General features: G+C 68.9%; 52 protein-coding genes, 1 tRNA gene and 1 pseudogene (2 of these 54 cut by a window edge). 20 read left to right on the top strand and 34 right to left on the bottom strand.

Annotated features, from left to right (window positions below; all coding sequences use genetic code 11):
* From BMY35_RS26245 to BMY35_RS38360, 6 genes are all read right to left on the bottom strand, one after another.
* Positions 1-398 carry the beginning of a DUF1254 domain-containing protein gene (locus BMY35_RS26245; protein WP_093205784.1) on the bottom strand. 946 nt of this gene lie to the left of the window's left edge, so only the first 398 of its 1,344 coding nucleotides appear in the window; its start codon is at positions 396-398; its stop codon lies beyond the left edge, outside the window.
* Positions 399-401: 3 nt separating this feature from the next.
* Positions 402-1,790: a DUF1254 domain-containing protein gene (locus BMY35_RS26240; RefSeq protein ID WP_093205782.1), complete on the bottom strand. Its 1,389-nt coding sequence runs from the start codon at positions 1,788-1,790 to the stop codon at positions 402-404.
* A gap of 49 nt (positions 1,791-1,839) precedes the next feature.
* Positions 1,840-2,829, bottom strand: coding sequence for a Bug family tripartite tricarboxylate transporter substrate binding protein (locus BMY35_RS26235; protein WP_093205780.1), 990 nt, complete (start codon positions 2,827-2,829; stop codon positions 1,840-1,842).
* Between the two features lie 22 nt (positions 2,830-2,851).
* Positions 2,852-4,963, bottom strand: a complete 2,112-nt coding sequence (locus BMY35_RS26230) for an acetate--CoA ligase family protein (protein WP_093205778.1) — start codon at positions 4,961-4,963, stop codon at positions 2,852-2,854.
* Between the two features lie 19 nt (positions 4,964-4,982).
* A complete protein-coding gene (locus BMY35_RS26225) occupies positions 4,983-6,047 on the bottom strand; it encodes a porin (RefSeq protein WP_093205776.1) in 1,065 nt (354 codons plus the stop codon).
* Between the two features lie 138 nt (positions 6,048-6,185).
* Positions 6,186-6,341 carry a hypothetical protein gene (locus BMY35_RS38360; protein ID WP_170217215.1) on the bottom strand — a complete coding sequence of 52 codons (156 nt, stop codon included), beginning with the start codon at positions 6,339-6,341 and terminating at the stop codon, positions 6,186-6,188.
* On the opposite strand from BMY35_RS38360, the gene BMY35_RS26220 reads away from it, so the two are divergent.
* A complete protein-coding gene (locus BMY35_RS26220; RefSeq protein ID WP_093206039.1) occupies positions 6,340-6,954 on the top strand; it encodes a Crp/Fnr family transcriptional regulator in 615 nt (204 codons plus the stop codon). The two genes, BMY35_RS38360 and BMY35_RS26220, sit on opposite strands and share 2 nt — an antisense overlap.
* Before the next feature lie 9 nt (positions 6,955-6,963).
* Here BMY35_RS26220 and BMY35_RS26215 read toward each other — a convergent pair whose 3' ends face one another.
* The 7 genes from BMY35_RS26215 to BMY35_RS26185 are packed head-to-tail and all read right to left on the bottom strand — an operon-like array spanning position 6,964 to position 13,450.
* Positions 6,964-7,557, bottom strand: a complete 594-nt coding sequence (locus BMY35_RS26215; RefSeq protein ID WP_093205774.1) for a YdeI/OmpD-associated family protein — start codon at positions 7,555-7,557, stop codon at positions 6,964-6,966.
* The gene (locus BMY35_RS26210; RefSeq protein ID WP_093205772.1) at positions 7,554-8,510 is read right to left on the bottom strand and encodes a phosphatidate cytidylyltransferase; all 957 of its coding nucleotides are present in this window, start codon (positions 8,508-8,510) and stop codon (positions 7,554-7,556) included. Before BMY35_RS26210 ends, BMY35_RS26215 begins: the two co-directional genes overlap by 4 nt.
* Positions 8,507-9,199 carry a lysophospholipid acyltransferase family protein gene (locus BMY35_RS26205; protein ID WP_093206037.1) on the bottom strand — a complete coding sequence of 231 codons (693 nt, stop codon included), beginning with the start codon at positions 9,197-9,199 and terminating at the stop codon, positions 8,507-8,509. Before BMY35_RS26205 ends, BMY35_RS26210 begins: the two co-directional genes overlap by 4 nt.
* 47 nt (positions 9,200-9,246) lie before the next feature.
* The gene (locus BMY35_RS26200) at positions 9,247-9,693 is read right to left on the bottom strand and encodes a hypothetical protein (protein WP_093205770.1); all 447 of its coding nucleotides are present in this window, start codon (positions 9,691-9,693) and stop codon (positions 9,247-9,249) included.
* Positions 9,683-11,032, bottom strand: a complete 1,350-nt coding sequence (locus BMY35_RS26195) for a phosphatase PAP2/dual specificity phosphatase family protein (RefSeq protein WP_093205768.1) — start codon at positions 11,030-11,032, stop codon at positions 9,683-9,685. The genes BMY35_RS26200 and BMY35_RS26195 overlap by 11 nt, the downstream gene beginning before the upstream one ends.
* 31 nt (positions 11,033-11,063) lie before the next feature.
* Positions 11,064-12,830 (bottom strand): bifunctional alpha/beta hydrolase/class I SAM-dependent methyltransferase, encoded by a 1,767-nt coding sequence (locus tag BMY35_RS26190; protein ID WP_093205765.1) that lies wholly within the window; start codon positions 12,828-12,830, stop codon positions 11,064-11,066.
* On the bottom strand, positions 12,827-13,450 hold the full coding sequence (locus tag BMY35_RS26185; protein ID WP_093205763.1) for a CDP-alcohol phosphatidyltransferase family protein: 624 nt from the start codon (positions 13,448-13,450) through the stop codon (positions 12,827-12,829). The genes BMY35_RS26190 and BMY35_RS26185 overlap by 4 nt, the downstream gene beginning before the upstream one ends.
* A gap of 88 nt (positions 13,451-13,538) precedes the next feature.
* On the opposite strand from BMY35_RS26185, the gene ruvB reads away from it, so the two are divergent.
* Positions 13,539-14,603 (top strand): Holliday junction branch migration DNA helicase RuvB, encoded by a 1,065-nt coding sequence (ruvB, locus tag BMY35_RS26180; RefSeq protein ID WP_093205760.1) that lies wholly within the window; start codon positions 13,539-13,541, stop codon positions 14,601-14,603.
* 5 nt (positions 14,604-14,608) lie between these two features.
* Entirely contained in the window at positions 14,609-15,568 is a 960-nt protein-coding gene (gene dmeF, locus BMY35_RS26175; RefSeq protein WP_093205758.1) for a CDF family Co(II)/Ni(II) efflux transporter DmeF, read from the top strand.
* 40 nt (positions 15,569-15,608) lie between these two features.
* Here dmeF and BMY35_RS26170 read toward each other — a convergent pair whose 3' ends face one another.
* Positions 15,609-17,354, bottom strand: coding sequence for a lysoplasmalogenase family protein (locus tag BMY35_RS26170; RefSeq protein WP_093205755.1), 1,746 nt, complete (start codon positions 17,352-17,354; stop codon positions 15,609-15,611).
* Positions 17,355-17,448: 94 nt separating this feature from the next.
* On the opposite strand from BMY35_RS26170, the gene BMY35_RS26165 reads away from it, so the two are divergent.
* Positions 17,449-18,318 carry a UDP-2,3-diacylglucosamine diphosphatase gene (locus BMY35_RS26165; protein WP_093205753.1) on the top strand — a complete coding sequence of 290 codons (870 nt, stop codon included), beginning with the start codon at positions 17,449-17,451 and terminating at the stop codon, positions 18,316-18,318.
* Positions 18,319-18,346: 28 nt separating this feature from the next.
* Here the strand turns inward: BMY35_RS26165 and BMY35_RS26160 are convergent, their stop codons facing one another.
* Complete coding sequence (locus tag BMY35_RS26160) at positions 18,347-18,586, bottom strand: hypothetical protein (protein WP_093205750.1); 240 nt, start codon at positions 18,584-18,586, stop codon at positions 18,347-18,349.
* A 249-nt stretch (positions 18,587-18,835) separates the two neighbouring features.
* Here BMY35_RS26160 and BMY35_RS26155 point away from each other — a divergent pair, with 249 nt between their 5' ends.
* The 5 genes and pseudogenes from BMY35_RS26155 to BMY35_RS26135 all read left to right on the top strand — a co-directional run bounded on the left by BMY35_RS26155 (position 18,836) and on the right by BMY35_RS26135 (position 25,061).
* A complete protein-coding gene (locus tag BMY35_RS26155; RefSeq protein WP_093205748.1) occupies positions 18,836-20,035 on the top strand; it encodes an acyl-CoA dehydrogenase family protein in 1,200 nt (399 codons plus the stop codon).
* 9 nt (positions 20,036-20,044) lie between these two features.
* Positions 20,045-21,196 carry an acyl-CoA dehydrogenase family protein gene (locus tag BMY35_RS26150; protein ID WP_093205745.1) on the top strand — a complete coding sequence of 384 codons (1,152 nt, stop codon included), beginning with the start codon at positions 20,045-20,047 and terminating at the stop codon, positions 21,194-21,196.
* 73 nt (positions 21,197-21,269) lie between these two features.
* Positions 21,270-22,391, top strand: coding sequence for a CaiB/BaiF CoA transferase family protein (locus BMY35_RS26145; protein WP_093205743.1), 1,122 nt, complete (start codon positions 21,270-21,272; stop codon positions 22,389-22,391).
* 13 nt (positions 22,392-22,404) lie between these two features.
* Positions 22,405-23,866: pseudogene (locus tag BMY35_RS26140) on the top strand (AMP-binding protein).
* Positions 23,867-23,912: 46 nt separating this feature from the next.
* Positions 23,913-25,061: an acyl-CoA dehydrogenase family protein gene (locus BMY35_RS26135; protein ID WP_093205740.1), complete on the top strand. Its 1,149-nt coding sequence runs from the start codon at positions 23,913-23,915 to the stop codon at positions 25,059-25,061.
* Positions 25,062-25,079: 18 nt separating this feature from the next.
* On the opposite strand, the gene BMY35_RS26130 is transcribed toward BMY35_RS26135, so the two are convergent.
* The 4 genes from BMY35_RS26130 to BMY35_RS26115 all read right to left on the bottom strand — a co-directional run bounded on the left by BMY35_RS26130 (position 25,080) and on the right by BMY35_RS26115 (position 30,277).
* Positions 25,080-25,457 carry a hypothetical protein gene (locus tag BMY35_RS26130; protein WP_093205737.1) on the bottom strand — a complete coding sequence of 126 codons (378 nt, stop codon included), beginning with the start codon at positions 25,455-25,457 and terminating at the stop codon, positions 25,080-25,082.
* A 73-nt stretch (positions 25,458-25,530) separates the two neighbouring features.
* On the bottom strand, positions 25,531-26,358 hold the full coding sequence (locus BMY35_RS26125; RefSeq protein ID WP_093205735.1) for an AP2 domain-containing protein: 828 nt from the start codon (positions 26,356-26,358) through the stop codon (positions 25,531-25,533).
* A gap of 221 nt (positions 26,359-26,579) precedes the next feature.
* Entirely contained in the window at positions 26,580-27,407 is an 828-nt protein-coding gene (locus BMY35_RS26120) for an AP2 domain-containing protein (RefSeq protein ID WP_240652274.1), read from the bottom strand.
* Between the two features lie 203 nt (positions 27,408-27,610).
* Positions 27,611-30,277 (bottom strand): winged helix-turn-helix domain-containing protein, encoded by a 2,667-nt coding sequence (locus tag BMY35_RS26115; protein ID WP_093205730.1) that lies wholly within the window; start codon positions 30,275-30,277, stop codon positions 27,611-27,613.
* 113 nt (positions 30,278-30,390) lie between these two features.
* Between BMY35_RS26115 and BMY35_RS26110 the strand changes: the two genes are divergently transcribed.
* The 5 genes from BMY35_RS26110 to BMY35_RS26090 all read left to right on the top strand — a co-directional run bounded on the left by BMY35_RS26110 (position 30,391) and on the right by BMY35_RS26090 (position 39,155).
* Positions 30,391-31,173, top strand: coding sequence for an SDR family NAD(P)-dependent oxidoreductase (locus BMY35_RS26110; RefSeq protein ID WP_093205727.1), 783 nt, complete (start codon positions 30,391-30,393; stop codon positions 31,171-31,173).
* Positions 31,174-31,302: 129 nt separating this feature from the next.
* Complete coding sequence (locus BMY35_RS37865) at positions 31,303-35,703, top strand: patatin-like phospholipase family protein (RefSeq protein WP_143080731.1); 4,401 nt, start codon at positions 31,303-31,305, stop codon at positions 35,701-35,703.
* Between the two features lie 190 nt (positions 35,704-35,893).
* A complete protein-coding gene (locus BMY35_RS26100; RefSeq protein WP_093205725.1) occupies positions 35,894-37,072 on the top strand; it encodes an acetyl-CoA C-acetyltransferase in 1,179 nt (392 codons plus the stop codon).
* Between the two features lie 2 nt (positions 37,073-37,074).
* A complete protein-coding gene (locus BMY35_RS26095; protein WP_093205722.1) occupies positions 37,075-37,935 on the top strand; it encodes an enoyl-CoA hydratase-related protein in 861 nt (286 codons plus the stop codon).
* Between the two features lie 50 nt (positions 37,936-37,985).
* Positions 37,986-39,155 (top strand): GGDEF domain-containing protein, encoded by a 1,170-nt coding sequence (locus tag BMY35_RS26090; RefSeq protein ID WP_093205720.1) that lies wholly within the window; start codon positions 37,986-37,988, stop codon positions 39,153-39,155.
* A 23-nt stretch (positions 39,156-39,178) separates the two neighbouring features.
* On the opposite strand, the gene BMY35_RS26085 is transcribed toward BMY35_RS26090, so the two are convergent.
* The 7 genes from BMY35_RS26085 to BMY35_RS26055 all read right to left on the bottom strand — a co-directional run bounded on the left by BMY35_RS26085 (position 39,179) and on the right by BMY35_RS26055 (position 43,686).
* Positions 39,179-39,547, bottom strand: coding sequence for a hypothetical protein (locus tag BMY35_RS26085; RefSeq protein WP_093205717.1), 369 nt, complete (start codon positions 39,545-39,547; stop codon positions 39,179-39,181).
* Positions 39,544-39,918, bottom strand: a complete 375-nt coding sequence (locus BMY35_RS26080; RefSeq protein WP_093205715.1) for a hypothetical protein — start codon at positions 39,916-39,918, stop codon at positions 39,544-39,546. The genes BMY35_RS26085 and BMY35_RS26080 overlap by 4 nt, the downstream gene beginning before the upstream one ends.
* Positions 39,919-40,040: 122 nt before the next feature.
* The gene (locus BMY35_RS26075) at positions 40,041-40,946 is read right to left on the bottom strand and encodes a DMT family transporter (protein ID WP_093205712.1); all 906 of its coding nucleotides are present in this window, start codon (positions 40,944-40,946) and stop codon (positions 40,041-40,043) included.
* A 36-nt stretch (positions 40,947-40,982) separates the two neighbouring features.
* Positions 40,983-41,786 carry a helix-turn-helix domain-containing protein gene (locus BMY35_RS26070; protein ID WP_093205710.1) on the bottom strand — a complete coding sequence of 268 codons (804 nt, stop codon included), beginning with the start codon at positions 41,784-41,786 and terminating at the stop codon, positions 40,983-40,985.
* A gap of 33 nt (positions 41,787-41,819) precedes the next feature.
* A complete protein-coding gene (locus tag BMY35_RS26065) occupies positions 41,820-42,080 on the bottom strand; it encodes a hypothetical protein (protein ID WP_093205707.1) in 261 nt (86 codons plus the stop codon).
* Positions 42,081-42,159: 79 nt separating this feature from the next.
* Complete coding sequence (locus BMY35_RS26060) at positions 42,160-42,954, bottom strand: phosphodiesterase (RefSeq protein WP_093205705.1); 795 nt, start codon at positions 42,952-42,954, stop codon at positions 42,160-42,162.
* Between the two features lie 60 nt (positions 42,955-43,014).
* Entirely contained in the window at positions 43,015-43,686 is a 672-nt protein-coding gene (locus BMY35_RS26055) for a nitroreductase (protein ID WP_093205702.1), read from the bottom strand.
* A 122-nt stretch (positions 43,687-43,808) separates the two neighbouring features.
* Here BMY35_RS26055 and BMY35_RS26050 point away from each other — a divergent pair, with 122 nt between their 5' ends.
* Both BMY35_RS26050 and BMY35_RS26045 read left to right on the top strand, forming a co-directional pair.
* Positions 43,809-45,449 (top strand): 3-(methylthio)propionyl-CoA ligase, encoded by a 1,641-nt coding sequence (locus tag BMY35_RS26050; protein ID WP_093205699.1) that lies wholly within the window; start codon positions 43,809-43,811, stop codon positions 45,447-45,449.
* Positions 45,450-45,913: 464 nt separating this feature from the next.
* A complete protein-coding gene (locus tag BMY35_RS26045; protein WP_093205697.1) occupies positions 45,914-46,228 on the top strand; it encodes a hypothetical protein in 315 nt (104 codons plus the stop codon).
* A gap of 63 nt (positions 46,229-46,291) precedes the next feature.
* Here the strand turns inward: BMY35_RS26045 and BMY35_RS26040 are convergent, their stop codons facing one another.
* From BMY35_RS26040 to BMY35_RS26015, 6 genes are all read right to left on the bottom strand, one after another.
* Positions 46,292-46,798, bottom strand: coding sequence for a hypothetical protein (locus BMY35_RS26040; RefSeq protein ID WP_256229609.1), 507 nt, complete (start codon positions 46,796-46,798; stop codon positions 46,292-46,294).
* A 278-nt stretch (positions 46,799-47,076) separates the two neighbouring features.
* On the bottom strand, positions 47,077-47,556 hold the full coding sequence (locus BMY35_RS26035; protein WP_176947542.1) for a copper chaperone PCu(A)C: 480 nt from the start codon (positions 47,554-47,556) through the stop codon (positions 47,077-47,079).
* A gap of 33 nt (positions 47,557-47,589) precedes the next feature.
* Positions 47,590-48,201 (bottom strand): SCO family protein, encoded by a 612-nt coding sequence (locus BMY35_RS26030; RefSeq protein ID WP_093205692.1) that lies wholly within the window; start codon positions 48,199-48,201, stop codon positions 47,590-47,592.
* A 132-nt stretch (positions 48,202-48,333) separates the two neighbouring features.
* Positions 48,334-48,738, bottom strand: coding sequence for a DUF2946 family protein (locus tag BMY35_RS26025; RefSeq protein WP_256229607.1), 405 nt, complete (start codon positions 48,736-48,738; stop codon positions 48,334-48,336).
* A gap of 93 nt (positions 48,739-48,831) precedes the next feature.
* Positions 48,832-48,908, bottom strand: a tRNA-Met gene (locus BMY35_RS26020).
* 55 nt (positions 48,909-48,963) lie between these two features.
* Positions 48,964-50,496, bottom strand: a complete 1,533-nt coding sequence (locus BMY35_RS26015; protein ID WP_177213701.1) for a VWA domain-containing protein — start codon at positions 50,494-50,496, stop codon at positions 48,964-48,966.
* A gap of 136 nt (positions 50,497-50,632) precedes the next feature.
* Between BMY35_RS26015 and BMY35_RS26010 the strand changes: the two genes are divergently transcribed.
* On the top strand, positions 50,633-51,298 hold the full coding sequence (locus BMY35_RS26010) for a sigma-70 family RNA polymerase sigma factor (RefSeq protein ID WP_093206031.1): 666 nt from the start codon (positions 50,633-50,635) through the stop codon (positions 51,296-51,298).
* Entirely contained in the window at positions 51,295-52,665 is a 1,371-nt protein-coding gene (locus BMY35_RS26005) for a hypothetical protein (protein WP_093205687.1), read from the top strand. The genes BMY35_RS26010 and BMY35_RS26005 overlap by 4 nt, the downstream gene beginning before the upstream one ends.
* Positions 52,666-52,690: 25 nt before the next feature.
* On the opposite strand, the gene BMY35_RS26000 is transcribed toward BMY35_RS26005, so the two are convergent.
* Positions 52,691-53,470 carry an enoyl-CoA hydratase gene (locus BMY35_RS26000; RefSeq protein ID WP_019656299.1) on the bottom strand — a complete coding sequence of 260 codons (780 nt, stop codon included), beginning with the start codon at positions 53,468-53,470 and terminating at the stop codon, positions 52,691-52,693.
* A gap of 106 nt (positions 53,471-53,576) precedes the next feature.
* Here BMY35_RS26000 and BMY35_RS25995 point away from each other — a divergent pair, with 106 nt between their 5' ends.
* A complete protein-coding gene (locus BMY35_RS25995) occupies positions 53,577-53,912 on the top strand; it encodes an SMR family transporter (protein ID WP_093205684.1) in 336 nt (111 codons plus the stop codon).
* 66 nt (positions 53,913-53,978) lie between these two features.
* Positions 53,979-54,569: a DUF2325 domain-containing protein gene (locus BMY35_RS25990; RefSeq protein ID WP_256229602.1), complete on the top strand. Its 591-nt coding sequence runs from the start codon at positions 53,979-53,981 to the stop codon at positions 54,567-54,569.
* Between the two features lie 7 nt (positions 54,570-54,576).
* Here the strand turns inward: BMY35_RS25990 and BMY35_RS25985 are convergent, their stop codons facing one another.
* Positions 54,577-54,882 carry the final stretch of a M61 family metallopeptidase gene (locus BMY35_RS25985; protein WP_093205679.1) on the bottom strand. The gene runs 1,521 nt beyond the window's last position, so 306 of the gene's 1,827 nt are visible here — the last part of the coding sequence; the start codon falls outside the window, past its right edge; it ends in the stop codon at positions 54,577-54,579.

Raw genomic sequence — 54,882 nt, 5'->3', positions numbered from 1 at the left:
GGCGTGACGAGAAACGAGCGCGCGGCCGTGCCCGTGAGCCGCTGGCCGATGTGCGCGAAGGGGTTCGTGTAGAAGTCCAGCAGGCCCAGCACGTAGTAGCGCCCTGCGGTATCGGGCACATCGATCACGAGCGGCCTGTCGCCCAGGTCCAGCCAGGCGTTGGTGTAGAGCGTGTCGTTGTTCGGCGTCACCACGCGGCTCTTGCCCGCGCCCAGCAGCTGACGCGCGTGCGTGAATACGTTGCACCAGCGATGGGGCTTCGGAGCTTCTCCTGCGACGTCGGTGCGCTGCGGCGAGGTGGCCGCGCGCATGCGGCTCATCTCGTAGAGCGGGAAGGCGTAGACGATGGCCTCCTCGGCCAGCGTGCGCTGTTGTTCGTTGTCGATGGTCGCCTGCATGGCTCAGCCCTCCCGTGCCTGCAGGGCCGGAACGCGCCAGCTCTGCACGCCTTCGCGCGGGTAGTACATGCGCAGGATCAGGTAGAAGCGCCCGGCCGGCGCGGGCAGCCAGTTGGCGGCGTCGGCCGGACGCACGTGGCTCATGCGGATCTCCAGGCTGCCGTCGGCACCGTACTTCAGGCCCGGCGTGCGGTCGCCGATGGCGTGGCGCTTGATCTCGTTGGGATAGAGGAATCGGTCGGCGTCGTAGAGCGTCACCGACCAGAAGGCATCCGCCGGCGGCAGGTCGTCGGCCTCGAAGCGCATCGTGTAGCCGCGCTTGCCGTCCAGCGGCTCCTGCTTCGCGTCGTAATGCGCCGCGGCGTACACGGCCTCGCTGGTGGCCAGCGCGCCCAGGCCCAGGTAGGCGGTGCGAGCGCGACCGAGGAACTCGTTGCCGTAGCGGCCCGTGGCGGGTGCCATCGACCAGGGCTTGGGACGGCGGTTGCGGCCCGCTGCGCCGACCAGCTGCACGCCTTCGGCGAAGCCCTCGATCAGGCCCTCGCGTGCGGGTTCGTCCAGCGTGTCCCACGAGAAGGCGGCATCCGGCCGCAGCCCGGCCTGGCCGAACCAGGCCACCAGCGCGCGGTCTTCCACGCGGCCCGGCGCCTCGGCGAGCTCCCGGCACATGTTGGTGAAGAAGCGCTGCGCCACCTGCGCGGCCGGCTCGCCGTTCTCGAAGGCTGCGGCCATCGCGTCCACCGGAGGGCCGTCCCAGTGCTCGACAGCGGACGGCCGACCCTGCAGCACGGTGCCGGGGGCGGGTGCCAGCCTGATCTCGGACTGCAGCGCGCGCGCTGCCGGCCAGTCGCTTTCGTCGCCTACGAGGATGCGGCCGATCAGCCAGACGAGGTCGGTGGGGCAACGCACCACGCGATGGCCGGCGAGCGATGCGGGCACCGTGCCGTTCGGCCCGACGAGCACCACGGTCTCTCCATCGGGGTTGCAGTTGCGCGGCCCCAGGTTCTCGAAGTTCTCGGTATAGGCGTCGTACAGCGGCAGCACGAAGTAGCGCCCCGGGTGGCGCGACGACGCGGGCACCGTCAGCAGCATCGGCCCGTGGGCCAGGTGGACCCATGCGATGGTGTAGAGCAGGTCGTTGGCCGGGGTCACCACGTCGCGGTCTTCATGGGTGGAGGGGCGTGGTGCGTGGTGCAGCGTGTTCAGCGGCGCGCGCACGTCCGAGCCGTGCGAGGCTCCGGCGCGGCGCTCGGCCTGCGGCGCGGTCTGCATGGCGCAGGTGCGGTAGGTCTCGGTGAGCGGGTAGCCGTAGACGAAGGCGGCCAGGCCGACGGAGCGGGCGAGCGCCTTGCGCGCGAGGACGACGGCGAGATCGGGATCGGGAGCGTTCATGGTGGATGTCTCTTTGCTGGAGTTCATGGAATGCGGATGGGCGCGGCGCTCAATCGAGCTTCACGCCAGTGGCCTGCGTGAGCCGCAGCGTCACGGGAAGGAATGCCTTGTAGGCGGCAGTGGCCTCGGCCGGCAGGTTGCCCACCGGCTCGGCGCCCAGCTCCTCGATGCGCCGGCTCACTTCCGGCTGGCGGACCACAGCGCTGACTTCGCGTCCGAGCCGTTCGATCACCGCGTCGGGCGTCTTCGCCGGTGCCATCAGCGAGGTCGGCCCGGTGAGCGCGTACACCTCGTCGGCGTAGCCCTGCTCGGCGAAGGTCGGCACATCGGGCAGCGCCCTGGCGCGGCGCGGGCCGGCCACCGCCAGCGGCCGCAGCTTGCCGGCCGCGATGTACGGCTGCAGCGTGGTGACCGAGCCCACGGTCATGTTGATGACGCCGCTGATCAGGTCCACCGCCATCGGGCTTTCGCCCTTGTAGGGCACGTGCAGCGTCTGCAGGCCGTAGGTCTTGTCCATGTAGACCTGGATCTGGTGCGGCTGCGTGCCAGGGCCCCAGGAGCCCATCGTGTACTTGCCGGGCGCGGCCTTCACGGTGGCGATCAGGCTCTTGAAGTCCTTGGCCGGCACCGAGGGATGCACCGCCAGCACGGTGCGCGTGGTGGCGATGTCCGAGACCATGCGCAGGTCGGTGCGCGGGTCGTAGGGCAGCTTGCTGTAGAGCACCATGTTCGCGGTGACCGGGCCCGGCACCGTCAGCAGCAGCGTGTAGCCGTCGGGCGCGCTCTTGGCGACGTAGTCGGTGCCGATGATTCCGCCCGCGCCGCTGCGGTTCTCGACCACCACCGGCTGGCCCAGCCGCTTCGACAGCCCCTCCGCCACGATGCGCGCGAGGATGTCGGTGGAGCCACCCGCCTGGTACTGCACGATGATGCGCAGCGGCTTCGACGGAAAGGGCGCATCGGCCTGCGCGCCGCCTGCTGCGAGCGCGATGGCGGCGCCGATGCCGAGCACGGCGCGTTGTCTCTTCGATGTCGTCATGCGATCTGTCTCCGGTCGTTGTTCATCCGGCGCGTCCGACGACCAGCGCGTCGACCGCCACGCAGCCGCCGTCGGCCAGCGGCCGCGCGATCAGCGGGTTGATCTCGGCGCTGTCGAGCGAATCGCCGGCGCGCAGCGCGAAACCGGCCAGCGCACACAGCGCATCGGCGATCGAGCCGAGGTCGACCGGCGCACGGCCGCGCGCCCCATCGAGGATCGCGAAGGCGCGCAGCTCGCGCACCATGGCCAGCGCGTCGTCGCGCGTGATCGGCAGCGCGCGCAGCGACACGTCGCGCAGCGTCTCGACGTGAATGCCGCCCAGGCCGAACATCAGCACCGGGCCGAACACCGGATCGCGATGCACGCCCGCGATGCATTCGACGCCGCCGCCCAGCATGCGCGCCACCAGCGCGCCGTCGAGCCGCGCATCGGGCCGCGCGGTGAGCGCGTGGTCGCGCGTCCGCTCGAAGGCGGCGCGCGCCTGCGCCGCGCCGCGCAGGCCGAGCGCCACGCCGCCGACGTCCGACTTGTGCGGGACGTCCGCGCTCACGATCTTCACCACCACCGCATCGCCGATCGCTTCAGCGGCGGCAGCGGCCTCGTCGGCGCTGCGCACCACGCGGTGCTCGACCACGGGCACGCCGGCTTCGGCGAGCAACGCCAGCGCGTCGGGCTCGGACATGGTGCCGGGCGCGAGCTTCAGCGGGTTCGACGCAGGAGCGGAGGCTGTCGAAAGCGGCGCGCCGGTCTTCAACCCGGCCAGCGCGGCAATCGTGCGGATGCCATCCGACGGATCGGCGAACACAAGGCAGCGCATCGCCTCCAGCTCGGCGCGGCGCTCGGGCGCCAGCAGCGTGCTGATGGCGAGCAGCGTGTCGGGGTAGGCCTTGCGCAGCGAGCCCACCAGCTCGCGCAGCACCGGCCAGAACGCATCCGACGCACCGGCGGCTGCGAGAAAGCCCATCCACGACGCGAAGCCGCGGTCGTCGAGCATCACGCGCGCGCTGCGCTCCAACAGGCTCATGTCGTTCGTGACCTGCCCGGTGATGTCGACCGGGTTGCGCGGCGCCGCGAAGGGCACCCAGCTGCGCAGCGTGCCCTGCGCGGCATCGCTGAGCGGCTGCACGTCGAGGCCCTGTGCCGAGGCCTCGTCGGCCATCAGCGCGCCCACGCCGCCCGAGAGCGTGAACAGGCCGATCGAGCGGTCGCGCGGGCGACCGGCCACCGCCGCGCTATGTGCCAGGTCGAAGAACTCGGTGAGGTTGCGCGCGCGCAGCACGCCGTACTGGCGGAACACCGCGTCGTACACCGCGTCGTCGCCCGCCAGCGCGGCGGTGTGCGAGGCGGCGGCCTGCGCGCCCAGCGCCGTGCTGCCGACCTTGACCATCACCACCGGCTTGCCGTTCGCCTGCGCGAGGGCCAGCGCGGCGCGCAGCCGGGGGCCGTCGCGGCAGCCTTCCATGTAGCCCATGATCACGTCGGTGGCCGGGTCCTGCGCGAGCCAGGCCAGGCAGTCGGCGAACTGCACGTCGGCCTCGTTGCCGGTGGTGGCCCACAGCGACAGGCCCACGCCGCGGGCCCGCGCCATCGAGTAGGCGTACGCGCCGAACGCGCCCGACTGGCTCACCAGCCCGATGCGCCCCGCGCTCACGCGACCCACGCCGGGCGCCGGAGAGAACGTGGCGTACACGTTGCGCGCGATGTTCATGAAGCCCAGGCAGTTGGGCCCGATGAGCCGCACGCCGGCCGCGCGCGCCTTGTCGCCCAGCCGTGCCTGCGCGGCCGTGCCCTCGGCGCCGATTTCCGCGAAGCCCGACGAGAACAGCACCACGCCCTTGACCTTCGCGGCGATGGCATCGTCGAGTGCGCTGTCGACCAGGGCGGCAGGCACGGCGAGGATGGCCAGGTCCACCGGCTGGCCGATGGCGCGCAGGCTGGGCCATGCCTGCAGCTCCTGGATGCGGTCGGCGTTGGGGTTGACCGGGTAGAGCGCGCCGTCGAAGCCGAAGCGGCGCTGGTAGTCGACCGGAATGCCGCCGATCTTCTGCGGGTTGGAAGAGGCGCCGACCACCGCGATGGCGCGCGGCGCGAACAGGGCCGAGAGCGATTCGGCCTGGGAACTGAAGAAATCCATGGAGTGTGGCGTAGAGGTTTCAGAAGTTGTGGCGGATGCCGGTGGCGAGCACGCGCACGCCGTTGCCGCTGTCGGGCGCGACCGCGATGGTCGCGAGCGAGGCCGATGCGCCGTTGCGGTTGAGCAGGCGAAGCCAGCGCGCGTACAGCACCGTGCGCTTGCTCAGGTAGTAGTCGTAGCCCAGCGTCCAGGCCAGCTGCGAGCGGCCGGTGTCGTCCACCTTGCGCTGCATGGCCTCGAACATGAGGTTCGAGGCCGGCGTCACGTTGTAGGTGACGCCCAGGCTCGCCAGCTTCGCCGTGGGCACGCGCGGCAGGCTGGAGCTGTTGCGCACGTAGTTGCCATAGAACTGCAGCCCGATGTCCGGCAGCTCGTAAGCGCCGCTCAGCGCCTGGTAGGTGGTGGCGGCCGGGTCGGCCACGGGCGCGGCCGCCGAGCCGGAGCGCGCGCGCTGGAACGCATAGGCGATGTAGTAGGGCTTGCGAGACCAGCCCAGGCTGCCGCCGTAGAAATTGCCGCTCTGGTGGCTGGGCGCGCTCGATTCGCCCGGCGCGTAGGCGATGTCCGCGAAGAAGTCGCTGCTGGCCGGCGTGCGGTAGCGAATCATGTTGCTGGCGCGGGCCGCGAAGGGCGTGAGCCCCGGCTGCGCGTCGGTGGCGGCCACCAGGTTGATCGGCGAGAACACCGAGTTCACGCCGTACGGGTCGGCCTTGAACAGCGTGTAGAACATCGGCGTGTACATGCGGCCCGCGTCGATCTGCCCCCACGGCCCCGACAGGCCGACGAAGGACTGCCGGCTGAACGACATGGCCGGCCCGGGCAGCGTGCCGTTGCCGGTGTCGGGCGCGAAGCCGCTCTCCAGCGTGAAGTGCGCGCTGAGCCCGCCGCCGAGGTCTTCGGTGCCGCGAAAGCCCAGGCGCGAGGCGGTCTGGCCGCCGTCTTCCAGCCGCTTCGACGACGTGTTGCCCGACTTGGCGAAGGCCATGTAGAGGTCGACCGTGCCGTAGATCGTCACGCTGCTCTGCGCCAGCGTGAGCGAGGAGTAGGCCGCCAGCGCGAGGCCGGCGGCTGCTGTCTTCTTCATGTGTCGTATGTCTCCGGTAGGGCTTGTCGCATGCGGGTGATGCATGTCGGTGCCGCTTGTGTGCTTGTGGATGTCCGGTGCTTACGATAGAAATGACGGACTCCCGAATCTGTCAACGCTTTGACAGATTCATGAACATCACGGAAGGGAGAACCCGCTGACCCGATCGCCCCGCTCAACCCCTCGGAATGCAGAAGAAAGCACCGCGCTCATCGAGCGCGCGCTGCGCTGGAACGAGCTGTTCTCGCGCTGGCCCGACGCGCGCCGCACCGAGCTCATGAAGTCGGCGCGCATGGAGCGCTACAGCCGGCGCACGCAGGTGCTGGCGCACGACCGCAGCCGGCGCGAGCTGCTGGTGGTGGTGTCGGGATGCCTCGAGATCAGCAGCATGAGCACCCATGGGCGCAAGTACGTCAACGCGCTGCTCGGGCCGGGGCAGGTGGCGCCGCTGGTGCGCCTGCTGGAAGACGTGCCGCTGCCCTACGACTACCACGCGCACGAGGACTCGGTGATCATCCACCTGCCCAGCGATGCCGTGATCGCGGTGCTCGACGCCGAGCCGGTGCTGTGGCGCGACGTGGCCAAGCTGGGACTGCAGCGCCAGCGGCTGAGCATCGTGCTGCTGCAGAACCAGATGCTCAACTCGATCCACGGGCGCGTGGCCGCGACGCTGATGAGCCTGGTCCACTTCTACAACGGACAGGGACCGGGCGCGGGAGAAGGCGACGATGCCGGCCCGCTGGTGCGCCTGTCGCAGAACGACCTGGCGGCCATGCTCGGGCTGTCGCGCCAGACCATCAACAAGGAACTGGGGCGCCTGGTGGAGGAGGGCGCCATCGACATGCGCTACAAGCGCATCCGCATCGTCGATGCCGAGCGGCTGGCGCGCATCGCCGCCGGCACCTGAGCAAGACGCTCAGGGGTGGATCTTCTCGCCCTTGGCCAGCATCTCGACGAACTGCGCGATGCGGCGCGCGCGGGTCTCGGGCTTCTTCGCGCTCTGGGTGCGGAACAGAATCGCGAAGCGGTTGCGCGAATCTAGCGTGGCGAAGAACTTCGCGGCTTTCTTGTCGGCGTCGAGCGCGGCCTGCAGGTCGGGCGGCACGGTGGCTGCGGCTACGCCTTCGTAGGCCGCGTCCCAGCGGCCGTCGGCCTTCGCGCGTTCGATCTCGGCATGGCCGGCCGGCTGCATGCGGCCTTCCTCGATGAGCTTCAGCACCTTGGCGCGGTTGATCTGCGACCAGATGCTGCGCTTGGTGCGCGGCGTGAAGCGCTGCTGGAAGTACTGCGCGTCGTCGCTCTTGCGCTGGCCGTCGATCCAGCCCCAGCACAGCGCTTCTTCGAGCGCCGCGGCGTAGTCGATGGAGGCGATGCCGCTGTCCTTCTTGGCGATGCGAAGCCACACGCCGGCGGAGCTGGCGTGGTGGCGCTTGAGCCAGCGCGCCCACGAGGCGGCATTGGTGCACTCGACGGGCGTGTCGTGCACGACGCGCTCTTCTGTCTTGCTCATGGCACCCACCAGTAGCGCAGCGCGTGGAAGTAGATGGGCGCAGCGAAGATCACCGAATCGAGCCGGTCGAGCATGCCGCCGTGGCCCTCGATCATCGAACCCCAGTCCTTCACGCCGCGGTCGCGCTTGATGGCCGACATCACGAGGCCGCCGAAGAAACCCATGAGGCAGATGGTGAGCGCCATCAGCGCCGCCTGCCACGGGTTGAAGGGCGTGGCCCAGTACAGCGCCGCGCCCAGCGCGGTGGCGCTCGCCACGCCGCCGATCAGGCCTTCCCAGGTCTTGGAGGGCGACAGCTCGGGCGCCACCTTGCGCTTGCCGAAGAGCTTGCCCCACACGTACTGCAGCACGTCGCTGCCCTGCACCACGATCACCAGGAAGGCGATCAGCAGCAGGTTGCGGCCCTCGAAGCCCGGAATCTGCAGCGTGAGCAGCGCGGGTACGTGGCTGATGCAGAACACGCAAACCATCAGCCCCCACTGGATCTTCGAGGTGCGTTCAAGGAAGCGCCGCGTGTCGCCGCTCACCGCCGCCAGGATGGGCAGCAGCAGGAAGGCATAGACCGGGATGTAGATGGCGTAGAGCCCGTACCAGTCGATCCAGATCAGGAAGTACTGCCCCGGCAGCGCGAGGTAGAAGGCCAGCGCGATCGGCGCATGGTCGCCGCGCCGCGTGTAGGCCAGGCTGATGAACTCGCGCAGCGCGTAGAACGAGATCAGGTAGAACAGCACGATCACGCCGCCCTTGCCGAAGGCGAAGGCGATGCCGATCACCGCCACCATCACCCACCATGCGTTGACGCGCGAGTTGAGGTTGTCGATCACCGAATGCGGCTGGCCGTGCGCCACCCGCCACTTGAGCAGCGCGCCGATGGCCGAGGCCAGCACCAGCACGCCGGCCACGCCACCGAAGAGCTTGAGCGTGGTCCATGCGAAGGGAGAAAGCTCGATCATGCGGCGGTCCCTCCGTTGTTGTTCTGGCTGCCGGCCGTGCCGTTCTCGTCGATGCGGTCGTACTCGGGCCGCAGGTCGAGCATGGCGGCGCGGGCCCGGGCGATGAAGCTGTTCTTGTCCTCGCCCTCGGCCAGCGAGATCGGCGCGCCGTAGCGCACCGTGCAGGCCAGCGGGATCGGCACCAGCGTGCCCTTGGGCAGCACGCGCTTGAGGTTCTCGATCCACACCGGTACCAGCCGCACGTTGGGGCAGGCGCGCGCCAGGTGGAAGAGGCCGCTCTTCAGGGGCAGCAGGATCTCGTCGCCGGTGTTGCGCGTGCCCTCGGGGAACATGATGAGCGAGTCGCCGGCGTCCAGCGCCTGCTTCATCTGCTCGACCGGGTTCTCGCCCTGGCCCGAGCCGTCGCGGCGGATCATCAGCGCGTTGAACACGTCGATGCCGATGAACTGCCGCGTCTTCGAGGCCATCCAGTAGTCCTGCCCGGCAACCGGGCGCGTGAGCGCGCGCAGGTCGGGCGGCAGGGTGGCCCACAGCAGCACGAAGTCGCCGTGGCTCGTGTGGTTGGCGAAGTACAGCGTCTGCTCGGCCTTCGGCGTGGAGCCCGACCAGATGGCGCGCACCCCGGTCAGCAGCCCGGCCGCGCCGATGATGAGCTTGCCCGCCACGATGGCGAGGCCACGCCGCAGCACGGTGCTTTCGGGCTTTTCGTCCTTGTTCTTGTTTTCTTCTTCTGCGTTCAAGAGATGTCCTGTGTCATCAAGGCAAGTAGGAACATGGCGCTCTGGCAGGCCACCACGATGGCGTGGCGCTGCATGAGCTGGCGGGTGCCCTGCACGCGGTCGTCCAGCGGGCGGGGAGCGTGCTGCGAGGGCGGAGGCTCGCGCAGGCCGAGGGAGGCGAGCGAGCGGTCGAGGGCGTCGAGCGAGGCGACGGTGTTGCGCGCCAGGCCGTCGAACAGCGCCTCGTCGAAGCGCAGCCGGAACGCGAAGTAGCGTTCCAGCGCCCCGAGGATGACCACGGCGCCGAAGCCCATGGTGGCGGTGGTCGAGAGCGAGCGCAGCGTCAGCGCGAGCACCAGCGCCGAGATACAGGTGAGCGCGAAGCCCCAGAGGGCCAGCAGCGCCATCGCGCGCAGCAGCGCCGCGAGCGCGGCGCAGGTGGTTCTGTCGTTGTCATCGGTCATGGCGCGGCACCTCCTGCAAGGGCTTGATCGGCTCCAGCGACATCCGCCAGGCGTCCCGCAGCACGATCTGCGGCCGCGCCCGGCGCACCGTGTCCTCGGCCTGGGCGACGCCGCCGGCCGCCCCGTAGCGGCCCAGCCAGGCGATCACCGCCGCCGCGCTGCGCGAGAAGCCGAGCGCGCAGCAGACCCACACTGTGGCACCGTCCGCGCTCCTGCGCTGGCCTTCGATGACGGCGGCCGCGCGCTGCAGGCGCATGGTGGGCGGCACCGTCAGGTCGAGCACCGGCACGCAGCGCGCATGCGGCACGCCGGCAGGCATCTGCAGCTCGGCGCACAGGCTCACCAGCCGGGGCCGCCCGGCGGCCAGCCATTCGGCGTGCGTCGGCCGGCGGCCCAGCCGAAGGCCCGGCACCACCTCGACCGAGGCCGGCAGCTTGCGGGTCCAGAGCCAGGCATTGACGGCTGCGCCGAGCCGGTAGGGCGCCAGCATCCAGCGTGCGGCCCAGCCCATGCGGCCATGGCCGTTCATCTGGAAGCCGCGTGCGCCGAAACCGGCGTAGTTCAGCGACACCAGCGCGAGCGAGGCGGCCGGCCATGCGAGCCACAGCGCGATGCCGCCGCCGTAGAGCGCGGCCGCCAGGAACAGCGCCGCGCCCACGGCATAGAAGCCCGCCAGCTTCCAGCGCTGCGCATCACTGGCGGTGCGCCATGCGCGCGGCATCGACACCACGCGCTCCAGCGGCCACAGCCACACGCAGAACAGGCCGAGCAGCGCGCCGGTCGGAATGTCGATGAAGTGGTGCTGCCAGGTCGTGAGCACCGAGGCGCAGATGGCGAAGGCCCACAGGTGCAGCACCAGCCGCGCCCACAGCGGCCGGATGAACTGCCGATACCAGTCCCAGAGGATCACCGCCAGCGCGATGTGCAGCGACGGCGCCTGGTTGAAGGGCTGGTCGAAGCCGCGCAGCGCGTTGAACAGGAAGGCCGGGGCCCCGTCGACCGGCGGCTGCCCGAAGCTGAAGTGCAGCGGCCAGAGGATGAAGCAGGTGCAGGCGACCAGCGTGGCAGTCACCAGCCGCAGCGCATGCCGGTCGAGCGTGTGCCGGCTGCGCGCGAGGAACAGCGACAGCGCGTAGAAGACGTTGATCGTCCAGTACGGGAAGATGGTCCACGGCCAGAACGGCACCTGCCGCTCCCACTCGAAGGCCATCGAGGGCACGTCGGCGCGCGTGGTGGCCCACCAGTTGGCGAAGCCGTAGGTCGCGTAGAACAACGGCCCCAGGAACACCAGCCAGGCGGCGGCGCGCTTCCATGGCCGTCGTGCCAGCGGGGCGCTCATTGCAGGGCCTCGGTGCGGCGTGCCGCTGCGCTCATCGCTCGGTGCGCACCGCCAGCGACACCGTGAAGATGCCCCATTCGTCCACCCGCTGGTCGATCTTGCGAAAGCCCGCTTCCTCCACCAGCTGGTCCATTTCGTACTGGGTGCGGCGGCGCATCACCCAGGCCTCGCCCTGGCGGTGGCTGGTGAGGGCGCGCGCGATCATCTCGAGCTGCGGATGCCATGGCTGGCCGGTGTAGACCAGGTAGCCGCGGTCTTCCACCGCGTCGCCCACGCCCGCGAGCGAGCGGCGCACCATCTCGTTGTCGGGGAAGAGCTCGTACAGGCCCGACACCACGGCCAGCGTCGGCCGCGGCGTGACGCTGGCGAGGCTCATGCGGTCGAAGGCGTCGGCCTGCACGAACCGCGCGACGTCTTCCAGGCCTTTCTCGGCGATGAGCGCGCGGCCGTCGCGCACGTTGATGTCGCTGTAGTCGCGCAGCAGGATCGAACTGGCCTTGACGGGGCTCGCCAGCACCGCGTCGAGCACGTAGCGGCCGTGGCCGGCGGCGATGTCCATCAGGCGCACCTCGCGGTGCATTTCGGCCAGCCGCTCCATCGCGATGCGCAGCAGCTCCTCGACGTGGATCTTGCGCTGGCGGATGCCGCGCCAGCCGATCGACTCGAGGTAGGTCTTGTCGATCGAGCGGCCGATGAACGAGCTGCCCTGCGGATGATTGCGGTAGACGTAGTCGAGCGTGCTGCCCGAGTCGAAGCCGGTTTCGTGGCCCAGCTTGATGCCCTCGGACATCGTGCCGCCCAGCTTCAGCCCGGCGCGCGTCATGACCCAGTAGGCGCCGCGCGGCGACAGGGGCGAGAGCGGCTCGGCCAGCGCGCGCGATTCGTCGGCCGTGTCGCCGCTCAGGTGCGCCTCGCGGCGGTCGACCGGCACGGCGGGCTCGTCGAAGCGCTGGAGGATGAATTCGCGGATCTGCGCCACGGCCGGCGCGCGGTCCTTCTCGCCCAGCGTGTCGTGGAAGAAGCCCGGCAGCTCGGTCTTGGTCTTCACCGCGCTGCCCAGCCGCTCGAAGAACTGGTGCTGTGGCTTGTGGTGCACCACCCAGTCGGCGCCCGAGATGAGCAGCTGCACCGGCAGCGTGATCGCGTTGGCGTCGGCCACCACGCGGTCGGCCGCCTCGTACAGGCCCAGCAGGATGTTCACCGCGATGGGCCGGCTGATGAGCGGATCGCTCTCGTAGCTGGCGATGCGCTCGGGGTCGTGCGTGAGGAACTTCGCCTTCACGTAGCTGTTGACGAAGAACAGCCCGCGCAGCTTGTGCATCAGCGCCAGGCCGGGCCGCGCGAACGGCACGTAGAGCTTGACCTTGAAGGCCGGCGAGGCGAGCGTGAGGCCGCGCACCTTGGGGGCGTAGTCGTGCGCCCAGGTGGCGATCAGCACCGCGCCCACGCTCTGCGCGACCACGTGGATGTCCTGCTCGGGCACGCCGTGGACGGCGCCGATGTGCTGCACGAAGGTCTGCACGTCGCGCACCGAGGTGCCGAAGCTGGGGCTGTAGCCGCGCTGGCCGGGCGAGCGCCCGTGGCCGCGGGCGTCCCAGGCGTAGAAGTCGAAGTCGGGCAGGTCGAGTTCGTCGACCAGGTGCGCCATGCGCGCGCCGTGCTCGTGGCCGCGGTGGAACAGCAGCACGGCGCCGCGCCGCGCCGCGCCCGTGGCGGGCCAGCGGCGGTAGAACAGCGATTCGCCGTCGTGCGTCTGGAAGTGGAGTTCTTCGGCGATGCGAGAAGTCGTATTTGTCATTGAGTCCCTGTGGAATTGGTGTCGGCCTCCGCCAGTGCCCGGCGGATGCGGTTGACGGTGGTCCAGGCCACGAGCGCGGCCAGCAGCGGCATCAGCCAGGCCGTCCAGCCCGGCAGCGGCCCGCCCAGCGCCACGTAGAGGCCTAGCGCGCCGAACACGAAGGCCCGGTCGCTCTTGCCCAGCGGTCCGTCGTAGCGGCGCGAGGCACCCACGGTGGGGCCCAGCGCGCCGGCGAATTCGCTCAGCCCGGCCAGCACGATCACCGTGCCGACCCAGAAGCCGCCGAAGGGCTGCACCAGCGCGAAGGGCAGGTACAGCGCCGCGTCGGAGACCACGTCGGTCAGTTCGTTGAGGAAGGCGCCCAGCCTGCTTTGCTGGTTGTGCTCGCGCGCCAGCATGCCGTCGATGGCGTTGAAGGCCATGCGCAGGAACATCCACAGCGGGATGAGCCCGAAGGCCGCCAGCGAGGGCGCCGCGAAGAAGAGCCAGAGCCCGAGCGCGACCGAAACCACGCATGCCGCCAGCGTGACCTGGTTGGCCGTGACGCCCATCGCATGCAGGCGGACCACCAGCGGCCGCAGCAGTGCCTGGAAACGCGGCTTCAGTTCGTAGATCGACACGTGCTGGCTTCCCCTCGTTCGTTATATGGCCGAAGCATTCTGCCAGTGTGTGGCAGGTACTAAACTCCCCGGCGAAGACCCCTCCGCAATGACCATCCAGACTGACGACTTCGCGCCCGCCCCCCAACGCGTGGTGTCCGCCGCCCCGGCCTCTCCCAACGAGGAGGCCATCGAACGGGCCCTTCGCCCCAAGCTGCTCGACGAGTACGTCGGCCAGGCCAAGGTGCGCGAGCAGCTCGAGATCTTCATCGGCGCCGCGCGCAAGCGGAAGGAGGCGCTCGACCACGTCCTGCTGTTCGGCCCGCCGGGCCTGGGCAAGACCACGCTGTCGCACATCGTCGCGGCCGAGCTGGGCGTCAACCTGCGCCAGACCTCCGGCCCCGTGCTCGAGAAGCCCAAGGACCTGGCGGCGCTGCTGACCAACCTGGAGCCGAACGACGTGCTCTTCATCGACGAGATCCACCGCCTGAGCCCGGTCGTCGAGGAAATCCTGTACCCCGCGCTGGAGGACTACCAGATCGACATCATGATCGGCGAAGGCCCCGCGGCGCGCAGCATCAAGCTCGACCTGCAGCCCTTCACGCTGGTGGGCGCCACCACCCGCGCCGGCATGCTGACCAACCCGCTGCGCGACCGTTTCGGCATCGTCGCGCGGCTGGAGTTCTACACGCCCCAGGAGCTCGCGCTGATCGTGCGCCGCAGCGCAGGCCTGCTCAAGGTGGAGGCCGACGAGGCCGGAGGCTTCGAGATCGCCCGCCGCTCGCGCGGCACTCCCCGTATCGCCAACCGTCTGCTGCGCCGCGTGCGCGACTACGCCGAGGTCAAGGGCAACGGCCGCATCACCGAAGACATCGCGCACCGGGCGCTGGCCATGCTCGACGTCGACCCGCAGGGCTTCGACCTGATGGACCGCAAGCTGCTCGAGGCCGTCATCCACCGCTTCGACGGCGGCCCGGTCGGCCTGGACAACGTGGCCGCCAGCATCGGCGAGGAGCGCGACACCATCGAGGACGTGATCGAGCCCTATCTCATCCAGCAGGGCTACCTGCAGCGCACGCCGCGCGGACGCATCGCCACCCTGGCCGCGTACCGCCACCTCGGCGTGGCCCCGCCTTCCGGCCGTGCCGACGGCCCCGACCTTTTTGGAACCTGACCCCCATGCACACCCACGACCTGAGCGCCTGGCAGCACGACCACCATTTCGGCGCCGACACCTCTTCCGCCGAGCGCAGCACGCGTCTCGTGATGTGGATCACCTTCGCGATGATGGTCGTCGAGATCGGCGCCGGCTGGTGGTTCAACTCGATGGCGCTGCTGGCCGACGGCTGGCACATGAGCTCGCACGCGCTGGCCATCGGCCTGAGCGCCTTCGCCTATGCGGCCGCGCGCCGCTATGCGCGCGACCCGCGCTTCGCCTTCGGCACCTGGAAGATCGAGGTGCTCGGCGGCTTCGCGAGCGCGCTGGCGCTGCTGGGCGTGGCCGCGCTGATGGTGGTGGGCTCGCTGGAGCGGCTGTGGTCGCCGGCGGCGATCCACTATCCCGAAGCCATCACGGTGGCGGTGCTGGGGCTGGTGGTCAACCTGGTCTGCGCACGGCTGCTGGGTGGGGCGCATCATCACCACGGGCATGACCACGGCCATCACGGCCATGACCACCACGATCATGGGCACGGCCATGGCCACGACCTGAACCTGCGCTCGGCCTACCTGCACGTCGTGGCCGACGCCGCGACCTCGGTGCTCGCCATCGCGGCGCTGCTGGGCGGCTGGTTCTACGGCTGGGCCTGGCTCGACCCGGCGATGGGCATCGTCGGCGCGGTGCTGGTGGCGGTCTGGGCCAAGGGACTGCTGAAGGAAACCGGCAAGGTGCTGCTCGACCGCGAGATGGATCACCCGGTCACGCAGGAGATCCGCGAAGGCGTCGAGACCATGCTGGCCGACTCCGAGACCCGCGTGGCCGACCTGCACGTGTGGCGCGTGGGCCGTGACGCATACGCCTGCGCGCTCACCGTGGTGACGCACTCGCCGACGCTCACGGCCGACGAGGTGCGGGCGTGCTTCTCGATGCACGAGGAAATCCGCCACTCCACGGTGGAGATCCAGCGCTGCGCCGACTAGTTTGACTCCTTCCCCCGCTGGGGGAAGGCGCAAGCCAAAGTCAGGCGACCTTGGCGCGCGCGTGGCGCACGATCAATATCTGAGCCGCGTAGTAGGTAGCCAGCACCCACAGCGGCGCCAGCGGCAGCGGCGTCACGAACTGGTTGGTGGCCAGCAGCGAGTCGCTGAGCATGAAGAAGCAGGCACCCACCGCGACCCAGGCCGGGGACGAGTCCGAATCCTTCAGCACGGCGGCGCGCCCGATGGCCTGCGCAGCCATGCAGGCGATCACCACCACATAGGCGCCGACCGGAATCCGCAGGGCCGCGGGCAGTCCGCCCTGCCAGAGGAAGGCGTACATGCCGGCGCCGATCAGCAGCGTCGCCGCCAATACCCCGCGGCGCGGAAACATGCCGATGCCGATGCGGAACAGCGCGATGTAGGCGAGGTGGGCCAGCAGGAAGCACACGAGGCCGGGAACGAACATCCTGTCCGGCCCCATCAGCAGCACGTCGCCCGCCAGCGAGGCGACCAAGCCGGCCAGCAGCAGGCCGTCGAAGCCGGTCACGGAGCCTGCAGACATCGCCCGCCGGGCCGCGAAGAAGATCGCGATCGTCAGCGCCAGCGGCTTGAAGACGTGGTGCAGCCAGCCGATGCCCAGTGCCGCGCTGGCCGTGGCCAGGGCCGCCGCCTCGACCAGCAGAACCTCGGTGACGGTCAGCCGCCCCTGCAACACGCCGCCGATGGCCCACAGCATGGCCGTCAGCGCGGCCAGCCACACGGCGGACTTCGCCAGCGGCATCTGGTCGGAGAACCACAGGAAGACCACCGCGAACCCGATCAGCAGCAGGAATTGAATGCCCGCGAACCATTGCACGCCCGGGCTCACCGCCGGCTCGTAGCGCGTCACACGGGCGATGTCGAAGGCCGGCTTCGGAAAACGCGCCGCCACGTCGGCCGGCCGCCAGCCGGGCGGCTTGATCCACACGCGCAGCTTGTCGGCCCAGCTGCGCGCGTGCCATGAGTCTTTCGCGAGCGCCCAGTACACCTCGGCGTTGGCCCACAGCGGGTCCCAGCTGCGCAACTCGCCGCGCGTGCCGTAGACGCAGCGCTCGTCCTCCTCGCGGAAGCTGCCGAACATGCGGTCCCACACGATCAGGATGCCGCCGTAGTTGCGGTCGAGGTAGCTGTCGTTCACCGCGTGGTGCACGCGGTGGTTCGATGGCGAGCAGAACCAGCGGTCGAACCAGCCCAGCTTGCCCACCTGCTCGGTGTGCACCCAGAACTGGTAGAGCAGGTCGATCAGCGCCACCACGCCGAACACCAGCGGCGGCACGCCCGCCACCGCCATCGGCAGGTAGAAGATCCAGCCCAGCAGCGCGCCGCTGGAGGTCTGCCGCAGCGCGGTCGACAGGTTGTAGTGCTGGCTCTGGTGATGCACCACGTGCGCCGCCCACAGCACGGCCGACTCGTGGCCCATGCGGTGCAGCCAGTAGTAGCAGAAGTCGTAGAACAGCAGGGCGAGCAGCCAGCCGTACCAGGTGGTCCAGAACTCCTTCGCGGCCTCCTGGGGAAAGAGCGCCACCGCCGAATACACGGCCGTGTAGATGCCGATGCGCAGCAGCCCGGTGAGCACCGCGCTGACCTGGCTCAGCATGCCCAGGCCGATGCTGTTCACGGTGTCGGCGAGGCGGTAGGTGTCCTGCCCGGCGCCGCGGCGGGCGCGGGCACGGCCGACAGCGAATTCGATCGCGATCAGCAGGAAGAAGACGGGGGTTGCGAGAACGATGATCTGGCCAGGACGCATCGCGCGATTGTGGCGTTGCCACAGCCCCACAAGTCATCGGGATGTCACGGGGGCGCCATCGTATGGTCACCCGGCGGTGGGAGCCTACCGGGCCATGCAACGCGACGACGCTTTCCTTCGCGCATGGCGCGACACCGCGGTCCGGGCCCTCGACCCGGAGGACGACGACCGTGCGCGTCCACCACTGCAATTCCGAACCCTCTGGATCTCCGACCTGCACCTGGGCACGCCCGGCTGCCAGGCCCGGGCCCTGCTCGACTTCCTCAAGCACACCGAGTGCGAGACGCTGTTCCTGGTCGGCGACATCATCGACGGCTGGCAGCTCAAGCGGCACTGGTACTGGCCGCAGGCGCACAACGACGTGATCCAGAAGCTGCTGCGCAAGGCGCGCAAGGGCACGCGCGTGATCTTCATCCCGGGCAACCACGACGAGTTCGCCCGCAAGTACCTGCACCACAACTTCGGCGGCATCGACGTGGCCGAGGAATGGATCCACGAGACGGCCGACGGCCGCAAGCTCTGGATCATCCACGGCGACCTGTTCGACGGCGTGATCCAGTGCGCCAAGTGGCTGGCCTACGTGGGCGACTCGCTCTACGAATTCACGCTCAAGCTCAACCGCCACCTCAACTCGCTGCGCGCGCGCATGGGGCTGCCCTACTGGTCGCTTTCCAAGTACCTCAAGGGCAAGGTCAAGCGGGCCGTGAGCTACGTGGGCGACTTCGAGAAGGCCGTGGCCCGCGAGGCCCGCAACCGGGGCGCGCAGGGCGTGGTCTGCGGCCACATTCACCATGCCGAGATGCGCGACATCGACGGCATCCTCTACTGCAACGACGGCGACTGGGTCGAGAGCCTGACGGCGCTGGCCGAGCATGCCGACGGCAGGCTGGAAATCATCGAGTGGGCACAGCACATGCCCGTGCCGTCGAAGGCGACGCCGCAGCGCGAGGTCGTTGCGGCCTGACTCGAGAAGAGAGGCAGGGCCGCCGGGGTCAGCCCTTGCGGTCGTTCGGCTTCGTCGCGTGCTCGAGCTGCTCGCGCCAGGCGTCGTAGTGCCTGAACATGCTCTTGCCCAACTCGTCCATCCACAGCCACCAGGCCAGCGCGAGGTTCTCGGGGCCGTCGGGTTCCGGTGGATTCCGGGAAAGCGTGGCGTCAGGCTGTTCCGGCAACTCGTAGTCGCACAGGCGCTCGACGCTGCTGTGCGAAAAGCCGGGAATGACAGTGCTCACTGCAATGCTCCTTCGGGGGCGGCGCTTTCTTCTCTGCCGCCCGGAACAACAACTCCCCGGGGGCGATTGAAGCAGGAACCGGTGCCCCGCCGTATCGGACTATCCCGAATGAAAACAAAGGTCTACGGAAATCCGTGAGTCCCGGCGGCGCACGACGCGCACCGCCACGTTCGTCCGATCCGACGATGCCGGCCGGCCCCGCCGGCATCACACTCGGGCGGAGCATTCCGACAGGAGACGACGAACATCATGGCCTGGGCACTCACGACCGCGGAGGCCGCGTTCCGCGACGAGGTCAGAGACTTTCTCGCGCGCGAGCTGACGCCCGAGCTGCGCGCCGCTGGCCGGCGCAGCTCCGGCATCTTCAGCGACCACGAATTCGGCAACCGCTGGCACCGCATCCTCGCGAAGCGCGGCTGGAGCGTTCCGCACTGGCCGGTGGAGCACGGCGGCACCGGCTGGTCGCCGATGCAGCACTACATCTTCTCGGCCGAGCTGGCGGCAGCCGACGCACCGCCGCGCGCGCCCATGGGCCCGGGCATGGTGGCGCCTGTGATCATCGCCTTCGGCACCGAGGCGCAGAAGCGCGCGTGGCTGCCCGGCATCCGCTCGGGCGAGGACTACTGGTGCCAGGGCTATTCCGAGCCGCAGTCGGGCTCCGACCTGGCCTCGCTGCAATGCAAGGCGGTGCGCGATGGCAGCCACTACGTCATCAACGGCACCAAGATCTGGACCACCCACGCACAGTACGCCAACCGCATGTTCTGCCTGGTGCGCACCACGTCGGGCGGCAAGCCGCAGCAGGGCATCAGCTTCCTGTGCTTCGACATCCCGGCGCCGGGCATCACCATCCGGCCGATCATCAGCATCTCGGGCGACCACGAGCTCAACCAGGTGTTCTTCGACGACGTGCGCGTGCCGGCCGAGGGGCTCATCGGCGAGGAGAACCAGGGCTGGACCATCGCCAAGTACCTGCTGCAGCACGAGCGCGGCGGCGCGTGGGCGCCGATGCTGCGCGCCCGCCTGCGCCGGCTGCAGGCGGCGGCCGATGCGGCTTTCGCGGCCGCGGCGCACGACACGCACGAGGCCGACGACATGGCCCTGCGCCTCGCCGAGGCCGAATGCGCCATCGACGCGCTCGAGGCCACCGAGCTGCAATCGCTGCGTGCCCAGGCCCGCGGCGAGCCGCACGGCATACGCCCGTCGATGGGCAAGGTGCTGGGCTCCGAGCTGCGCCAGCGGCTGACCGAACTCGGCGTCGAAATCGCCGCCCACTACGCCGCGGCCGATCTGCCACTGGACGACGGCCTGCAGGGCGGCGAGCTGCCCATTCCCGAGGACGCCGTGTTCTCCATGTCGGCCTACCTCAACGACCGCGCCGCTTCGATCTACGCGGGCTCCAACGAGGTGCAGCGCAACATCGTCGCGGCCCACCTGCTGGCGAACTGAGGCTCTTCGATGACGACAGCCACCACCGAGCGCGACGACACCCTGGCGATGCTGCGCGACAGCCTCGCGCGCTACCTCGACGACAACCACGGCTTCGAGCAACGCCTGTACGCGCTGCGCAAGGCCGACGACGCACCACCGCCGTTCTGGCGCGGCCTTGCCACCGAACTCGACCTGCTGGGCGCGGCCCTGCCCGAGTCGGCGGGTGGCCTCGGCGGCGGCATGGCCGCGCACCTCGCGCTGATGGAGACGCTGGGCGGCGCGCTCGCCGCCGAGCCGTACCTGTCGACGATGGTCATCGGCGCAGGCCTGCTGCAGCGCAACCCCGGCGCACAGGCCGACGCGCTGCTGGGGCGCGTGGTCGCGGGCGAGGCCGTGCTCGCGTTCGCGCACGGCGAGCCGCAAAGCAGGCATGACCGCGCCGACGTGCAGACCGAATTCGTGCGCGATGCCGACGGCTCCTTCCGCCTGAACGGCCGCAAGGCCGTGGTGCACGCAGCACCATGGGCCAGCCACCTGCTCGTGAGCGCGATCGGCAGCGCCGGCCTCTCGCTGTTCGTCGTCCCGAAGAACACGCCCGGCCTGCGCCTGCGCGCTTATCCGACGCGCGACGGCGGCCGCGCCGCCGACATCGTCTTCGACAACGTGCGCCTGCCGGCCGACGCATTGCTGGGCGAGGAGGGCGGCGCACTGCCGAAGATCGAACAGGCGCTCGACGAGGCCACGCTCGCTGTCTGCGCCGAGTCCATCGGCGTCATGCGCCGCCTGATGCGCGACACGCTCGACTACGTGCGCCAGCGCAAGCAGTTCGGCGTGCCGATTGCCAGCTTCCAGGTGCTGCAGCACCGCCTGGCCGACATGCACATGGCGCTGGAGCAGGCCGCAGCGCTCACCGCCAGCGTGGGTGAAATCATCGACGACGCATCGAGCGGCGAACGTGCGCGTGCCGTCTCGTCCGCCAAGGTGGCTGCCGCCAAGGCATGCAAGGCGGTCGGGCAGGGCGCGGTGCAGCTGCATGGCGGCATGGGCATGACGGAGGAGCTGGCAGTCGGGCATTACGTGCGCCGCGCCACGCTCATCGAGGGCCAGTTCGGCCCGCCGTCCTGGCACCTGCGCCGCGTCGCGAAGCTGCGCGCAGCCCTGGTGCAGGCGCAGGCGTAGCGCATTCGTCGCTTTCGACGATGCGGCGCCGTGGGGCCGGCGCCAAGATGTCTCCACACACAGGAGACAGACCATGGCAGGTCCACTGCAAGGCCTTCGGGTGATCGAGATGGCGGGCATCGGCCCCGGCCCGTTCTGCGCGATGCTGTTCGCCGACATGGGCGCGGAGGTGATCCGCATCGAGCGCCCCGGCACGCGCACCGCGCCGCACGACATCCTCGCGCGCGGACGCAGCACGCTGCAGGTCGACCTGCGCGCGGAAGGTGCGGCGCAGTCCGTGCTCGACGCCATCGCCAAGGCCGACGTGCTCGTCGAGGGCTTCCGCCCCGGCGTGATGGAGCGGCTGGGGCTGGGCCCCGCCGAATGCCACGCACGCAACCCGCGGCTGGTGTACGGCCGCATGACCGGCTGGGGCCAGCACGGCCCGCTCGCGCACGCTGCGGGGCACGACATCAACTACATCGCCATCAGCGGCGCGCTGCACGCCATCGGCCGCGCGGGCGAACCGCCGGTGCCGCCGCTGAACTACGTGGGCGACTTCGGCGGCGGCGCGATGCTGTTGGCCTTCGGCATCCTGGCCGCGTTGCACGAGGCGAAGAACTCCGGCCAGGGCCAGGTGGTCGATGCCGCCATGACCGACGGCGCGGCGCTGCTGTCGGCCATGATGTACGGCTTCAAATCGGCGGGGCAATGGAGCAACCAGCGCGGCGAGAACATGCTCGACGGCGGCGCGCACTTCTACGACACCTACGCCTGCGCCGACGGCAAGTACGTGGCGGTGGGCGCCATCGAGCCGCAGTTCTACGCGTTGCTGCGCGAGCGCTGCGGCATCGCCGACGACACCGCATTCGACGCGCAGATGGACGCCGACCGCTGGCCGCTGCTCAAGCTGCGCATGGCCGACGTGTTCCGCACGCGCACGCGCGACGAGTGGTGCGTGCTGCTCGAAGGCAGCGACGCCTGCTTCGCGCCCGTGCTCGACTGGGACGAGGCGCCGGAGCACCCGCACAACGTGGCGCGCGGCACCTTCGCCAACGTGGGCGGCGTGGTGCAGCCCGCGCCCGCGCCGCGCTTCAGCCGCACCGCGCCGGTGCTGCCGCAGGCGACCGCGCGCGACGACGGCCCTGCCGTGTTGCGCCGCTGGGGCGTGGCGGCGGATGCGATCGCGCCTCTTGCGCCTCTTGGCAGTGCCTGAAGGAGACAACCTCGTGTTCCTCACCCAACCCCTGCACAAGGGCCGCCGCGAGAAGGCGAAGGCCATCGCCATCGTCTGCGGCGGCACCAGCCTCGATTTCGCGACTTTCACCGACCGCGTCGCGCGCCTGGCCACCGTGCTGAAGCAGTTCGGCATGGCGAGCGGCGACCGCGTCGGCATGCTGAGCCTCAACTCGCACCGCTTCGTCGAATACTTCTTCGGCACCTGGTGGGGCGGCGGCGTCATCAACCCGGTCAACATCCGCTGGAACCCGAAGGAGGTCGCCTACTCGCTGGACGACTGCGACACCCGCATCCTGCTGGTCGACGACCTGTTCGTGCCGATGGTGCCGGCGCTGCGCCAGCTCTCGGCGTCGCTGCGCACGGTGGTCTATTGCGGCGACGGCGCGGTGCCCGAGGGCATGGTGGGCTACGAGGCGCTGCTGGCCAAGGCCGAGCCAGCGGAAGACGCGCCGCACGGCACCGACGAGCTCGCGGCCATCATGTACACCGGCGGCACCACCGGGCAGCCCAAGGGCGTGATGCTCACGCACGGCAGCCTCTGCATCAACGCGCTGAGCACGGTCGCGGCACTGCCGCGCGATGCGCAGAACGCGGTGTCGCTCGTCGCGGCGCCCATGTTCCATGTGGCGGGCTGCGGCGCCTCGATCCAGAACCTGCTGCGGCTGATGCCGATGCACGTGCTGCCCATGTTCGACGAGCTGGCGGTGCTGCAGGCCGTGCAGTCCGCGCGCATCACCGAGATGTTCATGGTGCCGACCATGATCAAGCGCGTGATCGAGCATCCGCGCTTCGCCGACTTCGACCTGTCGAGCCTGCGGCTGCTGTTCTACGGCGCGGCGCCCATCGACGCCGCGCTGCTCGACCAGGCGATGCGCGCGATCCCGAAGGCCGCCTTCGCGCAGGTCTACGGCATGACGGAGCTCTCGCCCGTGGTCACCGCGCTGTCGCCGCATTGCCACCAGCCGGGCCCCGATCGCGACCGACTGCTGCGCTCGGCGGGAACGCCGGTGCCCATTGCCGAGATACGCATCGTCGACGGCGAAGACAGGGAGGTGCCGCCGGGCCAGGTCGGCGAGATCGTCGCGCGGCCCGATGGTCATGAAGGGCTACTGGAACAAGCCGAGGGAAACCGAGGCCGCGCTGCGCGGCGGATGGATGCACACCGGCGACGGCGGCTACATGGACGACCAGGGCTTCGTGTTCGTGGTCGACCGCATGAAGGACATGATCGTGAGCGGTGGCGAGAACGTGTATTCGGCCGAGGTCGAGAACGCCATCGCGCAGATGCCGCAGGTGCTGATGTCAGCGGTGATCGGCGTGCCCGACGACAAGTGGGGCGAACGCGTGCACGCGGTGATCGTGCGACGCGAGGGCATGGCGCTGGAGGCCGAGGCCGTCATCGCCCACTGCCGCGAGCCCTTCTGGGCCGGCAGGGAACGGCGCGTGGGCTGAGCCGCGCCGATCGGATACGACAGAAAAGAAAGCAAAGGAAGACAACATGGCCATCGATTTCCGCCGCTCCTGGAGCGACGAAGACCTGGAGCTGTACCGCGACAACGTGGTGCGCTTCATCGAGACCGAAGTGCTGCCGCACGACGAGGAAGCCCGCAAGCGCGGCCACGTGGGCCACGAGGTGTGGCGCAAGGCCGGCGCGCTCGGCCTGCTGTGCGCCGACATCCCCGAGGAGTACGGCGGCGCCGGCGGCGACTTCCGCCACGAGGCCGTGTTCTACGAGGAGATGTCGCGCCGCGCGCTCACCGGCATGGCGACCTCGGTGCACAGCATCGTGGCGCACTATTTCCTTAACCACGGCACCGAGGAGCAGAAGCGCAGCTACCTGCCGCGCATGGCGCGCGGCGACCTGGTGGGCGCGGTCGCCATGACCGAGCCCGGCGCGGGCTCCGACCTGCAGGGCGTGCGCACCCGCGCCGAGAAGAAGGACGGCGGCTACGTCGTCAACGGCTCCAAGACCTTCATCACCAACGGCTTCCTGGCCGGCGTGGTGCTGGTGGTGTGCAAGACCGATCCCGCGCAGGGTGCCAAGGGCACGTCGATCCTCATCGTGGAGACCGAGGGCTGCAAGGGCTTCCGCGTGGGCCGCGTGCTCGACAAGATCGGCATGAAGGCGCAGGACACCTCCGAGCTCTTCTTCGACGACGTGCGCGTGCAGGCCGACGCGCTGCTCGGCGGCGTGGAGGGCCAGGGCTTCTTCCAGCTCATGAGCGACCTGCCCTACGAGCGCACCATCATCGGCCTGAGCGCGCTGGCCACCATGGAAGGCGCCTACCAGGCCACGCTCGACTACGTGCGCGACCGCAAGGCCTTCGGCAAGCCCATCGCCGAGTTCCAGAACACGAAGTTCAAGCTGGCCGAGATCGCCACGCAGATCAAGGTGGGCCGCGCCTTCATCGACCGCTGCATCGAAGACCTGGTGGCCGGCAGGCTCGACACCGCCACCGCCTCCATGGCCAAGCTCTGGGGCTCGGAGGCGCAGGGGCGCGTGATCGACGAGTGCCTGCAGCTCTTCGGCGGCTACGGCTTCATGAACGAGTACATGGTGGCGCGCATGTACGCCGACGCGCGGGTGCAGCGCATCTATGGCGGCACCAACGAGATCATGAAGGAAGTGATCGCCAGGGCGCTCTGAGCCCCGGACCGCGCCCGCTCAGGACAGCCGCCGGATCTCCGCCCGCGCGATCTCGCGGTGGTGGTACGAGGGCGACAGGCCGATGAACTGCGTGTATTTCTCGCGCGCCGCCTCGGTGTCGCCGGCGTCTTCCAGCTCCAGAGCCTCGAGCGTGAACTGGGTGAAGAGCCGGTTGGCGTCGTGCTCGCGCGCGGTGGCGGCCAGCGTCTTCGGCTGCAGTTCGGGCTGCGCGGCGTAGATCTGCCGCTGCACTTCGATCACCTCGATCAGCGCGCGGCCGATGCGCTGGATGTTCTCGTCCACGGGGTCGAGCCCGGTGCCGCGCACGTCCGTCGCGGCCTGGTCGAGCAGGTGCGAGGCAACTCGCAGCAGCTGGTGGATCCGCCTGTGTGTCATGTGCGGCCCGCTCCGTCCGGGCGACCGCTTCCGGGCTTCGCCGCTTCCGCGAAGCCGCTTCCTTGCAATTCACTCATCCGTTGTTCCGCTTGGCGCCGGAGGCCGTTGCGGCCCGCCCGCGCGACTGGCGCCCCAGGGCCGGCGAGGCCTCCCTGCCGGCTGCCAGGGCTTCTTCTTCCGTGCGCAGCTTGTCGGCGAGCTGGCTCGCACGCTCAGCGATGGCCAGGCTCTTGGCCGCCTCGGCGCCGTGCGTCTTCACCGAGAAGGCCTTGCTCACGCTGCCCTTGCCGGCGGTGTAGGTGATGGCGAGCCAGTAGCCGGGGTGGCTGGGGTTGGGCGTCTTGAAGTGCACGCCGCTCACGCCGCTGGTGTTGTTGCGCCGGGTGATCTCCGACTTCGATCGCTTGGCCGTGCGCGGTCCCGCCGCATGGGCCGACAGCCCCATGCGGATCGCCTCCTCGGCCGGATGGATGCGCGCCAGCCCCGTCATGCGCTCGAGTTGCCGCGCGCGCTCCTGGATCGCCAGCGCCTGCGCGTCGTCGCCCAGATCGGCCACGGAGAAGTCGGTGCGCAGGATCTCGTCGGGCGCGATGTAGGTCTTGGCCATCCAGGCGCGCACCCGGCCGTTCGGCGCGAGATGGTGGAACACGCCCGTCACGCCGGTGCTGTTGTTCGTCCGCTGCTTCTCGGCGCGCTCGCTGCGCGTCTGCGGCGGCATGCTGCGCACGATGTGGTCGCGCCAGTCCTGCGCGTGAAGCAGCGCCTGCTCCGCGCCGCCGTAGCTGGCCTTGCCGAACAGCCTGTGATGGCGAACGCCGTTGCGGACGATGGAAACTTCGAACCCCCAGGACCTGGAGTAGATGCCGTACATGGCTGCCGGGTTCGGGATACCTTTGGGCATTCTCGACTTGATGCTGCTACTTTCGTACTCAGCGCTGCTGATTCCGATGGGCTCCCCGACTTGCCCGCTGCTCTTTGGCGCGCGAATTTCGCGGCTATTTTGGCCGAAGCACAAAGGCAAATCAGCGCGTGCGGCCGCGCCTGAAAAAATATCATCGACCCGGGCACGCAAGCATCCGCCGGCCGCCGTGCGAACGGGGCCGGCCCCTGCGAATCGCGTGTTCACTGCTGCGGCCTTGCCCCGGCGGCCAGGCCGTGCGGGCGAGCACCCTGGCGGGGCTCCTGCAGGTAGGGAATCGAGAGCGCGCCGGCCGCGGCCTGTTGCATGTGCACCAGCTTCTGCTCGAGCTGGCGTTCGCGCTCCTCGATCGCCAGCAGCTTCGCCTTCTCGGCCCCGTGCTCCTTGATGGAGAAGGCCTTGCTCACGCTGCCCTTGCCGGCGGTGTACGTGATGGCCAGCCAGTAGCCCGGATGGCCCGGGTTCGGCGCCTTGAAGTGCACGCCGCTGACGCCGCTCGAATTGGTGCTGCGCTTGATCTCCGATTTCGAGCGCTTGTTCGACAGCTGCTCCGGCGCAAAGGCCGGCGGGCTCGTGCGGATCGCCTCCTCGGCCGGATGCAGCTTGGCCAGCCCGTCCATGCGGTCGAGCTGGCGCGCGCGCTCCTCGATGGCCAGCGTCTGCGCCGCCTCGCCCATCGTGTTCACGGGGAAGTCGGTGCGCAGGATCTCGTCCTGCCCGATGTAGGTCTTGGCGACCCAGGCCCTCACCTTGCCGCCCGGGGCGACCTGGCAGAACACGCCCGACACGCCCGTCGTGTTGTTGATCCGCAGCTTCTCGGCCCGGTCGCGCCGGGGGACCGGCGGCACGCTGCGCACCACGCCGTCACGCCAGTCCTGCGCCTGGCGCAGCGCCTGCTGGTCGCCGCCGTAGCTGGCGCGGCCGAACTGCTTGAAGTAGCGCGTGCCGTTTCGCACGATCGACACCTCGTAGCCCCAGCTGCGAGGGTAGATGCCATACATGGCTGCGGGATTGGGGATTCCTTTGGGCATGGTGCTTCGGCTTGAGTCCGCTCTCTGGTGCTTTCGATGGCTCCCTGCGCCGGTCGCGCGACTCTCCGCGTCGCCGCGCTGCTTGCGCTATCGCAGCAGTTGGAAGTCTTCGGGGGAATGCTAGGGACGCCCGCAGTGGCGGGGTATCACCGGAATCCGTAGTTCAAGGGGTAGCCGGTGCGGAGGAGAAGCTGAATGTAGGCCTATCGGATTACACCGAGCCTGCGCGCGATCGCCACCGCCTGCGTCCTGCTCTTCGCATCCAGCTTCATGTTGATGTTGCGCAGGTGCGTGCGCACCGTGCTGTCCGACACGAAGAGCTTCTCGGCCATCGCGTTGTTCGAGTAGCCCTCGGCCAGCAGCTGCAGCACTCGGATCTCCTTGCGCGTGAGCGGCTCCTTCATCGCGTCGCCGCCGGCCGGCGCTTCGGCTTCGGCCGCGCCAGTCATCGGGCCCACGGCCTGCAGCAGGCGCTGCAGGTGGTCCGCGAGGATCGGGTCGATGGTGGCGCCTTCCTGCATCGCCGCGGCGCAGCGATGGACCAGCGGGCCCACGGCGGGCCCCTCGTCGAGGATCAGCCGCATGAAGCCTTCCTGGCTGGCCGCCTGCAGCACTTCGCCGAACTGCTCGACGGCGGCCGACAGGTCGCCGGCGCGCTGCAGCGCCAGCGCGCGCAGCACCCTGAGCTTGAGCGCGCGCCGGTTGCGGGCCACGGCGAGTGCGGCGTGCAGCTCCGCGTCGAGCACGCCCAGCGCCGCGCGCGCGTCGCCGAATGCGATCTCCCAGCGCGCCTTGGCCAGCGCGAGGTAGTCGAGGTCGTGCGCGGGCAGGCGCTGGCGCAGTTCGCGTTGCCACAGCGCGGGGTCGTCGGCGCGCAGCAACTCGTCGTGCGACGCGGGGCCGTTGCCCTGCAGCAGCAGCATGCGCGAGCGCTCCAGCTTGGCGCCGGCCACCACGCGCGGCAGCTGGCGTGCGTGGCCCAGGTACTCGAGCTCGGTCAGGGCCTGGAAGGCCGCGTCGATGTCGCCCGCGTGGAAGGCCAGCCGCGAGCGCATCACGTGGCTCAGGATCATGTGGTCGGGCAGGCCCACGTCGCGTGCCAGCGGCAGGTACACGTTCAGCAGGCGCTCGGCCTGCGCGAGCTGGTTGGTCTCGTACACGGCGCCCGCGTACAGCACGCCGGCCCATGCGTTGCCGTGGCTGTGGTTGTACGACACCGCGTGCGTCGAATCGACCGCCATGCGCAGCCGCGCGGTGGCCTGCCGCAGCCGGCCCTCGTGCAGGTCGAACAGGCCCGCCAGCGACTCGGTGTACATGCGGTTGAAGGCGCTGTTGCCCTGCTGGCGCCGCGCCGCGTCGAGCAGGCGCCGCGCCTCGTGCTGGTCGCCGCGCACCGCGAGGATGTGCGCCATGGCGTTGAGCAGCACGCTGTCGGCGAAGGCGAGGCCGGTGGGCAGGCGCGCGAGGCTCTGGCGGCCGGCCTCGTAGGCCTCGTCGTGACGGTCCTGCATGGCCAGCAGCAGCGGCACCAGCGTGTGGGCGCTCGCGCGCACCTCGGCGATGGGGCTGTCGAGGCAGCCCGACTTCTCGAGCTGCCGCATCGCGTCCCACGGGCCGTGCGTGAAGCAGGTGGCCCACAGCGAGATCGGCTGCAGGAACGGGTGCTCGCGCAGCTGGTGCTCGGGAATGGCCGAGAACCAGCGTGCCAGCATGCGCATGCGGCCCTCTTCGAGGAACTGCGCGGCGTGGCTGTCGAGCAGGTTCAGCGCATGCGGATGGTCGCCACCTTCGATGGCATGGTCGATGGCGGGCACCGGCCGGCCGTGCGACTCGTACCAGCCCGAGGCCGCGAGATGCAGCCGCGCGGGCTCGCCGGGAGTCTCGCGCGCGAGCTGCGCGCGCAGGAAGTCGGCGAAGAGGCTGTGATAGCGCCATGCATCGCCGTCGCCACTCACCGGCGTGAGGAACAGGTTCGAAGCGGCCAGCTGCTCGAGGATGGCTGCGCAATCCATGCGCGGGCACAGTGCCTGGCAAACAGAGGCGTCGAGTTGCCGCAGGATGCTGGTGCGCAGCAGGAAGTCGCGGATCTCCTTCGGCTGGTGCGCGAGCACGTCCTCGGCAAGGTAGTCGGCCACGGCACGGTCGGAGCCCGAGAAGCGCTCGACGAAACCGGTCGCGGTGCCGGTGCCGTGGCGTTCCAGCGCCATCGATGCGAGCCAGATCGCCGCTACCCAGCCCTCGGTCTTGCGGTGCAGCAGCGAGAGCATCTCCGGCGGCAGCGCCTGGCGAAGGCCGAAGAAGGCGCTGGTTTCCTCCAGGCTGAAGCGCAGCCGGTCGGTGTCGATCTCGGTCAGCTGTCCGCGCGCGCGCAGCCGGCCCAGGCCCAGGTCGGGCAGGCTGCGCGAGCCGATCACGATCTGCCCCCGGCGCGGCAGGTGCTCGACGATCTCGCGCATCAGGCCCAGCACGGCCGGCTCCTGCACCCGCTCGAAGTCGTCGAGGAAGAGCGTGAAGGGCGACTCGTGCGCGGCCAGCGCGGCCACCGCGTCGAAGGGGCTGCCGTTGCTGCCGCGCGGGTCTTCCACGCCCAGGCGCTGCACGGCCTCGGCCAGGCAGTCGAGAAAGCGCGAGACGTCGTTGTCCGCGCGGTCCAGCGTGAGCCACGCGGTGGCGATGCCCCGGGCCTCCATGCGCTCGCGGATCTGCGCCATGGCGGTGGTCTTGCCGAAGCCGGCAGGCGCGCGCACGAGCACCAGCTTCACGGCCGCCGAGGCGACCTCTTCCCCGATCGCGGTGCGCTGCACCTGCGTGGCGACGAAAGCCGGGGGATTGAGCTTGGTTTCGAGGATCCGGGGTGTGGGGGACTGCATGCGGCGCTGAAATCCCGTCGTTTCCGACGATGCGTGCGGTCGATTCTGCTTCCTAAACTGGATGTGGACAAACCATCCCAGACACCTCCAGGACACCTCAAGGACACCAGCAGATGCAACTCGATTCCAGCATTGCGGCCGTCGTCACCGGCGGCGCCTCGGGCCTCGGCGCCGCCACCGCGCGCCGCCTCGCGGGCCACGGCGTGAAAGTAGCGCTCTTCGACCTCAACGCCGAGCAGGGCGAGGCCCTGGCCAGGGAGCTCGGCGGCATCTTCTGCAAGGTCGACGTCACCTCCGAGGAACAGGTGGACGCCGCCTTCGCCAAGGCCCGCGCGGCGCACGGCCAGGAGCGCGTGCTCGTGAACTGCGCCGGCACCGGCAACGCCGTGAAGACCGCGAGCCGTGACAAGGCCACGGGCGAGATCAAGCACTTTCCGCTCGCGAATTTCGACCGCATCATCCAGATCAACCTGGTCGGCACCTTCCGCTGCATCGCCAAGTCGGCGGCGGGCATGCTCACGCTCGACACGCTGCAGGACGGCGAGCGCGGCGCCATCGTCAACACCGCCTCGGTGGCCGCGCAGGACGGCCAGATGGGCCAGGCGGCCTACACCGCCTCGAAGGCCGGCATCGTCGGCATGACGCTGCCGATCGCGCGCGACCTCATGAGCGAGGGCATCCGCGTGAACACCATCCTGCCGGGCATCTTCGACACGCCGCTGCTGCAGGGCGCGCCCGACAACGTGAAGGCCGCGCTGGCCGCGTCGGTGCCGTTCCCGAAGCGGCTGGGCAACCCGGCGGAGTACGCGACGCTGGCCGAGCTGATGATCACCAACGGCTATTTCAACGGCGAGAGCGTGCGGCTCGACGGGGCCATCCGCATGGCGTCGCGCTGAGCGGGCTCGTCAAGGGGCATACCTCAAACGGGGGATGTGCAGGCGTGCTCCTTTCGATTGAATTCGCAGCCAAGGCAGCACGGGCGGGCGACGCATCGGCCGCACCAAGTGCCATTGGAGGGGAATTCGATGAGCGCTATCGACGACGAGGTGACCAAGCGCCGTGCTGCGCTGGGAGATCCCGCCCTGAAGGGGGCGGAACACAAGTGGGGGCTGGCGCTTTCGGGTGGAGGTATTCGCAGCGCCACGTTCTGCTTCGGGCTGCTGAGTGCGCTGGCCAAGCAGCGCGCGCTGCTTCGTTTTGACTTGATCTCCTCGGTTTCCGGTGGGGGATACACAACCGCAATGCTGGGCCGGCTCTTCGGCCGGGCGACGGAGCGTGCGGACCTTGACCGCATCCAACAGGAAGTCGGCAAAGCCAGCGCGAGCTGGTTCGTCTGGTGGCTTCGCGCCAATGGCCGATATCTGATTCCCCGCGGAGCGCTCGACCGGACATTTGTTGCTGCGCTCTACTTGCGCAATCTGCTTGGCATCCACTTGGAGTTGGGGCTCATGGCTCTGCTCGCCGGGCTGGCTCTGGCTGCCTTGAATCTTGGGGCGTGGCAGCTCATGGCAGAGGCGGGCTATCACACATGGCCCAGCAACTATTTCATTCAGGCAACGTGGCTCCCGAAATGGTTTCCCGTGTCCTGGCTTGCGCTTCCGGTCGTGGGGCTTTTCGCGGCCACCTACGCGTCGGCCTATTGGGCCGTGCCGTGGATGCATGCAACGAGGAAGAATGGTGCGATCGGGATGATCTGCATCGGCGTTGTCGGCGCGAGTGCTGTGCTGTTGTGGTTGTTCTGGCTTTTCGGCAATCCGGGCAGCGAGTCTGGCTCGAACTTGAGAATCGTGCTGTGGAGCGGCTTCGGGTGCTTCGTGCTTGTCTGGATGAGCGGTGTCGGCATGGCCGCCTGTTCGCTGGGCTTGACCGGAGAGCGGGACGAGCATTCGATGCAGGCCGACAAGGCAAGGAATCAGCTAACGCGCAAGCTGGCCACGTCCTTCCGCGTACTTCTCGTCGTGCTGGTGATCGGGCTTGTAGACCGCATGGCGTGGTACCTGGCTTTCGAGCGGCAAGACCTGGCGAGCGCCGGTCTCTACTTGGCGATGGCTGCTGCGGTATTGCGAGCCCTGCTGCCACTTGCATCGAGCCTTGTTCCCGGCAGAAGTGCAGCAAAGACCTTGCTGGCGATCGGGCACATCCTGGGCTTCGTGCTGGCATTCCTGCTTTTCGCGTGGTGGGTGTCGTTGGTGCACAAGGCCGTGCTGGGGGCCCTCTTCTTCAGCCGGACTTTGGCGTTTTCGAGCGCGTGGACGGTCTTGGGCCTGTTCCTGGCGCCAGTGCTTGGCTACTTGCTACTGACGGGGCGCAACCTCGGGTTCCTGAACCTTTCATCCTTGCATTCCTTCTATCGGGCCCGTCTTGTCCGCAGCTACCTTGGTGCGGCCAATGGCAAGCGATTCGACCGGCCAGGCGTTCTTGGCGCACTCGATCATGTGCCCGCCATGCTGCCTTCTGCACTGGATACGGCTTCAGTCAACGATGTATGGCCCGACGACGACGTGAGCATGGAGGCATACAGGCCGCAAGACCTCGGAGGGCCGGTTCACCTGATCAACGTCTGCGTCAATCAAACCAAGGATCCCCGGGGACAACTCTTCAATCAGGACCGTCGAGGGCTGCCGCTGACCATTGCGTCCGGCGGTGCGATGCAGGTATCGCAGGATGGATGGGAGCCGCTGAAAGGCCGAGCCTCGATGACGCTCGGAACCTGGACGGCCATATCGGGCGCGGCCGTGGCACCGGGCCTGGGGCAACTCACGCGAGGAGGTATTGCCGCCCTGGCAACCTTTGCGGGACTTCGCTTGGGTTATTGGTGGAGCAAGGCGGAGCGTACGGGCCAGGCAGGTGCGAAAGGCGTTCGCTTCCTGGCGAAGTCACGGGGGTTGCTCAATGAAATGCTGGCCGTTTTTCAGGGCAAGGAAGGCCCCGACTGGTTTCTGACCGATGGGGGGCATTTCGAGAACACAGGAGCGTACGCGTTGCTTGCGGAGCGAACGGAAGTCATCGTCGTGGCGGACTGCGGGGCGGATCCCGACTATGCATTCAACGACATCGAGAATCTGGTGCGAAAGGCGCGCATTGATCTGCAGGCCGAGATAGATTTCCAGCGCCCGAGGGAGCTTTTCGGACCATGGCGAAATGGAGCACAGGTATCGCTGCCATTGCCGAAGGAGTTGCAAGCATTCGGATCACTCCAGGAGCTGGCGTCGAATGCCAGCAATGCATGCCTTGCGCTCGCGAAGATCACCTACGGGGGCGCAAAGAAGGGTCATGGCATCCTGCTGGTAATCAAGCCCAACATGTGCAAGGGTCTGCCAATCGACCTGCAGAATTTCAAGAAGCAATCGCCGGCATTTCCCCAGGAGACGACGGCCGACCAGTTTTTCTCTGAGGCTCAATGGGAGAGTTACTTCTTGCTCGGGCAGATTCTGGGAGGTCAGCTGAACCAGTCCTTCGTCGAATCGTTGCTCGAAGATTGCATCAAGGACACCCCGGAGTTCTTCGTCAAGGATGACTGCTCGGTAGAAATGCCTGGTGTCGAACGCGAAGGTAAAGGCAAGACCGCCAACGGGCGGCTGATTGGCGGAGTGACGGCCGTAGGTGCGTCGATCGGATTGGGCGCGGCGGCGACCCTCGGCGTCTCCGCCTGGCAGGCCATCGACAGTGTCAAGGAGTCCTATGCCAAACGCGTTGCCAGCGAGAGAGCCGCACTGGACGAACTGACGAAGCTTTGGGCCAACCTGCCTCCGCCGGCAGGATCTGGCGCAGTTGTGTCTTCGGACCTTCCGGGCTCGCTCGGAAAACTCGCGGGTGCGCTGGTGCGGACAGCCGACACGCTTTGCCCTGCCGGGGAGGCTGGCTGGTTCAACAGTTCCGTGCTTGCAACGCGCATATCGCGCGACGCCGTCGAGGGATGCAGGGCTTTGCCTTCCAGTGCGCGTTCTCAAGCATGCAATGTGCTGATCGAGGCGGCCAATCCAACCCTGAGAGGACGGCTGCCCGCATGTCTGTCATGGGCAGAATCCAAGAAGGCCGCTCTTCCGCCACCCCGCTACTGGGCTTACGACTATTCCAGGTCGGCGCGTTTCGATGACATGCATCCATGCAGCCCCTTCCGTGCCCAGTTGCTCAAAGATGAAGAACAACACGAAACCCGGTATGGAGTGCTGAGTGATCGCCAGAGCAAGAGCGAATATGCCCCCGGGCTCAGGAATGAAGGCGAGAGGCCATGCCCCAGACCTGATTGGGAAAGAGTCGTGGCCGTCAGTCTCCAGGAACTTGGAATAGATCCGGGCCAGAGTCAGAGTACTTCCGCTCCTGCGGTGACGGCAACGCCCTCGCAGAAGCCTGCGCCTGCATCAAAGTCGTCTGCCCCGCTTGGTCAAGCGTCCGCACCTGCAGTAGCGCCTGCACGTGCAGCAGCGCCTGCGTCCGCAGCGGCGCCTGCACCTGCAGCGGCGCCTGCGCCTGCAGCGGCGCCTGCACCTGCAGCGGCGCCTGTGCCTGCAGCGGCGCCTGCACCTGCAGCGGCGCCTGCACCTGCAGCGGCGCCTGCGCCTGCAGCGGCGCCTGCGCCTGCAGCGGCGCCTGCGCCTGCAGCGGCGCCTGCGCCTGCAGCGGCGCCTGCGCCTGCAGCGGTGCCTACGCCTGCAGCGGCGCCTGCGCCTGCAGCGGCGCCTGCGCCTGCAGCGGCGCCTGCGCCTGCAGCGGCGCCTGCGCCTGCAGCGGCGCCTGCGCCTGCAGCGGCGCCTGCGCCTGCAGCGGCGCCTGCGCCTGCAGCGGCGCCTGCGCCTGCAGCGGCGCCTGCGCCTGCAGCGGTGCCTACGCCTGCAGCGGTGCCTGCGCCTGCAGCGGCGCCTGTGCCTGCAGCGGCGCCTGCGCCTGCAGCAGCGCCTGCACCTGCAGCGACACCTGCGTCCACGGCAGCCTCCGCACCCGCGACGGTGCCCGCCGCTGCAGCCGAGCCTGCAGTGGCGTCAACACCTGCGGCGCCACCGTCTGCGGCAGCTCCGATGCCAAGTGCAGAGCCATCCTCAACTTCGCGATCGGCGAGTGCGTCAAGGGTGGGGGTCTCCGTTTCGCCCGAGCGTTGTCAGGGAATCACCGTGTACATCCAGATATACGACGGCAGCCAGCGTGACGGCGTCCGTGAGTACCGCGACGCATGGCAAAAAATCGGCGCCAGCGTGCCGCCGATCGAAAATGTCACCGATTCGGCGCGCAAGGCTGGGCGTCCTGCGCCCTCGCCGGTTCGCGGACCAACGGTGCGCTTCCACGATCAGGCATCCATCGATTGCGCTGTTGCTCTGGGGCCAGCCTTCGGATTCAAAGATTGGCGGGTAGAGCCTCTTTCTCCTCAACTCAAAGCCACTAGTCGAACGATTGAGGTATGGATTCCGCCGCCGGAAAAAGCCGCCCAATAGGAGGTGGAACTAGGCAATAGAAGGTAGTCGATACTGTCCGAGGGCATTCTGTTTGAGCGTAGCGAAAGCTGACGCACAGCACGTGGAACCCTGCGGCCGAGGAACTGAAAATCGTCTGTTCCGACGACGCCTCCCGCTGGGCGTGGCGCCAACAATTCTCCGAACCCCTGAACCCATCGGAGAACTCCCCATGCCCGAAGCATTCATCGTCGCCGCCGCGCGCACCGCCGGCGGCCGCCGCAACGGCCGCCTCGCCGGCTGGCACCCGGCCGACCTCGCCGCGCAGGTGCTCAACGCCCTGGTGGACCGCACCGGGGCCGACCCGGCGCTGGTCGAGGACGTCATCATGGGCTGCGTCGACCAGGCCGGCGAGCAGTCTTCCAACATCGCGCGCAACGCGGTGCTGGCGTCGAAGCTGCCCGAATCGGTGCCGGCCACCTCGGTCGACCGGCAGTGCGGCTCGTCGCAGCAGGCGCTGCACTTCGCTGCGCAGGCCGTGATGTCGGGCACCATGGACATCGTGATCGCCGCCGGCGTGGAAAGCATGACGCGCGTGCCCATGGGCATGCCCGTCACGCTGCCGTTGAAGAACGGGCTGGGCTTCTACGTGAGCCCGCTCATGGCGAAGCGCTATCCCGACGTGCAGTTCAGCCAGTTCACCGGCGCCGAGATGATCGCGAGGAACTACGGCATCGAGAAGGACGAGCTCGACCGCTATGCACTCGAGAGCCACAAGCGCGCCATCGCCGCCACGCAGGCAGGCCATTTCGAGCGCGAGATCGTGCCCGTGACCGTGCGCATGGCCGACGGCACCGAGCCTGGCGAGCAGCACACCGTGGACGAAGGCATCCGCTTCGACGCCACGCTGGAGAGCATTGCCGCGGTGAAGCTCATCGCAGAGGGGGGGCGCTGCACTGCCGCCACCGCCAGCCAGATCTGCGACGGCGCGAGCGGACTGATGGTGGTGAACGAGCGCGGCCTGAAGACGCTGGGCGTGGAGCCGCTCGCGCGCATCCACCACATGAGCGTGATGGGGCACGACCCGGTGATCATGCTGGAGGCCCCTCTGCCTGCCACGCAGCGCGCGCTGAAGAAGGCGGGCATGAAGATCTCCGACATCGACCTGTACGAGGTCAACGAGGCCTTCGCGCCGGTGCCGTTGGCCTGGCTGCAGACGCTGGACGCCGACCCGGCGCGGCTCAACGTGAACGGCGGCGCGATCGCGCTGGGCCATCCGCTGGGCGCGTCGGGCACCAAGCTGATGACCACGCTCGTGCACGCGCTCGGCCAGCGCGGCAAGCGCTACGGCCTGCAGACCATGTGCGAGGGCGGCGGCATGGCCAACGTGACCATCGTCGAGCGGCTCTGAGCATGGGCAGCGGCACCGACGAAGATCCGCTGCTGTGCGAGCGCGACGGCGACGTCGAGATCCTCAGCTTCAACATTCCGAAGCGGCTCAATCCGCTGACGGAGGGGCTCCAGCAGGCCCTGCGTGCAAGGCTCGCGCAGCTGCGCGAGGAAGCCGAGGCAGGCACGGTGCGCGCGCTGGTCCTCACCGGCGTGGGCAAGTCCTTCTGCGTGGGAGCCGATCTTTCGAGCATGGGCCCCGCCGGCGGAAGCGATGGAGGCGGCGGCAGCCTCGGCCAGCGCACGGCGAGTGCGATGGAGGCGCTGTCGAACCGGCTCATCGAGGACCTGCGCGGCATGCCTTTTCCGGTGGTGAACGCCGTCAACGGACCGGCGGCGGGCGCCGGCGTGGGCGTGGCGCTGGCAGCCGACGTCGTGATCGCGGCGCGCTCCGCGTACTTCTACCTGCCCTTCATGCCGCGGCTGGGCATCGTGCCCGACCTCGGAACCACGTGGTTCCTCGAACGGCTGGTGGGGCGTGCGCGGGCCGTGGGCATGTCGCTGCTCGGCGAGCGGCTTCCGGCCGAGCAGGCCGCGCAATGGGGCCTGGTGTGGGCCTGCGTGGACGACGCCGAGCTTCGCGCGCAGGCCGTGTCGGTGGCCCGGCGCCTGGCGAGCCTGCCCGCGCACGCGGCGCGCGAGATCCGCGCGGTGTACGAGTCGGCCGCGAGCCAGCCGCTGGTCGCGCAGATGAGCCACGAGGCGGCGCGCCAGCGCGAGCTGCTGGACCGGCCCGAGTTCGCCGAGGGCGTGAAGGCCTTCATGGAAAAGCGCGAGCCGGTGTTCCGCCGGAATGCCGCCGGGGCCGGGCCGCGCAGTCCATAGCCCGTTCCCGGGAGGGCGAAGCCCGGCGGATGCCAACATAATCGGGCCTCATGGGAGCTTCGCCAGCCATCCTCGATCCCCGCTCCATCATCCTGCTCGCCGGTGTCATGGGCGTCATGATGGCGCTCGTGGTGTTCTTCATGCGACGCAGCTATCCGCGCAGCATCCAGGGCCTGGGAGAGTGGTCGCGCGCGCCGCTGGTGGCGTTCGTGAGCACGCTGCTCTTCGCGGCACGGGGGTACTTCCCCGACTTCCTGACCATCGTGGTCGCCAACTTCGTGCTCTTCCAGGCCTGCATCCTGTACTACGCCGGCAGCCAGAAGTTCCTGTTCGGCCACGGCGACACGCGAGGCTGGACGGCGCTCAACGGCATGCTGGCGCTGCTGCTGTTCTGGTTCGGCATCGTGAAGCCCGACTTCGAGGTGCGCCTGCTGTTCGTCACCGCGGCGGTGTCGGCGCTGTTCTTCCGGCATGCGCAGCTGTACATGCGCCACAAGGGCCGCGTGTTCGGCAAGCGGCTCATGACCGGGCTGCTGCTGGCGCAGGCGCTTGTGGCGGGGCTGCGCTTCGTGTCCGTGGTCGCGGGCATGGCGGGCAGCGGACTCATGGAGGGCAGCTGGATCCAGTCGATCTACATCAGCATGTACTCGTTCACCGTCCTGCTGCTGTCCATCGCCGTCATCCTGATGGCCACCGACCGCGTGCACACCGAGTTCGAGTACCTGGCCACGCGCGACCCGCTCACCGGCGCGCTCAACCGCCGCGCGCTGCTGGACGCCTGCCACGGCGCGTTCGCCTCCGGCGAGCGTCGCGGCGCCTTGCTGATGGTGGACCTGGACCACTTCAAGAGCATCAACGACCGCTTCGGCCACCAGATGGGCGACGCCGTCCTGCGCGAGGCGGTCGGCCGCATGCAGCGCGCGGTCGGCGACAAGGGCCTGCTGGGTCGCTATGGTGGAGAAGAGTTCCTGGTGCTGCTGCCCGACGCCGGAAAGGCCGAGGCGATGGAAGTCGCGGCACGCCTCAGGCAGGCCATCGGCGAGCCCTTCCCGTCCGATTCGCCGATGGCCGCCGTCGGCTCGATCGCGGCGAGCATCGGCGTGGCGGCCGGCGAGGACAGCTCCGGCCGCACGGACATCGACGACGTGCTGGCGCTGGCCGATGCGGCGCTGTACCGGGCGAAGGAGATGGGGCGGGACCGGGTGATCGCGGCGGCCTGAGCGAGGGCTGCCCTGGCGCCTCGTCAGCCGGCGCTTTCCCAGTCGCAGCGCAGCCTGTGGCGGGCTCCGGAAAAAGTCAGCGTGCCTCGCGTCTTCGAGACGTTCAGCATCGCGGTGCGGCCCGAACCGCCGAGGCTGGTTCCCTTGAGGCTCATGACACGCCGCTTGTAGTCGACAGCCCTGTGCTGCAGCTCGAATCTTTCCTGCTGCGCTTCATCGTCGTCGGCGCGCGCCACGATCAACTGCGTCGGCTCGCCCGAAGAGAGCCGGAACTGGATCTCCGCCGAATACGGCTTGCCCTCGCACTGCATGCTGCCGGTGGCGAAGGCCGGGGTCGAGCATGCGAGCAAGAGGGCAGCTGTCGACAGGATGCGCGATGGCTGGATGCTCATGCGTCGGACGATGACAGGGGAAGGCCGTCGAGTCCTTCGTCGACTCGCTCAGCGCCGCAGCCTGCGCAAGAACGGGCAGCCGGCGTGCGAAGCGGCTTGCCACATGCGTGGCACGGCGGGCCGTACAGGCTCAGGCGGTGATGAAGGATCGCGTTCGGATTGGTTTCCTTGAAGCCGGTGATGCTCTCATAGGCCTCCAACGTCAGGTAGCCCAGGCCGCGCTGATGGGACTCAGCCAGGCTGCAGCCGGTTTCTTCGCGATACTTCTGCGCCTGAGCGATATAGCCCATCGGATGAGCGAGCTGCCACTCTTCCTCGGTGAGCATCGGCATGTCGGTCTTGCAGCGCCAGCAGTAGAGGGTGCGAGGCATCGAGAGCGTGTTCCTGATGAATGTTGCGGCGATCGGTCACTTGGCCGGATGAAGCCGATGTTCCGGCTCCGCACGATGCGGACATCCCTGGCGACGGTGCGCAGCATTCTGCCCGCGGCGGTTCATGCCGATGGCTGCGTGCCCCTTGCGCGCCATCGCACCGCGCCGCTCGCGAGCACGATCCCCGGCACCACCAGTGCGAGCGCCAGCAACACGGCACCTGTAACGGGCTCGTTCATCCACGCTGCCGCGCCCAGCGTGGTCAGCACCGGCACCAGTGCCGCGGAAAGCGAGGCGCGCGGCGCACCGAGCCTGGCGACGGCCACCATGTAGACCACCAGCCCCAGAAAGCCGGCGATCACGCCCTGCATCACGGCCTGCAGCGCTACATCGGGCCATGGTGCATCGAGCAGCTTCGGCGCGCCTGCGATCAGCCATGCGGGCAGCAGCATCAGCGCCGACCATCCGTTCACGAAGGCCGCGCCCTGCCAAGGTGTGAGCCCGCAATGCGCGAACGCCAGCGAGTGCGCGGCCCAGAGCATGGCCGCCGCGAGAAAGAGCAGGTCGCCGCGCCAGTCGAGCGAACCGCTGCTGAAGCTCCCGCCGGCGAACAGCGCCATGCCGACGGCGATGCAGGCCAGCCCCGCGAGCCTGGTGCCGTCGACCTTCTGCCTCGTGTGAATCCATGCGCCGATGGCGGTGAAGAGCGGCAGGCTGCCCGCCATGAAGATGCCCATGTGGCTCGCGGGCGCCCATTGCGCGCCGGCCAGCACCAGCAGGCCGAAGGGCAGGCCGCCGCCGATGACGAACACTGCGAGCACCAGCCGCGATGCCTTTGGCGCGATGCGCGCCCTGCCGAACCACAGCGGCGCGAGCAGCAGCGCGGGAATGCCGTAGCGCATCAGCGCCAGGTCCATCGGCCCGAGCGTGGTGGTCACGCCGTGGCGCGAAACGAGCTGCCAGGCGCTGCCGATGACGGCTGCGGCCAATGCGGCGAGCAGTCCGGTGAAGAGACTCCGATCGATCATCGCGGCGAGTCTCGCGGAGGCCCCGCGCGGCGGCTATCAAATTCGTGCGCTGCTGTTGCCGCTCTTGCTGCTGCCGGCCAGCACGCGGCGGGCTTCGCCCAGCGTCACGCCCACTTCGCGCCGGAACACCGCGCCCAGGTGGCTCTGGCTGCAGAAACCGAGATCGTGCGCGATGCCGGCGAGGTCGGCGTCGCCATCGGCCAGCCGTTCCATGGCCGAGGCGAGGCGCAGGTGCTGGCGATACTGGTGAGGGCTCAGGCCGGTCTCGTGGCGGAAGCTGCGCGCCAGGTGGAAGGGAGAGCGGGAGACCGCGTCGGCGAGTTCGTGCAGCGAGAGCCGCGTGTCGCGATCGGCGGTTTCCGCGAGCAGCCGTCTGGCGCGCGCGACCGCGCCCGTCAGCGGCGACTGCCGCCGGGACGTTCCGAGTTCGTCGACCAGCGATGCGATGGCCACCGTGCCGCCATCGCCCGCACGCAGCCGATGCTGCGCCGCATGAACCCGGTACAGCGACCTCGGCGAGAGCAGGCAGAACGCGGGCGCCGCATCGTCGGCGCGACTCGGCCGGTGCCGGCTGACCACCAGGCTGCGGCGGGTGGCGTGCGTTGAGGGGCGCAGCTGGTAGACCATGGCGTCGGCCAGGTGCATGGCGGTGAGCCCGTCGACTTGCCAGGTGCTGCCGCCCCAGCGCAGGTCGAGCATCGTGCGGCCGACGGGGAAGATGATGCGGCGCGATTCCAGCGTGTAGGGGCCGCTCCAGCCGGGCTCTTCCTTCGCGTGCGAGCGCAGGTGTTCCACCGTGAACTCGTGTCCGGCGTACAGGAGCGTGCGGTCGTGGGGCATGGCGGCATTCTGCGCGCGAGGGCCGCCAGCGGCCTATTTCTTGTTGTCGTCGCCCCAGCGCCAGCGAGGCGGCTCGCCCTTGAGCCAGCAGACCGCGACGAGCGCGAGGGTCGGAATCGCGAGGCCGAGGAAGAAGCGCAGCGGTTCGTGCCCGGGGTGAAGCGAATACACCGCCGTCAGCACCAGCGCGGCGTAGATGGCGATCACTACCCAGCCTTGCCAGCGATTGGGAAGCCCCCAACCCCAGCCGTAGCGCTTGGCGGGAAACCAGTAGGGCTGTTGTCGTTTCTGCATCGAGTCTCTCCTTGCGGAACCCGGGCGGATTCTGTCCGCCTTGCCTGAAGAGATCCTGAGCGTCCGGGCGATGGCCGGCTCAGGCAAACGGAAACGGCCCTTCCATCGCCCCGATGTGGCTGACATGGCTCACCATGCCATGCGCTTCGCTCCACAGGTGCAGCATGCAGCCCGGCCTGCCCATGTACGACGCTGGTGCCGCGTCTTCGGCCAGCTGCAGCGCGATCTCGGTCGTGCTGCTCGGGCAGGCGCAAACAACAGTGCCCGCCCAGCGCCGAAGCATCGTGCGGTGCACGTGGCCGCACAGCACCAGTTCGATGTTGGGTGCGTCGCGCACGATGGTCTCGAGCGGTGCCGTGTCCATGTAGCGGTACGCGTCCATGTAGGGAATGCCGCTCGTGAAGGGCGGGTGATGCAGCATCAGCAGCGTCGGCTTCGTGCGCTCGGCCTCCAGCGTGCGCCGCAGCCATTCGAGGCCCCGCGCATCGATGCCGCCGTGATGAAGCCCGGGAATGCACGAGTCCAGCGCCACGATGCGCACGGGATGGTCGTCGATGCAGTAGTGCAGCGCGCCTTCGGCCGGCAGGTAGGCGTGGTCCGCGAAGGCCGCGCGAAAGTTCTCGCGGCTGTCGTGGTTGCCGGGAATCACGAGATGCGGAATCTCCAGCTTCGCGAGCAGGCGTCGGACCTGTGCGTATTCATCGGGGCGGCCCTCGTCGACGAGGTCGCCGGTCAGCAGCACCAGGTCGGGCCGCCGGTCGAGCGCGTGCAGGTGGTCGATGGCTTCCTCGAACATTCGGTTCGAGTCGGCCACGCCCTGGTAGAGCTGGCCGGCAGGACGGATGTGCGGGTCGGAGATCTGCGCGATGAGCATGCGGTGAGGCCTGGTGTTGCTGTCGCCGCGAAGGCAAGCACGATCCGTTCCGCCGCGGGCTCAGATGCCGGTGAACTCCGCCACTTCCGACAACGGCGCGCGCTCGGTCACCAGCGCATCGATCGGCCGGCTGCGGTCGGCATAGCCGATGGACATGCCCGTGAACAGCATGCGCTCGGGCGGCAGCGCGATGAAGCTGCCGATGGTCTGCGGATAGATCGCCCAGCATTCCTGCGGGCAGCTGTCGAGCCCTTCGGCGCGCAGCAGCAGCATCACGTTCTGCAGCACCATGCCGAGGTCCGACCACTGCGGCGGGCCCATGCGTCGGTCGACGCTGCAGAAAAGCGCGAGCGGCGCGCCGAAGAACTGGTAATTGCGAGCGAACCATTCGCGGCGCGCGGCCTTGTCCTCGCGCGGAATGCCCAGGCGCGCGTACATCGCCTCGCCCACTGCGAAGCGGCGGTCGCGGTAGGGCGCCACGAGTTCGCGCGGGTAGATGTCGTACTCGCTGCCTTCGCCGGTGGGCGCCTCCTGCACGCGCGTGCGCATGATCGCCTTGAGCTCGGCGAGCTTTTCCCCGCCCATCACATGCAGGTGCCAGGGCTGCAGGTTGCCGCCGGAGGGCGCGCGCAGCGCCTGCTCGAGCACGCGACGGATGACGTCGCCGGGCACCGGCGTGTCGAGAAATTCGCGCACCGAGCGGCGGGTGGCGATGGCGTCCTGAACGTTCATGCAAAAGTCCTCTTGGGGATCGATGCTAGGGGCAACCCTCGGATGGCCTCAATCGTCCGTTCCGACGATGCCGCGGAGCATGGCCGCTGCCTAGCATCCGGCCAGCGTACAGGAGACAAGACATGTTCGGATTGATGCAAGACCGCCCGCTGCTGATCTCGTCGCTCATCGACTATGCGGCCACCTTCCATCCGCACGCGGAGATCGTGGGCCGCACGGTCGAAGGGCCGGTACATCGAACGAACTACGCCGAGGTCAGTCGCCGCGCGAAGCAGGTGGCCAATGCCTTGAAGACGCTGGGCATCGAGCCCGGCGACCGCGTGGGCACGCTCGCGTGGAACACCTGGCGGCACCTCGCGCTGTACTTCGGCGTTTCGGGTTCAGGCGCGGTGCTGCACACCGTGAATCCGCGGCTCTTTCCGGAGCAGATCGACTACATCGTCAACCATGCCGAAGACAAGGTGCTGTTCTTCGACACCACCTTCGCGCCGCTGGTGGAGAAGCTCGCGCCTGGCCTGAAGTCGGTGCGTGCGTTCATCGCGATGACCGATCGCGCGCACATGCCGGCCATCGACGTGCCCAACCTGCTGTGCTTCGACGAACTCGTCGGCTCGCAGAGCGCCGACTACGACTGGCCCGAGTTCGACGAGCGCACCGCCTCGTCGCTTTGCTACACGTCGGGCACCACGGGCAACCCGAAGGGCGTGCTGTATTCGCATCGCTCCACCGTGCTGCATTCGCTGATGGAATGCGCGCCCGACACCTTCGGCGTCAACTCGCAGATGACGCTGCTGCTCGCGGTGCCCATGTTCCACGCCAACGCATGGGGCATGCCGTATGCGGCGGCGATGACCGGCATGAAGCTGGTCATGCCCGGTCCGCACATGGACGGCCAGAGCCTCTACGAGCTGATGCGCGACGAGAAGGTCGACTTCTCGCAGGCCGTGCCCACCATCTGGCTGATGCTGTTCCAGTACTTCGATGCGCATCCCGAGATCGACACGCGCGCCATCGGCCTCAAGCGCATCGGCGTGGGCGGCGCGGCCACGCCGCGCAGCATGATCGAGCGCTTCGAGCGCGACTTCGGCGCCGACTTCGTGCAGGGCTGGGGCATGACCGAGACCAGCCCCATCGGCGTGATCGGCAACCTGCTGCCCAAGCACCTGTCGATGCCGAAGGAAGAACAGACGCGCGTGAAGATGCGCCAGGGCCGCGGCGTGTGGGGCGTGGAGCTGAAGATCGTCGGCGAGGATGGCCGGCGCCTGCCGCACGACGGCAAGGCCTTCGGCCACCTGCACGTGCGCGGTCCGTGGATCGCGAGTGGTTACTTCAAGAGCGAGGGCGGCCCGGTGCTCGATGCGGAAGGTTTCTTTCCGACGGGCGACGTCGCCAACATCGACGAGGACGGCTACGTGCAGCTGGTCGATCGCGCGAAGGACGTCATCAAGTCGGGCGGCGAGTGGATCTCGTCCATCGACCTCGAGAACGCGGCGAGCCTGCACCCCGCGGTGGCCGAAGCGGCGGTGATCGGCATCGCGCATCCGAAGTGGCAGGAGCGTCCGCTGCTCATCGTGGTCAAGCGTGCGGGCATGGAAGCCACGCGCGAGGAACTGCTCACATTCCTCGCGGAGCGCGTCGTGAAATGGTGGCTACCGGAAGACGTGGTCTTCGTCGACAGCCTGCCGCATACAGCCACCGGAAAACTGCTGAAGACAAAGCTGCGCGAACAGTTCAAAGGTTACGTTGCGACGACATCTCTTTGACAGTTCAGTGACTTGTTCGAATTTTCTGTGGACAACTCTGTGAGTTGTGGGTGGAGGTAGGGAGGCAGAGCTAGAACTGGCGTGGCTTCCCACCACGTTGCCTGTTGAATAGGCAGTGGCTCGCGCAGCATGGAAGCGGTCGCAAATGTATACACGCGCGGCCTGACACAGGCCCGTCGCCGTCGATTGACGGGGTTAGAACGGACGGCTACATTCCAGACCGCTTCGCGACCAGCGAGGCCGGGTTTGACAGCCTGAAAGAACCGCGGTGAAAGCCGCATACCGCATTTGGTTTGCGGCTTTTGCCATTCCGGCTTCCCTTTTCAGGCGGCTCGGATGGGAGGGCTCGCGCCCTGCCGGTTTCGCCTAGCGGTTCCCGGTCTGTCAACCTGTTCGAGCCGCCGCCTTCGTTTGACAGCGGATGCGACGGTTGCAGCAAAGCTGAACCGACAGGGAGGGCCAACATGGCCGATTCATCATCAAGTACCGCGCAGACAACCGGCGCGGAGTTCAAGCCGTTCGCCTGGAATTCCGTTCACGGGCTCGATCACGAGGAACGACGGCGAGCCTTGTTCCTCAACGACGCGCGCGACGTGATCGACGGCGCGCACACGCTGATGCAGCTGCTCGCATGGGACGAAGGGCGCCGCGATGCAACGCAGCCCTTGCTCGACGATGCTCATCGATCGTCGATCCAGCGCCTGCTGATCGCTTCGCTGGGCATGCTGCACGCCGGCATCGAAGGGCAGTGCGAAGCGCTCGACGTTGCGCGGATGTAGGCGCGCGGCGCGCAACCGGCCGGGTCTTGGGCCCGGCTCATCGAAATTCCGGATGCCGCGAAATCACTTGGTTGCGCCGCGCGCGAGCTGCGCGCGACCGAACGGCGTGATGCGCTTGATCACCGCCAGCTCCTGCGGCTCGCCGCCGGCGTCCTTCCATGCCAACGCGGGGCTGATGACCGCATCGACGAAGCCGGCCTGCTTGAGTGCCTCGATGCAGCCGATCTCCTGCCGGTCCTCCACGCGAAGGGGGAAGGCCGAACGTTCTATGGCGCGCAGGTAGTCGAGCGGCTCGAGGTTCTTCGCCTTCGATGCTTTCCTCGATGACGCGTCGATGCCGTCGCGGCCGCGCAGCCGGTCGATCTCGGCGTGCCCCTCCTCGGTGATGCAGACCACCAGCGCGGCCTGCGCCAGCCTGTAGCTGCCGTGCCCGGTGTCGTAGGCCGGGTCGATGGAGGCCTCGATGAGACCGGTTGCCTTCAGGACGGAGACACGTCGCACGTCCGGCGCGTCGGTCACGTGCATCGGCAGGCGAGCGTGCTCCAGATGGAGGAGGTAACTGAGCGGCACCGAAAAACCCCTGTGTGCACCTCCCTCGGCCATCGATGCCGCGCAGAGCTACCCAGCCGGAGCCGGAACGGCGAGAACGCCTTCCGGCTTCCTGGACAACTCATGAGCCCCGGTGCGATCCGTTCCATGAACGGGCCGGCCGGGGAGGGGATGAATTGTGAATGTTTGTCAACAATTCTTGTGGGTCCGGGGGACCGGCGCCATCACCGAAACAGGGTATTTCCTCCGGCCAGTTTCCGCAGCGCAGGGGCTGGCCGGGTCGGCCGCTCGGTGGCCGCTCAGTGCTTGTGACCGCCGTGCCCCGCAGGCTGCGCGGACGCATTCAGCGCCCGCACCGGCGCCTTCACCTCGAGCGACTCGCGCTTGCCGTCCTTGCCTTCGAACACGAGCGTGAGCGGCACGGTGTCGCCTTCCTTCACCTGCTGCTTGAGGTCGAGCAGCATCACGTGATAGCCGCCTGGCTTGAGCTCGACAGTCTTGCCGGCGGGCAGCTCCAGCGTGGGGACCTGGCGCATGCGCATCACGTTGTCCTGCATGGCCATCTCGTGCACTTCGACCAGCGGGGTGATCGGCGAGCTCGCCGAGACCAGCTTCGTGTCCTTTGCGGCGCTGAGCTGCATGAATGCGCCGGTGGCCTTCTGCTGGGGCACGGTGGCGCGCACCCATGCGTCCTTGACGGTGACCTGGGCGTTCGCTGCGTGCGCGGTGAGCAAGGCGGCGCTGGTGATGGCGAGGATGTGTGCGATACGGTTTTTCATGAACGGAATCTCCTTGGGTTGGAATGATGAGGCTCAGGCGGATTGCAGGATCTTGCGGAGGTCTTCGGCGCATTCCTGCGCGCTCTGTTCGTGGCGCAGAACGATGCGGATCCTGCCCTTGGGGTCGAACACATAGCTGAAGGCCGAATGGTCCATGGTGTACGAGGAGCCGGTGGGCACCTTCCTGTAGAACACCTTGAAGTCCTTCGCCGTCTCGCTGGTTCGCTGCATGTCGCCGTAGAGGCCGATGAAGCTCGGGTCGAAGGCCTGCGTGTAGGCCTTGAGCACCACGGGCGAATCGCGCTCGGGGTCGACGGTGACGAAGATCACCTGCAGGCGCTCGCCGTCCGCGCCGAGCATCTTCCTGATCTCGGCCGCGCGCACGAGCGCGGTGGGGCACACGTCGGGGCACTGGGTGAAGCCGAAGAACATCATCACAGCCTTGCCCTTGAAGTCGGCCAGCGTGCGTTCGCGGCCGTCCGCGTCGGTCAGGCGGAAGTCCTTCGCGTAGTTGGCGCCGGTGATGTCCACGCCGTTGAAGCTGGCTGGCAGCACCTTGTCGCAGGCCGCGAGTGCCGTGAGCGCCGCGAGGCTGCCGCCGGACAGCAGCAGGCGGCGCCGCGTTGGATGGGGAATGCGGTTCATCTGAGGAAATCTCTCTCTCTTTCCGGCACCGCTGCACGCGGGTGCCGATTCGTTGCTGCAGGAACGCACGCTGCGGGCGGGCCTCGCCTTGAGGCCGCATGCATCACGCGCGCGGGAGCTGAGGAAGAAGCGTCAGATGAACGCGGGAGGCCCGCGTGCCGGCAGGGGGCCGGCGTGGGCCGTCGCGACGTGCGCGGATGGAATCGACTGGACTGCGCGCGCCATCGGCACGAGCACCGGCAGTTCGACAGCCGGTGTCGTCGCGGGCGGGGCCGCGTTGAGCACGCACAGCGGGCAGTCCATGTGGCCCGCGCCCAGTTCCTGCGCGCCGTCGTCGGTGTGGACGATGGCCTTCACCGAACCGGCGTTCGAGCAGACCAGCTCCACCGTCTGCGGATGCACGAGCGGCGACGCGACGGCCACGCCGAGCGACAGCGCGAACCACAGCAGCACCCAGCGGATCAGGCTTGCGCCCGGACGCCGCAGGCCGGCGCGGACTGCAGGCCTTTTCAGGGTGGCGTGGGAGGGCGGGAGCATCGGCTGGAATTATCGGCCAGCCCTTGCCGGGCTCGGCGCGGCAAAGAAAAAAGCCTTGCAAGTCGTTGACCTGCAAGGCTTTTTTGGTTTTGTTGGTGGCTCTTCACGGACTCGAACCGCGGACCTGTGGATTATGATTCCATCGCTCTAACCGACTGAGCTAAAGAGCCGTTCGGTGGTGTTGCACACCGAGCCCAAGATTATAGCCCACTCCGAACGCGTTGCTCAACCACCCGACGGCAACCTGCCCAATTCTTCGGAAACGAGCCGCACGATCAGCTTGTCCAGCGTCTGCACCGAGTAGTTGCCGACGTCGTGCACCGTCTGCGTTCCCGGGCCGCTCGCCGGGTTCGTCGCTTCCTTGTAGGTCAGGAACACGAAGCGCCCGCCCGTGTACTGCGCGATCTGGCGCTGGATGTATTCGCCCTGCTTGTCGAGCCCGGAGGCGCCCACGCTGAACACCTTGATGCCCTTGCCCAGCGCGGCGACCATGTCGTCGTCGTACTGCGGGCCGCCGTAGTCGAGGTGCGGCGGCGCATCGGCCAGCAGCACCACGAGGCGGGTGGTGTCGCTGCCGCGCCAGCTCAGCTTGTGGACGGTTTCGTTCAGCGCCTCGTTCATCGCCTCGGGGTAGTCCCCGCCGCCCGCGGCGCGCAGCGCGTCGAGCACGCCCTGGAAGGCGTTCAGGTCGTTGGTGAAGTCGTGGCGGCGCACCATGAACTCGTCGCCGCGGTCGCGATAGGCCACGAGCCCGAAGCAGGTGTCGGGGCGGCTCGGCAGCCTGGCGACCTGGTCGGCGATGGTGCGCAAGGTGCTCTTGAGCTTGGCGATCTCGTCGTCCATCGAACCGGTGGCGTCGATCAGGAAGACCAGGTCGAGCCTGGCGCGTGCCGGCACGGCGCCGGGCTTGCCGCCGAGCACCACGTCGACCGCGTTCTTCTGGCCGCGCTGCAGGAATGCGGTGCTCTGGCGGCCGTTCTTGCGCACCGTGACTTCGTAGACCGGGCTCTGCGCCTTGTCGAAGGCGTTCGGGTGCAGCCACGCGCGGCCGCCCGCATCCGTGCGAGCCCACATGGCGGCGCCGTTCGCGGCCTGCACGGCCACCTCGGCGTCGGGCACGACCGTGCCGCGCGCGTCGCTCACCTGCAGCAGGTAGCGCGCGCTGATGTCGCGCTCGCGGTGCGGAACCTGCGTGCGGCCGTGGAAGGCCAGGTATTCGCTGAAGTCGGCGTTGTCGTCGACCATGCCGGCGGTGACGGGTTCGTTGGCCGGGCGCTGGGCCTGTACGGGCGCTTGAAGTTCGCCGGACGCGCGAGCCGCGGGGGCGGGCGCGACCGGTGCGACCGAGGCCGGCGGCGCTTCCGCGATGGCATCGGCGAGAGCTGCTCCGGCCGGGGCCGACCTGGCCGCGGGTGCAGCCAGCGGCTTTGGCGTCGTGAGCGAAGGCGCGACGGAAGGACTCGCCCTGTACTCCTTCGATGCCTCGGCGTACCTGCGTTCCTCCCGCGCGCCGGAGACGCGCGGCATGCCCGGCGTCTCGTAGGTGCGCACCGGCCGCGCGCAGTGCGTGGCGGAAGGCGCTTCGAAGTTCGGCAAGGTCTGCGTCGGCAGTGTGCGGCTGTCGGGCGCGGGCGTCGGCCAGCGCACGGAGCTTCCGATGGCGGGCATTTCTGTGGCGCCGCTGGCGCCCATGAGCAGTTGGGCACACAGCAGCACGACGAGCGGGCGGCGGAAGCGGGTGGCGAAAGGCTGGGTCATGGAAGCACTCCGAGTGGTTGGGTGCAAGCTGATACGGCCCGCTTGCGCCGGCGGGGTTAGTCGGTCGTGAATTTTTTTGCCGCCCCGAACCCCGGTGCGCCTCTTCGCCCGTACAAGCTCGGGTGAAAATCCTCCGATGTCCGCGCTTCCCCGCGCCCCTTCAGCCAAGAACGCCCCCGAGCGAGAGGCCATGCCCGACGATCAGTTGATGCTGGCCTACGCGCAGGGCGACGCAGCCGCGTTCGACGTGCTCTATGCACGCCACGAAGGCGGGCTGTTCCGCTTCGTCAAGCGACTGCTGGGCGCGCGGCTCGCGGCGCAGGCCGACGAGGTGTTCCAGGACACCTGGGTGCGCATCATCTCGGCGCGCGAGAGCTTCTCGCCGCAGGGCGCGACGTGGCGCACCTGGGCCTTCACCATCGCGCACAACCTGGCGATGGACCGGCTGCGCGTGAGCGGGCGCGAAGTGGCGCTCGACGCGCATCCGGACGACGACGGCGACGCCGTGCCCACGCTCGATCGCGGCGTGCGCGGGGCCGCCGATGCGGCAGCGCATCCGTCCGCCGAAGAGCTCGCCTTCTGGCGCGCCGCGGGCCGCCGCCTGCTGGCCTGCCTCGACGAGCTTCCGGCCGAGCAGCGCGCCGCGTTCCTGCTGCACCACGAGGACGGCCTGACCGTCGAGGCGCTGGCCGCGAGCCTGGAGATCGGCTTCGAGACCGTGCGCAGCCGGCTGCGCTACGGCCTGCAGAAGCTGCGCGGCTGCATGGAGCGCTATCTGTCGGTGCTGGAGAAGCAGGCATGAGCGGCAACAACGGCACCACCGCATCCGGCGACGAACGCGACGACCTGCGCGACCCGGCGCTGCGCCGTGCGCTCGACCACGCGCCCGACAGCGAAGCCACGCCCCATCCGCGCACCCGCGAGGCGATCCTGAAGATGGCGCACAACCTCGCGCCCGTACAGGCCGCCGCGGGCCAGGCCGCCAACAACGCGAGTGCGTTGCCCTGGTGGCGTCGCCTGTTCGGCGGGGGCGAGCCGCGTGCGCGCATGCCGTGGAACGCGGCTTTCGCCACGGTGCTGGTGGCCGCTTTCGTGACGGTGCTCTGGCATCGCGAGCCGGTGCCCGATGCGCGGCTCGACGGCGAAGCGCGCGTGGGTGAGGCGACGACTGCCCCGGTGCCCGCCGCTGCGCCGGCACCTGCGTCGGCACCCGCCCAATCTGCCGCGGAGGCTGCTCCGCCGGCCGGTGTGCGGGAGGCTCCCGCCGCGGCGCCGACACCGCCTGCTGTGGCGCGAGCGCCCGCGGGGCCTGCCGCCGAACAACGTGCCAGGGCTTCGCGCGATTCTTCTTCGGCCGCGAAGGAGTCCGAGCGGGTTGCCAAGGCCGCGAATGCGGACGCCGTCCGGCAGGCAGCAAAGCCGGTGCCATCCGCTCCGCAGGCTGCTCCTGCCGCGCCGGTCGCACCCGCGGAGCCGGTGGCTCCAGCCGCTCCAGCGGCGGCGCCCCCGATCGTGGCCGAGCAGGCCGCGCCGGCACCCATCACGCGCGACGAGCGTCGCGAGTCGTCCGCGAGAGACGAGCAACAGCAACGCCGCGCCTATGCAGCAGGGGCTCCTCCCGTTGCAGCCGCGCCGCCGCCGCCGGTCATCGCCGCAGTCCCCGCGCCTTTGCCCGCGCCTGCCGCTGCGCCCGCACCGGCTGCCGCGCCGCCATACCGCGAGCCGCAGCAGGATTCCGCGCCGGCACTCGCCGCCCAGGACAACGCCAGCGCCGGGGCTTCCGGTGCCTTGCACCCGACTGCGCCGGGCACAGCCGCGGCCAAGCTCGCAAGGCCGCGAAGCACGACGGCTGCATCCTTCGCGGCGCTTGATCGCTGGACGTCTTTCGGCTTCACGCGCGCAGGCGCCAGCGTGCGCCACGAGCGCGACGACATCGAAGGCCTGCCGGCACTGGTGAGCACCGTGGCGCGCTCGGCCGATACGCCCGACGAGCCGCTGGCCGCGCCCGTCGAGGCGCGGCTGGAGCTCTACAGGGGTAAGACGCCGGTCGCCGTGCTGGAGATCGCTGGCGGCCAGGTGCGCTGGACTTCACCGTCCGGAGGCGTTGCGCTGGTCGGCACCCCGCCGGCCCAGGCGCTCGACGCGCTGCGTTCGCTGCTGCAGCGCTGACGAGCAGCGGGCAGTCCCGCCGCCGTCAGGCGTTCTTGAAGTCGGGCTGGCGCTTGGTCAGGAAGGCGTCCATGCCTTCCTTCTGGTCCTGCGTGGCGAACAGCGCGTGGAACAGGCGGCGTTCGAACATCACGCCGTCGCTCAGGCCGCTCTCGAAGGCGCGGTTGACCGATTCCTTCGCCGCGATCACCGAGATCTGCGAGAAGCCGCAGATCACCAGTGCCGCGCCCAGCGCCTCGTCGGCGAGCTTCTCGAAGGGCACCACGCGGCTCACGAGGCCGGCGCGCTCGGCTTCGGCTGCGTCCATCATGCGGGCCGTGAGCACCATGTCCATGGCCTTGCTCTTGCCCACCGCGCGCGGCAGGCGCTGCGTGCCGCCGGCGCCGGGGATCACGCCGATCTTGATCTCGGGCTGGCCGAACTTGGCGTTGTCGGCCGCGATGATGAAGTCGCACATCATCGCCAGCTCGCAGCCGCCGCCCAGCGCGAAGCCGGCCACCGCGCCGATCACCGGCTTGCGGATCGAGCGGATGGTTTCCCAGTTGCGGGTGATGTAGTCGCCCTTGTAGGTGTCGATGAAGCTGTACTTGGCCATCGCCGCGATGTCGGCGCCGGCGGCGAAGGCGCGCTCGCTGCCCGTGAGGATGATGCAGCCGATGGCGTCGTCGGCATCGAAGGCCTTCAGGGCCTGGCCCAGCTCGGTCATGAGCGCGTCGTTCAGCGCGTTCAGTGCCTTCGGGCGGTTGAGGGTGATGATGCCGACCTTGCCTGCTTCGGTCCGCACTTCGATGTTTTCGTAGCTCATGGTGTCTCCGGGGGGAACGGGAAAGGGGAAGAAAAACGCGCTTCACTATACCCAGCATGGCTGGCACAGGTGCAGGGGCATTGCGGGTTCCCATAGAGTGCCCGCCATGAACTCCAACTACGGCTTCCTGTTCGTCGCCATCGTGGCCGAGGTGATCGCCACCAGTTTCCTCAAGAGCTCCGAAGGCTTCACGCGGCTGTGGCCCACGCTGGCCTCGGTGGCGGGCTACGTGATCGCGTTCTACTTTCTCTCGCTGACGCTGCGCACGATTCCCACCGGCATCGCCTACGCGATCTGGTCCGGCGTGGGCATCGTGCTGATCTCGCTGGTGGGCTGGCTGTGGTTCGGCCAGAAGCTCGACGCGCCGGCCATCGCGGGGCTCGGGCTGATCATTGCGGGCGTGGTGGTGGTGAACGTGTTCTCGAAGTCGGTTTCCCACTGAGCGGCAAGGGTGAGGCGCTCCAATTGAGAATTGCTCTCATCTAGAATGCCCGCCATGGAGTTCCCGATGCAAGAACATGCCGTGTTGCTGCGGGCCTATGCCCGCGTGCAGGAGCGCTGCTCGCGCCTGCTGGTCGAACAGGCCGCGCTCGTCGAGCGGCTGGAAGCACAGATCGTGCGCCTGCGCGGCGCGCTGGTGGCGAGGGATTCGGCCATCGCCATCGTGCGCGAGGAGCTCGCCGCCCGCGCCTCGGCCGGTGGCGCGCTGCCCAAGCGGCTCAACGCGCTGCTGTCGCCGGGCAGCAAGCGCCATCTGGCGATGCCGCCGCAGTCGCAGGCACCGGCCGACCTGCGGGAGAAGGCCGTGCTGTGCATCGGCCACGAGGAAGAGGCGCCTTCGCTCGCGCGCCAGCTGGTCGAGATCGCCGGCGGCCGCTACCTGCATCACGACGGCGGCGACGGTGCGGCGGACGACCCAGCGCTCGAAGCCAGCCTGCGCGCGGCCGACCTCGTGATCTGCCAGACCGGCTGCGTGAGCCACGGCGCCTACTGGCGCGTGCAGGACCACTGCCGGCGTACCGGCAAGCCCTGCGTGCTGGTGGGCGAGCCTCAGCCGATGATGTTCGTGAGGAATCCGGCCGCGGCAGAAAGCGCGTGAACCGGCCCTAGCCGGCCAGCCAGTTCGTCAACTTGCCGGCATCGTGCGAGAACAGGCGCCAGGTGGTCGCGCCCGTCGGCAGCACGAGCGGCAGCCGGATCAGCTTGCGGTCGCGCGCCACGATGGCCGAGCACTTCGTCGTCTCTCCCAGGTAGAGCGCCAGGTCGTCGAGCCTGGCGATGCGCCAGGCCTGCGCGGGTCGCTGCTGACCCTTCTTGCCGGCGGCGGGCAGCTCGACGCCGATCCACTCGTCGTTCGCGGAGAAGCCGGCCTTCTCGGCCGCACCGCCGCGCAGCACCACCTTCACCTGCAC

Origin of the sequence: Variovorax sp. YR750, assembly GCF_900109805.1 — a bacterium.
Classification (GTDB): domain Bacteria; phylum Pseudomonadota; class Gammaproteobacteria; order Burkholderiales; family Burkholderiaceae_C; genus Variovorax; species Variovorax gossypii.
This window is presented reverse-complemented; position numbering and strand designations above follow the sequence as displayed.

Excerpts from the sequence above, each read along its gene's own strand:
- BMY35_RS26155 (WP_093205748.1), top strand. The coding sequence starts at position 18,836 with ATGGCCTGGGCACTCACGACCGCGGAGGCCGCGTTCCGCGACGAGGTC.
- BMY35_RS26125 (WP_093205735.1), bottom strand. The coding sequence starts at position 26,358 with ATGCCCAAAGGTATCCCGAACCCGGCAGCCATGTACGGCATCTACTCC.
- BMY35_RS26060 (WP_093205705.1), bottom strand. The coding sequence starts at position 42,954 with ATGCTCATCGCGCAGATCTCCGACCCGCACATCCGTCCTGCCGGCCAG.
- BMY35_RS26150 (WP_093205745.1), top strand. The coding sequence starts at position 20,045 with ATGACGACAGCCACCACCGAGCGCGACGACACCCTGGCGATGCTGCGC.
- BMY35_RS25995 (WP_093205684.1), top strand. The coding sequence starts at position 53,577 with ATGAACTCCAACTACGGCTTCCTGTTCGTCGCCATCGTGGCCGAGGTG.
- BMY35_RS26065 (WP_093205707.1), bottom strand. The coding sequence starts at position 42,080 with ATGCAGAAACGACAACAGCCCTACTGGTTTCCCGCCAAGCGCTACGGC.
- BMY35_RS26045 (WP_093205697.1), top strand. The coding sequence starts at position 45,914 with ATGGCCGATTCATCATCAAGTACCGCGCAGACAACCGGCGCGGAGTTC.
- BMY35_RS26115 (WP_093205730.1), bottom strand. The coding sequence starts at position 30,277 with ATGCAGTCCCCCACACCCCGGATCCTCGAAACCAAGCTCAATCCCCCG.
- BMY35_RS26235 (WP_093205780.1), bottom strand. The coding sequence starts at position 2,829 with ATGACGACATCGAAGAGACAACGCGCCGTGCTCGGCATCGGCGCCGCC.
- BMY35_RS26050 (WP_093205699.1), top strand. The coding sequence starts at position 43,809 with ATGTTCGGATTGATGCAAGACCGCCCGCTGCTGATCTCGTCGCTCATC.
- BMY35_RS26230 (WP_093205778.1), bottom strand. The coding sequence starts at position 4,963 with ATGGATTTCTTCAGTTCCCAGGCCGAATCGCTCTCGGCCCTGTTCGCG.
- ruvB (WP_093205760.1), top strand. The coding sequence starts at position 13,539 with ATGACCATCCAGACTGACGACTTCGCGCCCGCCCCCCAACGCGTGGTG.
- BMY35_RS26165 (WP_093205753.1), top strand. The coding sequence starts at position 17,449 with ATGCAACGCGACGACGCTTTCCTTCGCGCATGGCGCGACACCGCGGTC.
- BMY35_RS26010 (WP_093206031.1), top strand. The coding sequence starts at position 50,633 with ATGTCCGCGCTTCCCCGCGCCCCTTCAGCCAAGAACGCCCCCGAGCGA.
- BMY35_RS38360 (WP_170217215.1), bottom strand. The coding sequence starts at position 6,341 with ATGCGCGCCGACTTCATGAGCTCGGTGCGGCGCGCGTCGGGCCAGCGC.
- BMY35_RS26080 (WP_093205715.1), bottom strand. The coding sequence starts at position 39,918 with ATGCCTCGCACCCTCTACTGCTGGCGCTGCAAGACCGACATGCCGATG.
- BMY35_RS37865 (WP_143080731.1), top strand. The coding sequence starts at position 31,303 with ATGAGCGCTATCGACGACGAGGTGACCAAGCGCCGTGCTGCGCTGGGA.
- BMY35_RS26075 (WP_093205712.1), bottom strand. The coding sequence starts at position 40,946 with ATGATCGATCGGAGTCTCTTCACCGGACTGCTCGCCGCATTGGCCGCA.
- BMY35_RS26200 (WP_093205770.1), bottom strand. The coding sequence starts at position 9,693 with ATGACCGATGACAACGACAGAACCACCTGCGCCGCGCTCGCGGCGCTG.
- BMY35_RS26110 (WP_093205727.1), top strand. The coding sequence starts at position 30,391 with ATGCAACTCGATTCCAGCATTGCGGCCGTCGTCACCGGCGGCGCCTCG.
- BMY35_RS26000 (WP_019656299.1), bottom strand. The coding sequence starts at position 53,470 with ATGAGCTACGAAAACATCGAAGTGCGGACCGAAGCAGGCAAGGTCGGC.
- BMY35_RS26095 (WP_093205722.1), top strand. The coding sequence starts at position 37,075 with ATGGGCAGCGGCACCGACGAAGATCCGCTGCTGTGCGAGCGCGACGGC.
- BMY35_RS26085 (WP_093205717.1), bottom strand. The coding sequence starts at position 39,547 with ATGAGCATCCAGCCATCGCGCATCCTGTCGACAGCTGCCCTCTTGCTC.
- dmeF (WP_093205758.1), top strand. The coding sequence starts at position 14,609 with ATGCACACCCACGACCTGAGCGCCTGGCAGCACGACCACCATTTCGGC.
- BMY35_RS26240 (WP_093205782.1), bottom strand. The coding sequence starts at position 1,790 with ATGAACGCTCCCGATCCCGATCTCGCCGTCGTCCTCGCGCGCAAGGCG.
- BMY35_RS26195 (WP_093205768.1), bottom strand. The coding sequence starts at position 11,032 with ATGAGCGCCCCGCTGGCACGACGGCCATGGAAGCGCGCCGCCGCCTGG.
- BMY35_RS26210 (WP_093205772.1), bottom strand. The coding sequence starts at position 8,510 with ATGATCGAGCTTTCTCCCTTCGCATGGACCACGCTCAAGCTCTTCGGT.
- BMY35_RS26070 (WP_093205710.1), bottom strand. The coding sequence starts at position 41,786 with ATGCCCCACGACCGCACGCTCCTGTACGCCGGACACGAGTTCACGGTG.
- BMY35_RS26015 (WP_177213701.1), bottom strand. The coding sequence starts at position 50,496 with ATGACCCAGCCTTTCGCCACCCGCTTCCGCCGCCCGCTCGTCGTGCTG.
- BMY35_RS26135 (WP_093205740.1), top strand. The coding sequence starts at position 23,913 with ATGGCCATCGATTTCCGCCGCTCCTGGAGCGACGAAGACCTGGAGCTG.
- BMY35_RS26090 (WP_093205720.1), top strand. The coding sequence starts at position 37,986 with ATGGGAGCTTCGCCAGCCATCCTCGATCCCCGCTCCATCATCCTGCTC.
- BMY35_RS26170 (WP_093205755.1), bottom strand. The coding sequence starts at position 17,354 with ATGCGTCCTGGCCAGATCATCGTTCTCGCAACCCCCGTCTTCTTCCTG.
- BMY35_RS26025 (WP_256229607.1), bottom strand. The coding sequence starts at position 48,738 with ATGCTCCCGCCCTCCCACGCCACCCTGAAAAGGCCTGCAGTCCGCGCC.
- BMY35_RS26055 (WP_093205702.1), bottom strand. The coding sequence starts at position 43,686 with ATGAACGTTCAGGACGCCATCGCCACCCGCCGCTCGGTGCGCGAATTT.
- BMY35_RS26005 (WP_093205687.1), top strand. The coding sequence starts at position 51,295 with ATGAGCGGCAACAACGGCACCACCGCATCCGGCGACGAACGCGACGAC.
- BMY35_RS26035 (WP_176947542.1), bottom strand. The coding sequence starts at position 47,556 with ATGAAAAACCGTATCGCACACATCCTCGCCATCACCAGCGCCGCCTTG.
- BMY35_RS26100 (WP_093205725.1), top strand. The coding sequence starts at position 35,894 with ATGCCCGAAGCATTCATCGTCGCCGCCGCGCGCACCGCCGGCGGCCGC.
- BMY35_RS26215 (WP_093205774.1), bottom strand. The coding sequence starts at position 7,557 with ATGAGCAAGACAGAAGAGCGCGTCGTGCACGACACGCCCGTCGAGTGC.
- BMY35_RS25990 (WP_256229602.1), top strand. The coding sequence starts at position 53,979 with ATGCAAGAACATGCCGTGTTGCTGCGGGCCTATGCCCGCGTGCAGGAG.
- BMY35_RS26225 (WP_093205776.1), bottom strand. The coding sequence starts at position 6,047 with ATGAAGAAGACAGCAGCCGCCGGCCTCGCGCTGGCGGCCTACTCCTCG.
- BMY35_RS26130 (WP_093205737.1), bottom strand. The coding sequence starts at position 25,457 with ATGACACACAGGCGGATCCACCAGCTGCTGCGAGTTGCCTCGCACCTG.
- BMY35_RS26030 (WP_093205692.1), bottom strand. The coding sequence starts at position 48,201 with ATGAACCGCATTCCCCATCCAACGCGGCGCCGCCTGCTGCTGTCCGGC.
- BMY35_RS26120 (WP_240652274.1), bottom strand. The coding sequence starts at position 27,407 with ATGCCCAAAGGAATCCCCAATCCCGCAGCCATGTATGGCATCTACCCT.
- BMY35_RS26220 (WP_093206039.1), top strand. The coding sequence starts at position 6,340 with ATGGAGCGCTACAGCCGGCGCACGCAGGTGCTGGCGCACGACCGCAGC.
- BMY35_RS26190 (WP_093205765.1), bottom strand. The coding sequence starts at position 12,830 with ATGACAAATACGACTTCTCGCATCGCCGAAGAACTCCACTTCCAGACG.
- BMY35_RS26145 (WP_093205743.1), top strand. The coding sequence starts at position 21,270 with ATGGCAGGTCCACTGCAAGGCCTTCGGGTGATCGAGATGGCGGGCATC.